The sequence below is a fragment of the Halomonas sp. PAMB 3232 genome, assembly GCF_031954225.1.
Lineage (GTDB): Bacteria > Pseudomonadota > Gammaproteobacteria > Pseudomonadales > Halomonadaceae > Vreelandella.
In genome coordinates, this window is sequence record NZ_CP134865.1 from 2,637,238 (window position 1) to 2,691,913 (window position 54,676).

A 54,676-nucleotide genomic window follows, 5' to 3' on the forward strand; every position below is an offset into this window, starting at 1 on the left:
CCCACCTGCTCGACCACGCCGTCGTGAAGCACGACGATCTTGTCCGCCATGGTCATCGCCTCGATCTGGTCGTGGGTGACGTAGATCATCGTGGCGTCGAGTTCTTCGTGGAGCCTGGCGAGCTCGATGCGCATCTGCACTCTGAGCGCGGCGTCCAGGTTCGACAGCGGCTCGTCGAACAAAAAGATGCTGGGGTTTCGAACGATCGCCCGGCCGATGGCGACCCGCTGGCGCTGGCCGCCGGAGAGCGCTCGGGGCTTTCGATCAAGAAGCGGTTCGAGCTGCAGGATCTTCGCTGCCTCGAGCACCCGGGCGCGGCGCTGCGCCTTGGGCACCCCGGCCAGACGCATGGAGAAGCCCATGTTGTCCGCCACGCTCATGTGCGGGTAGAGCGCATAGCTTTGAAACACCATGGCCAGGCCCCGGTCGGCGGGGCCGATATCGTTCATGCGCTCGCCATCGATCAGGATATCGCCGCTGGTGGCGCTTTCGAGCCCGGCGATCATGCGCATCAGGGTAGATTTGCCGCAGCCGGAGGGGCCGACGAACACCACGAACTCGCGGTCCTCGACGTCAAGGTTGACCCCCTTGATGACCTCGGTGTCGCCAAAGCGTTTGACGATGTTGTGGAGGGCAAGCGTTGCCATGAAAAACTCCTTACTTGACGGCGCCGAAGGTCAGGCCACGGACCATCTGTTTTTGGGTCATCCAGCCAAGGATCAGAATCGGCGCGATCGCCATGGTCGAGGCCGCCGAGAGCTTGGCCCAGAAAAGCCCTTCGGGGCTTGAAAACGAAGCGATGTAGGCGGTCAAGGGAGCGGCCTTGGACGAGGTCAGATTGAGGCTCCAGAACGCCTCGTTCCAGCTCAGAATGACCGACAATAGCCCCGTGGAGGCGATGCCGGGCAGCGTCAGCGGCAAGAGCAGATACACCACCTCCTGAAGCGTGGAGGCGCCGTCCATCCGCCCGGCTTCGAGGATGTCCCGCGGCATGTCCTTGAAGAAGGTGTAGAGCATCCAGACCACGATGGGCAGGTTCATCAGGGTGTAGACGAGAATCAGCCCGGTGCGCGTGTCCAGAAGCCCGACGTCGCGAAAGATCAGGTAGATCGGCACCAGCACGCCGACCGGCGGCAGCATCTTGGTCGAGAGCATCCACAGTAGCGTGCCCTTGGTACGCCGGGTGGGCAAAAACGCCATGGCGTAGGCCGAGGGAATGGCGATCAAAAGCGCCAGCGCAGTAGAGCCGAAGGCGACCGCGACGCTGTTGAGCGCAAAGCGCGCGTAGCCCGAGCGCGCCTGCACCGCCTGGTAGCTTTCGAGCGTGGGCGAGAAAATGAAGCTTGGGTCGGCGATCGCCGCGGTTTCGGTCTTGAAGCCGGTGAGCACCATCCAGAGGATGGGAAAGAAGATCACCAGCGCGACCGCCCAGGCCAGCAACGCAAGCAACAGCCGCTTGAAACGACCCGAGCCGCCGGGGGCGGTGTAGGAATTGGGCGTACTCATGAATAATCGCTCATGTCAGTCATCCAGGTTCTCAGTCATCCAGGCTCTCAGTCATCCAGGTTCTTGGCGACCATGCGCACCAGAAAGATCGCCACGATATTGGCCAGAATGATGGCGACTACCCCGCCGGCGGAGGCGATGCCGACATCGAAATCCAGCAGCGCCCGGATATAGATCAGGTACGCCAGATTGGTGGTGGCAAGCCCGGGCCCGCCGGAGGTGGTGACGAAAATCTCGGCGAAGATCGTGAGCAAAAAGATCATCTCGATCATGATCACCACGCTGATCGCCCGCTTGAGGTGTGGCAGCGTGATGTAGAAAAAGATCGCCACCGGCCCCGCGCCGTCCATGCGTGCCGCCTCGACCTGGTCCTCGTCCAGCGACTGGAGCGCGGTGAGCAGAATCAACAGCGCAAAGGGCAGCCACTGCCAGGCGACGATGATGATGATCGAGGTCAATGGGAGCGACGAGAACCAGTCGATCGCTGGCAGGCCGAACTGACTGGAAAGCCAGGCCAGCACCCCGCTCGTGGGGTGCATCATCATGTTCTTCCACACCAAGGCGCTTACCGTGGGCATGACGAAAAACGGCGAAATCGCCAATACCCGGGCCACGCCCCGGCCCAAAAACGGCTGCTGGAAAAGCACCGCCAAAAGCGTGCCGCCGACCACGGTAATAGCGAGCACCCAGCCCACCAGCAAAAGCGTGGTGCCCATGGCGGACCACAGCGCCGGGTCGGTGAGCAGGTACTCGTAGTTTTCGAACCCGGCGAAGCCGGTCATCCCCGGCATCAAAAGGTTGTAGCGCTGGAAAGAGAACCAGACGGTCATCCCCAGCGGTATCAGCATCCATAAAAGCAGCAGCGTGACGGCGGGCGCCTGGAGCGACAGCGTCCTGAACCCGCCGACCCTGCGGCCCGATGCACGTGTTCTGGTCATAACAAACCCTGCCCGCAAACGTGGAAACGAAAAGGCGCCCGCGGTGGCGGGCGCCTGAGGGTCAGTCGTAGTAGCCGGCGCGCTGCATGGTGCGCTCGGTGGCGCGCTGGGCGCTATCGAGAGCCTGCTCGACGCTGGTGTCGCCGGTGAGCGCGGCGGCGATGCTCTGGCCGACCTGAGTGCCGATCGACTGGAACTCGGGGATGTTGACGATCTGCACCCCGGTATAGGGGTTGGGCTCGAGGGTCGAGTCGGTGGGGTCGGCGTCCTGAATCGCCTGCAGCACGAAGTCGGCAAACGGCGCCGCGTCCTGGTACTGCGCGTTGGCGTAGGTCGACGCGCGGGTGCCCGGCGGCACGCTGGTCCAGCCCTCGGTCTCACCGACCAGCTCGATGTACGCTTTCGAGGTCGCCCAGGTGATGAACTCCTTGGCGGCGTCCTTTTTCTCCGAGGAGGCCGGGATCGCCAGTGCCCAGGTCCAGAGCCAGTGCGAGCCCTTGGGCGTTTCGGCCACCGGCGCCGGCGCAAAGCCCAGGTTGTCGGCCACGCTCGACTCGTCCGGGTCGTAAAGCTTGCCGGCGGCGGAGGTGGCGTCGACCCACATGGCGCAGTTGCCGCGGGCAAAAAGCGCCAGGTTCTCGTTGAAGCCGTTGGAGCTCGCCCCGGGCGGCCCGTAATTACCCAACAGATCGACATAGAATTCGATGGCGTTCTGCCAGGGCTCGGAAGTGAGCTCGGGCTGCCACTGCTCGTCGAACCAGCGCCCGCCGTAGGTGTTGACCAGGGTGGTCACGAACGCCATGTTCTCGCCCCAGCCGGGCTTGCCGCGCAGGCAGATCCCCGCCAGCCCCTCTTCGCTGCCGTGCAGCTGCTCTGCCCAGTCGCGCACCTGATCCCAGGTGGGCTGATCCGGCATCTCGATGCCGGCCTGCTCGAACAGATCCTTGCGGAAATACATCATCGAGCTTTCGGCGTAGAACGGCAGCGCGAACGGCGTGCCGTTCAAGCTCAGGCCGTCGCGCACCGAGCCCAGCAGATCATCGATGTCGTAGTCACTCGGCAGGTCGTCCAGCGGGGCCAGCCACTCGCGCTCGGCCCAGATCGGTGCCTCATAAGCGCCGATGGTCATGACGTCGAACTGGCCACCGCCGGTGGCGATATCGGTGGTCATGCGCTGGCGCAGCACGTTCTCCTCGAGCACCACCCAGTCCAGCGTGATGTCCGGGTGCTCGCTTTCGAACGCGTCGGTCAAACTCTGCATGATGACCATGTCGTTGTTGTTAACGGTGGCCACGGTGATTTCGGTTTGAGCCTGGGCCTGACCCGCCAGCGCGATACCGGCGGCCAGCGCGCAAAGCGGCCAATGAGGGGCGAAACGCATACGGCACTCCTTGAACGGATAGTGTCTTGTTATGGTGCTGATGTTTTTGATCATTGTTCGAACAAATGATCGTCTTTAACGCAAAAAAAAGCAAAGCCCGCGGGCTAAGACTTTACGCTAACACCGCCAGTTGAGCGCCACGCCCGCCAAGACAAGGGCTCACGGCGCCTCGAGCACGTAGCGCGCAGCGGCTTCGTCGGTGATCAGCCCCTTGAGCCAGCCGCCGCGCAGCGCGGCCAGAATCGCCGGCCCCTTGTCGCGCCCGCCAGCGATCGCCACCATCGTCTGCTGGGAAAACGCCGCGAGTGGAAGGCTGGTGACACGCCGGGTGATCGAGCACTCGATCAGCTCGCCCTGCTGGTTGAGCGGCCAGCCCAGAAGCTCGCCCACCGCCTCGAGCGCCAACAGCTCGTCGAGCTCGGCCTGGCTGATAAAGTGATCCTGATAAAGGGTTGCCTGGCCATCGATGCGCCCCACCCCGATGAATGCCGCTTTGGCGGCCGCCGCGACCTCGCCGATCGCCTTGAACAGGCGCTGGTCGAGCAGCGCGCGCTTCTCCTCGATGGACTGCGCCACCACCGGCGCCGGCAGCAAGAAGCGCTCGCCGCCGGTCTTGTCCGCCAGCGCCATCACCGCATCGAACCGGTTGGCCGAGCCGTCCCGGGCGACGTTGCCAATCAGCGATACGAAGCGGTGCTGGGTGCGCTCGATACGCCCCAGCGCCTCGACGGTGGCGCGCACCGAACGCCCGGCGCCCAGCGCCAGCGTCAAGGGTTCGCTCTGCTCCACGAAATGGGCAAGGCGCCGGGCACCGGCCACCGCCAGATAAAACGCCGCGCTTTCCGGGGCGCCGGTCTGAGCCGGCACCACGTCGCAGTAGCCAAGCCCGAAGCGCTCGCCAAGCGCCCGGCCCAGCGCCATGCACGACGAAATGGGGTGATCGATCTGCACCTTGATCAGCCCCTCCTGGCGGGCCAGGGAGAGCAGGCGCTGCACGCCCGGGCGCGAGACCCCCAGCTGAGCGGCGATGTCGTCCTGGGTCAGCCCACCGACGTAGGAGAGCCAGGCCGCTCGGGCAGCCTGGTCCAGCTTGACCTCGAATTTATCCATGGCGTGGCCTGGTCATCATCGTGAAAACGCCTATAAAAACCGATCGACTGCGAACCCGCGCCAGAGCCTTGTCGGCACTAATCCGCGACCATGGGTGTACGTCCGACTTTTAGAGCAATCGTTCACACCGGCGAAACCGTTATTAGCCGAGCGCCTCAGGCGCTGCCGAAATAGCGCTCGCGATCTTCCGGGGTGATGGTGCTCATGTGTAGCGGGAAGCGGCCGCTTTCGCGGTCCTCGAAGAAGTGCTTGAGCGTGCGCTCGATAGTGGGAAAGGCAAGCTCGCTCCAGGGGATGTCCTGCTCGGCGAACAGCGCCACCTCGAGGCTCTCTTCGCCGGCGCCGAATTCGCCTTCGAGCTCGGCCAGAAAGATCATGTAGACCTGGTTGATATGGGGCAGGTCGATGAGCGTGTAGAGACTTTCGATCTCGACCTCGGCCTTGGCCTCTTCCCGGGTTTCGCGAAGGCCGGCCTCGCGGGTGGTTTCGGCGTTCTCCATGTAGCCGGCGGGTAGCGTCCAGTAGCCCTTGCGCGGAGAGATCGCGCGCTTGCACAACAGCACCTTGTCGCCCTTGACCGGCAGCGTGCCCGCCACGATACGCGGGTTCTGGTAGTGGATCGTGCCGCAGGCGTCGCACAGGTAGCGCGGGCGGTCGTCGCCTTCGGGCACGGCAAAGCGGACTTTTTCACCGCACTGGCTACAAAAATTCATGTTGGCATCTCAACTGCTGATAAGGTGTGGCGATCGACCCGGTGCCGACTGCCCTTTCGAGCGCACATTCGACGGAAACGCCATGTTAGAGAAACTACGTAAAGAGCTGCAACACTATCGACCAAAAGAGTTGAGCCGCGCCAAACTTTTACAGGCGGCGGTACTGCTGCCGATCGTCGACCGTCCCGAGCCTACGCTTTTGTTCACGCGCCGCGCGCGCCATCTCTCGACCCACAGCGGGCAGGTAGCTTTTCCCGGCGGCAAGCGCGAACCCGGCGACCGGGATCTCTATCACACGGCACTGCGCGAAGCCGAAGAGGAGATCGCTTTGGCGCCCGATCAGGTAGAGCGTATCGGCCAGCTTTCCGACGTCATTTCGCTGCACGGGCTCTGCGTGACGCCTTGGGTCGGCATCATCGCACCGGATCTCGACTTGAAAGCCGACCCCAATGAGCTCGACGCCATTTTCGAAGTGCCCTTGAGCCACTTCCTGGACGATAAAAGAACCTACACCGATGTCATCGACGTGGACGGCGTTGCCCACTACGTACCGAGCTACCAGATCGACGATCACGTCATCTGGGGGCTTTCTGCGATGATGCTGGTCGAGCTTCTGGCCAAGGGCTTCGGCATGGAGATCGACCTCTATCAGCGCCCGGCTGGCACGCTCAAACACCACCCGCCCCGCACTCAGCGCACGCCTAAAAAAGCCGATATCGACGTCGCCCCACAACGCCGGAGCAGATCATGACGCACGCCCACCTTTCCCCCGTCGAGGCGTTTGACTCGCGCGCCGAAGGCGAGCTGATCGATGCACTGGTCGAACAGGGCTGGTACGTAGGCAAGGGGGTGATCGACGCGGGTCTTTGTCAATCTCTGGAGCAGGAGCTTTTCCGGCTCAAGGACGCCCAGGCGCTCGAGGAAGCGGGGATCGGCCGTGGGCGCGAGCACCATCTTCGCAAGGACATTCGCGGCGACGCCATCCACTGGCTGAACCGGGAAAGCGAAGCGCAGCGCGTGTACCTAAGCGCCATGCAGCGCCTGCAGGTCGCCCTCAACCAGACGCTATTTTTGGGGCTCTTCGAGTACGAGGCGCACTTCGCTCACTACCCGACCGGCGCCTTCTACAAGCGCCATTTGGACAGCTTTCGCGGCCGCGCCAACCGGGTGGTCTCGACGGTGGGTTACCTGACGCCAGAGTGGCCCAGTGACGGCGGCGGCGAAATGGTGATTTTCGACCCCCGGGAGTCGGAGCGCGAAGTGGCACGCGTAATACCCGAAGCTGGCACCTTCGCCTGCTTTCTCTCCGATACCATCCCTCACGAGGTGCTGCCCACTCGCTACCCAAGAAGCAGTATCGCTGGCTGGTTCCGGCGCAACGCCTCGACAGGCGGCGTGCTCGACCCGGCGCGTTAATCTGAATTAAAAAAACAGTTCAAGCGACTGTAAAAAAATTGAATAAAGGCTTTTTAGAAAAATCAGCGTGTATAGTTATTGCAAAGCCATTCACAGCGTCTACCTTGAGAAGTGTCCGCGCAGTAAAGCGCACGACAGGATCAACGAGCTACCCCCGTAGTTTCAAGCCTGATCGCACGACACGCCCTATATGCCTTTGGGCACGCAGGGCGTAAAGCAAGAAGCGGTATTACTACCAGGAAAATAGCCAGCTGTCTTTTGAAGACACTTTCGATCGAGTTTTTAGAGGCTGTGGCTATTCAAGGTTGAGGTATCGGGTTAACGCCCATGCCTTACTACGAACGCAAGGAGCAATCGCAATGAAAATGATCAAACCCGCTTTTCTCGGCACGCTGATGGTACCGGCCTTCATGTTCGCTGCAGGCGCCAACGCCCAGTCCGACAACGCCGCCGAGCCGAACGCGCAGTCCGACAACTCAGCGACCATGCAGCACTCCAACGACATGGACGCCACCTACCTGACGTCTGCGCCGCAAAACAGCTTCCACGCTGATGCACTGACGGGTAACGCGGTACTCAGCGCCGTTGAAGAAGACGAAGAGATCGGCACTATCAACGATCTGATCATTGATATGGATGGCCAAATCCAAGCGGTCGTAGTGGGTGTCGGCGGATTCCTCGGCATGGGCGAAAAAGACGTCGCCATCGAGTGGGATTCTCTGGACCTGACCATGGACGAAGACAACGATGACTACGTGATTCGTGTCAACGCCACCCAGGAAGCGCTCGAAGAAGCCGAAGGCTACGAGCGTGATGGCAACACCGAAGAGATGAACAATGACGGCATGAACAACGATACCGGCATGGAAAACGATGCCGATATGGACGACGAAGAAATGGACGCCAATAGCTAATTCCATTAGGTCCACGCTAAAAGCCCCGGCTTAGGTCGGGGCTTTTTTATGGGTATAAAATGAAGTAAGACCTATCGCCCGCCCTTTCAGGGTGGCACTTGCTCAACAGCGGCCACTATTTTTTCCATTAAAAAGGCGCTGTCGAAGACAGCGCCTTTAATCGGACTCAAACTAACCCATCAACGGCTTAGCCTTTGAGTTTGGCGTTCATGGTCACTTCGGCTTTCAGCACCTTGGAGACCGGGCAGTTGGCCTTGGCGGTTTCCGCCGCTTCCTGGAACGCGGCGTCGTCGGCACCGCTGACGGTGGCTTCGACGTCCAAATGAATTTTAGAGATATCGAAGCCTTGATCGCTTTGTGACAGCGTAACTGTCGCTTGGGTGTCGATGGCGTCGGCGGTATAACCCTTGTCGCCCAGAATCATTGAAAGCGCCATCGAGAAGCAGCCCGCGTGTGCGGCGCCGATCAGCTCTTCCGGGTTGGTGCCCTTCTCACCTTCGAAACGCTGCTTGAAGGAGTAGCCGGCATCCACCGCGCCGCTTTCGGTCGCGATTTTGCCCTTGCCATCTTTTAAGCCACCTTCCCAATGCGCATTCGCTTTACTATCCATGGAACACTCCTGTTGCCATCAATTGCCTGGTTACTCAAAAGGGCCGGGAAACCATCCCGTTATCCCATCTCCAAGCGTAGCCTACTTTAAGCGAGATTGCCGATAAGCGGCTTTCTCACAACGTAAAACGCCATACTTTAAAAGGCTACCGCGAGTAAAACCGCACGCCCTCTCGGTGTTCTCGTACTTTCGTCTCTTTCATGCGCGTAACGGCGCTGGCGCAGCCGCTGCCCCCACACGAATCGTCGTTTCGCCGCGCTGGTCGAGCGTGGCGTTTTGTCCAAAGTAGCCGCCCTTGAGCGCGGGCTGCGTCTTGAGCTTGACCAGCGTGGCCAGAGGCTCGGCGGCGGTGGGGATGACACCCAGGCGTTGGTCCACGGTAATGATGGTGCAGCGCTTACAGGGTTTTCGAAACGTTAGCCGCGCCGCGCCGTCGATGTCGAGCGCCTGCCAGCCGTTTTCCGCCCAGGCCTCAAAGCCGTCGAGTACGATGTTGGGGCGAAAGCGCGCCATTGGCACCGCGGCCTGACCACGGGCCTCGAGCGCTTCGTTGAGTGCGGCGAGCGAGCAGGTGGTGGTCACCAGATACGGATAGCCGTCGGCGAAGTGAGTATCGGCGACGTCGCCGTCCATATAGTCGGCTTCAACATGTCGGGTGAAGCCCTGGGCAAAACGCACCAAACAAAGCCCCTGGGCCTGCTCGCCCAGCGCCGCCACCAGCCAGCGCGACACCTCTTCACGCTCGGCAATGGCCTTGCAGTGATCCTGCCACACCGTGACCAGACGAATTTTGCCCGCGGGCTCCTCGAGCGGTATCTCGATCTCGCCGGCATTGGGGTGTGAAAGCACCAGCGCCTGGTCGGTCAGCGCCACCTTGATGCTTGCAAGCGCAGGGAGCTGACGCTGAGTCACGAAGCGCTGGGCGGAATCGACCCACATCCAGCGACGGTCCCAGGCCAGCCCCTGGGGCGTGGCCACCGCCTCGTCAAGATCGATTCCCTGCAGGGATTTTACCGGATAGATAGTCAGCTGCTGGATCTTCACATTGGCGCTCCGTGGCGATGTCGAGTCGCTACTCTAGCGAACTCCAAAGGCGCCCACCAGCGCGTCAAAGCGTCTCGCCCAACTCGATGCGATAGCCCAGATCGAGCACCCGGTGGGCGTCACTGTCACTGTTTCCGTCACTGCTTCCATTTTTGTCGCTGTCGATATCGATGCGCTCCAGCAGCGTTTTCGCCGCCGCCTCGCCGATCATTCGGCGCGGGGTGATGACGCTGGCAAGCCTGGGCGTCATCGCCTGGCCAACATCGTGGCCGTGAAAACCTGCCAGCGCCATCGTCTGCGGCACGCGCACGCCCAAACGCAGGCACTCGTAGTAGGCGCCGATGGCGACATCGTCGTTGGTGCAGAAAAGCCCGTCGGCGTTCGGATAGTCGCGCAGCACCGTCTGCATCAGCGACGCCCCGACGCTGTAGGAGGAGCGCTCGGCGCTTTCAAGCGTGACCGGCTCGAGCCCGTGGCGGGCCATGGCGCGGGCGTAGCCCTGCTCACGCTGGCGGGTGCGCTCATCCAGACGAACGGCAAGATAAACGATGCACCGGCGACCGCGTGCAATCATGGCGCTGACCATGTCGTCGGCGGCCTGAACGTTGTCGTAGCCCACCGCCTGGTGCAGCGGCGGACGGTGGGTGTCCATGATTTCGACGATGGGAATACCCGCGGTTTCCAGCATGCGCAGGCTGCGCGGCGAGTGCTCGTGATCCGACAAAATCACGCCGTCGACGTTGTAGGACAAAAGCGAGGCGAGGCTTCGCTCCTCGAGCGCCGGACTGTAGCCGTAGTGCGAGAGCATCAAATGAAAGCCCGCCGGCTCGGTATGAGTCTCGATGCCGAGGATGACGTCGGCGAAGACCTGGTTGGTCAGCGAAGGGACGAGCACACCGATGGAACGGCTCTTTGCGCGTGAAAGAAGCTCCGGAGCGCGATTGGGAATGTAGCCCACCTGCTCGGCGGCGCTGAAGATACGCTCGCGTAGGCCTTCGGAAACCGTTTGCGGGTCGCGCAGACAGCGGCTGACGGTCATTTTCGTCGCACCGACGCGCTCGGCGATGTCCTGCAGAGTGGGGCGTTTTTTCTTCACAAGTCGCGGGCCTTTGATCGAACGCGCAGGGCCTACTCACAGGTCGGCGCAAAACGCCCAGTGTATCAGCGCTTGCCGAGCAGGCGCGTGGTGAAGCGCTCGGCAATGAGTTCGGGTGTGAGCGTAATCGAAAGCGCTTGCGCCTCCTGCTCGTCGGGCGCCTCCAACGCCTCGAGCTGGCTCGCCAGCATCGCCTCACCCTTGAAGAAGTGATCTTCGCGAGTGGTTAGGCGCTCCTTCAAAAGCGCGTGCTCGCCTTCGAGATACAAAATTTCGAGCGCCGGGTCGCCGGTTCGCAGGCAGTCGCGATAGCGCTTTTTGAGCCCGGAGCAGGCGATCACCACGGTTTTGTCCTCGCGGCGATACGTATCGAACAAACCGGCCAGGGTTTCCAGCCACCCCTGGCGGTCGCCGTCGTCGAGCGGCGTGCCGCTGGCCATTTTAGCCACGTTGGCGGGCGGGTGGTAGTCGTCGCCGTCGATGAACTCGGCATCAAGCCTGGCGGCGAGGCGCTGGCCCACCAGGGATTTTCCACAGCCGGAAACGCCCATGACCAGAATACGGTGGGAAGTGGCGGTCATTCGTTTTCGTCTCCCAGAGGTACGCGGCGCTCGACCGTTTTTTTGAAAAAGAGAAAGTAACACACCGGCTGTGCGCTCGATCGACGGCACCTTGTTACCGGTAACAATGTAGCGCAAAAGGCTAACCAGCCCCCGGCGGCGTGTCAAAGCAAAACGCCCTTGCTTCGACTAACGTCCAACAATAGCGATATGGGCAAAGAGGTACTACATTACCTCCAGCTTATGGGTTCCAACGATCTACCCTCGTCTTTTGCTCACGAAAAGGAGATGTCATGTCTATCGAAAAAATCGCTTACCGCGCTGAAGCCCACGTTAGCGGCGGCCGCGAAGGCCACGCCAAATCCTCTGACGGCGCGCTGGATGTCGATCTCAGCACGCCCAAAGAGCTCGGCGGCGCCGGCGGCAGCGGCACCAACCCGGAGCAGCTCTTCGCCGCCGGCTATGCGGCGTGCTTTCTCGGCGCGCTCAAGCACGTCGCCAGCCAGGAGAAGGTGAAGCTGCCCTCGGATGCGAACATCGACGCGTTGGTGGGCATTGGCGCCGTCGAGGTCGGCTTTGCCATCGAAGTCGAGCTCAAGGTGAGCCTGCCCGGCATGGACAAGCCCGCCGCTCAGTCGCTGGTCGAGAAAGCGCACACCGTCTGCCCCTACTCCAACGCCACTCGCGGCAACATCGACGTTACCCTGACCGTCGTTTAAGGCTTGGCGGCGTCTTCCAGCGACCAGGCCACCGCCTTCGCCGCGTGCAGGGCGGTGGTATCGAAAAGCACGACGCGGGTGTGTCGCTGCTCTACCAGCAGCGCGATTTCGGTACACCCCAGAATCACCGCCTCGGCGCCCCGGGTCTGCAGACCTTCGATGATGTCGAGATAGCGCGCTCGCGACGCTTGCTTGATCTCGCCACGGCAAAGCTCCTCGAAGATGATCCGGTGAACGCTTTCGCGCTCCTGGTCCGTGGGAATGACGACGTCGATGCCGTAGCGCTCCTTGAGCCGCGCCTTGTAGAAATCCTGCTCCATGGTAAAGCGCGTACCCAACAGCCCAACCCGCTTGATGCCGTCTTTCTGGCACTGCTCGGCGGTGGCGTCGGCAATGTGTAAAAGCGGAATGCCGATGGCCGCCTCGATCGCGGGCGCCACCTTGTGCATGGTGTTGGTGGCCAGCACCAGACAGCCCGCGCCGGCGTGCTCCAAACGTTTTGCCGCCTGGGCTAAATACTCGCCGGCCGTGTGCCAGTCACCGGCGCGCTGCAGCGCCTCGATCTCGGCGAAATCGACGCTCTCCATGATGATTGAAGCCGAATGAAAGCCGCCCAGCGCCTCATTGACGCCTTCGTTCAACGCCTGGTAGTAGCTTTGCGTGGACTCCCAGCTCATGCCGCCCAGCACCCCGATTGTTCGCATTCGCCTCTCCTGTCGTGATGTTCTGTCGTGACGTTCTTTTGTGAAATTCTATCGCGCAGCTCTATCTTGCAGCCCTGTCGTTCATTCGTTTGTTTGCGTAAAAACTAATACAACATACACCCTTGCAGACGGGTGTCACTAGCCCCATTGATGACCAGAGGCTACGTTACAAGGGTCGGGTTTCAAGCGCCCATCACCTCGATGCGCCACCCTATCGATAGGCCACTATTGAGCGACAAGGAGCAGTGACGATGAGTGATAGCTACACGCCGCCCCGCGTATGGGAGTGGGAGGCCGGTAACGGCGGCAAGTTCGCGAACATTAACCGCCCAACGGCGGGCGCGCGGGAAGAGAAGCCGCTGCCGGTGGGCAAACACCCGCTTCAGCTCTATTCGCTGGCCACGCCCAACGGCATCAAGGTCACGATCATGCTCGAGGAGCTTTTGGAAAAAGGCATCGAGCAGGCGGAGTACGATGCCTACCTGATCGACATCGGCGAAGGCGACCAGTTCGGCAGCGGCTTCGTCGAGATCAACCCGAACTCCAAGATCCCGGCGATGATGGACCACAGCGCCAATCCGCCCCAGCGGATCTTCGAATCCGGTTCGATTCTTCTTTACCTGGCCGAGAAGTTCGACGCCTTCTTGCCGCATGAGCCTGCCAAACGTACCGAAACGCTCTCCTGGCTTTTCTGGCAGATGGGCAGCGCGCCGATGCTCGGGGGCGGCTTCGGCCACTTCTACGCCTACGCGCCGGAAAGCTACCAGTACCCGATCGATCGTTACACCATGGAAGTGAAGCGCCAGCTCGATGTACTCGATAAACACCTGGCCGAGAACCGCTACATGGCCGGCGACGAGTACACCATCGCCGACATAGCGATCTTCCCCTGGTACGGGGCGCTGGTGAAAAACCGCGTTTACGAGGCGGCGGAGTTTTTGCAGGCGCACACCTACGAGAACGTGATGCGCTGGGCCGATGAGATCGACGCGCGCCCGGCCGTCAAACGCGGGCGCATGGTCAACAACGTCAAGGGCGACGAAAGCGAGCAGCTCAGAGAGCGCCACGACGCCAGCGATTTCGAACACAAGACCCAGGACAAGCAGTGACGTCTGATGGTGTTCAAACGCAAAACGGCCCCTTTCGGGGCCGTTGTCATTGGCGGGTACCGTCAGGCGTCAACGTCTGATCACAGGCGGCGCACGTCCTCGAGACTCGAGCGCTTTTGCGCAGGTGTTTGAGTGACTACGCTGAGCGAGCCGTCGGTTTCGAGCACCACCGCAGACACGTCGGCCACGCTCGAAAGTCCGCTTGCGCGTACCGCCGAGTGCACCTCGTCTTCGGTGACGCGCGCCCGGTAGAGCGCTTGTTTCAGAAACTCACCTTCGTATAAAAGCATCAAGGGCTCGCCGGTGACGGCGCGTTTGACCCAGCCGACCCGCACACTCAGCCACGTAATCAGGTACTGAAGCGCGATCAAAAGCGCCAGTGCCAGCGTACCTTCGGCCAGCGCCACGTCTTTTGAAAGCAGCACCGTCGCCAGCGTCGAGCCCAGCGCCACCGTAACGATCATGTCGAAGGCGTTCATCTTGGAGAGCGTGCGGTTGCCGGAGAGACGCAAGAACGCAATCAGCACGACATAAGCGAGCACTCCGACCACCAGCGTGCGTACCAGGCTTTCCCAGCCACTAAAGAACATCATATCCATCGGTAATCGCCGCTTTTTGATCCATGGACATTGAGTGTAGTCACTCAGGGCAAGGAGCCAAGGCGGATGATGCCAATCGCGTCAGGTCGGGTCGCCGTGGCGCTTTTGATACTCACGCCACCACTCGGCGTAGGAGCTGTTTTCCGGAGCGCGCTCGTTTTCGTCCGGCGCGCCGTCGTCCCACCACACCGGGCCGCGCTCGCCAAGCGCGACCTTCGCCTTTTGCACCTCGCTTCTGGCTTTTTTGAGCGCCTCGTCGTCGTTCTGATCCTTGGCGGTCTTGACCGCGCGGCGCGCCTTCATCAACGCGTTGACGTGAGTTTGCTCTTCGTCGTCGTCAAGCGCTGGATTGGTGGCGCGCCAGAGTCGGTTTTTAGCCACGAAGTAACGGCCATCGGGGGTGTGGGGAAACGGCGCTTTCGCCATGAAGCGATCCTCTCGGAATGTAAACACTCCAAGGATAGATCGCCTCGGTGATTTAGAAACGTTTGGTCAGGGTAATCGAGCCGATGGCGTCGTGGCTTTGCTGGCCGTCGAACTCGCGCGAGCGCGCCAGCATGGCGTAGTTGACCTGCCAATCGTTCCAGCCAAGCGCCAGCCCCGCGGAGGCGTCGCCTACCCACTCCTTACGATCCACCGAATGGCTCGACGAAAAAACGTTGCCGTCCAGCGTCAGATTGTGCGCCATGTAGTAGCCGTCGACGCTGGCAAACAGGTACCACTGCCACCCGCGGGTCGCGTCGAACTGCCCGCGATTGCCCGGGTTGGGCGTCAGCGTCGGTACGCCGCTGGCGTCGTCGCCCCAGCGTACGCTGTAACCGGCGCTGGCGTAGGTGTAGAGATTACCCAGCGCCGCGCCCACGCTCGGCCCGTGGGCGAACTGCTTGCCGGCCAGGGGCGTATCGACCCACCACTGGCGGCGCAGGGTAAGGTTCAAAAGCGGCTCGTCACTTAGCTGGTTATCCCACCCGCGCGGGCGGTCGCTGCCGGTGACGTGGTGAACTTCGCGCTGAATGCTGTCGGCCAGCGACGACGGCCCCACCAGCCCCACGTCCAAATGTAGATCCGTCGATCGCGTGATGTTCGATGTCATCGGCGCGTCTTCATAAAGCGACACGCCGCCGAACACGAGCCCGGCGTAGGGGCGATCGCTTTCGATCAACTGCGGCTGTTGAATATCGTTCGGGGTGTAGATTTGATGCACCAAACGAAACGCTGCCTGGTCGGCCTCGCCGATGATCGGCTCGGGTAGCGCGGCCGCCAGGCGCTGTGTCCAGCTATCAGGTGACGGCGCATAGCCGTAGTTGAGCTCGAACCCACTGGTGAAGTGGCCATCGTCGGCGCTTGCCAAGCCGTCGTTTTCGATCTTGAACGTAAAACGGCTATCGTCTGCCAACGCCAGTGGCGACGTCAGCGCCAGTGTGATGGACAAGATCAGCGGGTTCCGCCTTGCGGCAGAAGGAATGCGCATGTCTCTTTCCTTGGAGATTCGGGGATCGGGTAAGCATAGTCGTGATGAGCGCCTTGAGAAAAATGCCTCACGCTGAGCAAATTCGCTTATAAAAGTCGCTTATAAACGTGTTTGATTGTATGTAATCAAACAAGCGTTCGGCAAGCGACTCGAACAATCCTCAAGGCCTGTCAGACCCTCTCCCGACGTCGAACGCGTGGATCGGTTTTTTAGCGCTCGCGCACGAGCCATTGCGGGGTGATTTCGTGCTGGCCGCGATCGTCGGTCACGTAAAGCGCGCCGTCGCTGATCATGACCGCCCAATTGATCGCTCGCGGCAACTCTGTCGCTATCTGCGCCAGCGCCTGCTCCGGCAAACTCGCTACGTGCAAATTCTTCAGCGACGACACGCCGGGCAGCACCTTCGCTTCCCACTGCTCCGTGCGCCCGTAAGCGAGCAGCGATACTCGCTCGGCGCGCCGCGAGCACCAGGTCAAGCGCTCGGCGTCGGGCTGACCCACCTCGATCCAGTGCAGCACGCGCCCGTCCAGGCTTTTCTCCCAAAGTGCCGGCTCGTCGACATCCGATAGCCCCCGGCCAAAGCCCAGCGCCTCGCCGTACCAGAGAACAAACGCCAGCAGCCGCGCGCAGAGCCGCTCCTCGGTCTCGGAGGGGTGGCGGGCCACGGTGAAACGCAGCGTTTCATACACGTTGCGATCCAGATCGGTCAGATTCAGATCCACTTTATAGGGGGTCGCGCTTAGAGCCATCGGTCGTATCCAGAGTCGTTTGGCGGTCAGTGTAACGGATTCGCTGCCGCGGGTCTTAAACGAAGGTCGAGTGTCTGCGGGACGTGGCGATGATCTACCATGCGTATGCCTCGATGTTACCGATAACATTACGCTTGATCGTCCCACTTTAGACCCCGGAGCCTGCTTATGGACGGATGGACACAAACGATGTCGGCAGGCCCCTTGCTGGGCATTGCTACCGCTGCCGTGCTGCTACTGCTGCTGCTGATCATCAGATTCAAGGTGCACGCCTTTCTCGCCCTGATTTCGGTCAGCTTTTTGACCGCGCTGGTCACCGGCATTCCTTATGACGCCATCGTGCCGACGCTGGTGCAGAGCTTTGGCGGCACACTCGGCGCCGTGGCGCTGCTGGTGGGTCTTGGCGCCATGCTTGGCAAGCTCGTCGAGCACTCCGGCGGCGCACGCGTGCTGGCGGATCGCATGATTACCCTGTTCGGCGAGCAGCGCGCGCCGCTTGCCCTTGGCGTCGCCTCGCTGCTGATGGGCTTTCCGATCTTTTTCGACGCCGGTTTGATCGTCATGCTGCCGATCATCTTCGCCGTGGGCCGCCGGCTTGGCGGGCCGATTCTCTTGTATGCCATGCCCGCCGCCGCGGCGTTTTCGGTCATGCACGTGTTTTTGCCACCCCACCCGGGGCCGGTCACCGCTGCCGAACTGTATGACGCCAACCTCGGGCTTTTGATGCTCACCGGCGTCGTCATCGCCTTTCCGCTCTGGTGGATTTCCGGCTACATGTGGGGCCAGTTCGTCGCCAAACGCCACCCATTTCCACTCGACAAGGCGCTGTTTGGTGAAGTGAAGGACGATGAGGTCACCCACCCGCCAGCGGTCGGTACGGTGATCTTCATGCTCCTACTGCCGCTTTTGCTCATATTCATGAATACGGGGCTGGACTTTCTGCGCTCGCTGGGCGCGGTGGACAGCGACCAGGGGTGGTTTCAGCTGATGCGGGCGCTTGGCAGCACGCCGGTGGCGCTGTTGATTTCCGCGCTGGTCGCCATGCTGGTGCTGGGCCGGCGTCGCGGGGTCGAGGGCAACGCGCTGGAGAAAGTGCTGGACTCCTCGCTCGGCCCGATCTGCTCGGTGGTATTGATCACCGGCGCTGGCGGCATGTTCGGCGGCGTGCTGCGCGCCTCCGGCATTGGCGATGCGCTCTCCGATTCGCTGGGCGATCTGGGCTTTTCCGTCATCGTGGCGGCTTACCTGATCGCGGTCATCCTGCGCCTGGCCCAGGGCTCGGCGACCGTGGCACTGGTGACCGCAGCCGGCCTCATGGCCCCGGCCGTTGCCGGCGCCGACTTCAGCGCCATGCAGATCGTGGCGATCACGCTGGCCACTGCCGCGGGTTCGGTCTTCGCCGGCCACGTCAACGACTCGGGCTTCTGGCTCGTCGGCCGGCTTCTGGGTATGGACGTCAAGACCACGCTCAAGACCTGGACGGTACAGCAGGCACTCGAGTCTTTGGTCGGCTTCGTCTTCGCTTATGTGATCTTCGTCCTTTTCTAGTCAAACCGCATGTCCAGGAAAACCGCATGAACCCGACACTTTTCGACATTCAGGATAAACTCGCACTGGTGACCGGCTCCTCCCGGGGGCTGGGTAACGCCCTGGCGCGGGGCCTTGCCCAGCAGGGAGCACGCGTCGTTCTGCACGGCCGTGAGCAGGCTCAGGTCGAGCGTCAGGCGCAGGCGCTGGCCGAGGAAACCGGCGCCAACGTCGAGGCCGTGAGTTTCGATGTCACCCATGCTAGAGCCGCCAAAGAGGCGCTCGAGGCGCTGGTCGAGCGCTGCGGCGCACCGGACATTCTGGTCAATAACGCCGGCCTGCAGCGCCGGGCGCCGTTCAACGAATTCGCGCCCAACGACTGGGATGCGCTGGTCGCGACCAACCTGTCGAGCGTGTTTTACGTCTCTCAAGTCGTCACTCGCGCCATGAGCGAGCGCGGCTCGGGCAAGGTCGTGAATATCGGCTCGGTACAGTCGAAGCTCGCCCGGGAAACCATTGCGCCCTACTCCGCGACCAAGGGCGGCGTGGCCCTGCTGACGCAGGGAATGGCGGCGGATCTCACGCGCTTCAACATCCAGGTCAACTGTATTTCGCCTGGCTACTTCAAGACCGAGATGAACACCGCGCTATGGCAAGACCCGGACTTCAACGCCTGGGTGGAAAAGCGCACGCCGGCACAGCGCTGGGGGCATTTCGACGAGCTGGTCGGCACGCTGATCTATTTGTGCTCCGGGGCGTCGAGTTTTGTCTCGGGACAGAACATTTTCGTCGATGGCGGTATGACGTCGGTCGTTTGACGGCCCTCTAGAGGAAACGCCCTATGCAAGCATTAGTCATTCACGGCAAGCAGGACCTGCGTGAAGAGACCCGCTCACTGCCGGCGCTGGCCGCCCACAAGGTGCGGCTGCGCATGGCCTTCGGCGGCATTTGCGGGTCGGACCTTCACTACTATCACGAAGGGGCCAACGGCGCGTTCGTGGTGCGCGAACCGCTGATTCCCGGGCACGAAATGGCCGGCGTGATCGAACAAGACCCCAGCGGTACGTTCGAGCCGGGCACGCCGGTCACGCTGCACCCGGCGACCTTCGGCATTTGCGAGCCGGGGCTTGAAGAGAAACCGCATCTTTGGCCCCAGGGCGCCTATCTCGGGTCGGCCTCGACCTGGCCCCACACCCAGGGCGGCATGAGTGAGTATCTCGACGTGGACCCGTCCATGATTCGCGTGCTGCCCGCTTCGCTTCCGCTATCGCGGGCGGCGCTTGCCGAGCCGTTGGCGGTGGCCTTGCACGGTATCGAGGTGGCCGGCGGCGTCGCCGACCAGCGTGTGCTGGTGTGCGGCGCCGGGCCGATCGGGCTACTCGCCGCCGCGGCGGCGCTGGCCAAGGGAGCACGCGAGGTGAGCATCACCGATGTGCTCGAAGGCCCGCTCGCGCGCGCACAAGCGCTGGGCGTTTCGGCCACCTATCGCATCAATGAGCAGGCACTCCCCGACGAGGCCTTCGATGTGGTGCTGGAGTGCACCGGCGTGCCCGCCTCCATCAACGGCGCGATCAACGCGGTGCGGCGTGCGGGCATCATCGCCCAGATCGGCATGATGCCCGCGACCGCGCAGCCCATTGCCCTGGCACCGCTGATTTCAAAGGAAGTTCAGCTGCGCGGCTGCTTTCGTTTCAGCCACGAGATCGACGAAGCGATTGCCCTGCTGGCGAAAGACGCGCGCTTTGACGATGTCATTACCCATGTGCTGCCGGCAAGCGATGCGCAAAACGCCTTTGCTATCGCAAAGGACTCCGAACGCTCCGGCAAGGTGCTCATCGAGCTCTGGCCCGCCGGATAGAGCGAGCACGAAAAAGCGGGCCGAGGCCCGCTTTTTTTGTTGGTGCCGACTTAAAAGTTCGCCTTGCGCTTCTCCACAAATGCGCTCATGCCCTCTTTCTGCTCCTCTCCCGCAAAGCAGAAGGCGAACAGGCTCGTTTCGAGCGCCAGGGCGCTGTCCAGGTCCTGATCCAACCCGTCGTGGACCGCCTGCTTGGCGGCGCGCACCGCCTGGCGGCCGTTGCCACCCAACTGTTTGGTCAGCTCCTCGGCGTAGCTTGAAAGCTCGGCTTGAGACATGACGCGGTTGACCAGTCCGATACGTAGCGCCTCTTGGGCATCGATCTTGCGCCCGGTGGTGACCAGATCGATCGCCATGGCAGGACCCACTCGGCGCGGCAGGCGCTGGGTGCCGCCAAAGCCTGGAATCACGCCGAGCAAAACCTCCGGCTGGCCGAAGATGGCGTTGTCGCTGGCCACTGCCCAGTCGCAGGCCAGCGCCAACTCGCAGCCGCCGCCCAGGCAGAACCCGTTGACCAGCGCCACGACCGGCACCGGAAGACGCTCAAGGCGCTTGATGGTGGAAAGCGCTTGGGCGGCGAAAGCGCGCGCCTGCTCGGGCGTTTTGTCGCGCATTTCGGTGATGTCCGCCCCGGCCACGAAGGCTTTCTCGCCGGCGCCGGTCAAAAGAACGGCGCGAAGATTGGCCTGGCCCTCGAGTTCGCTCAGGTGGGCGGCAAGCGCTTTTAGTACGTCGCTGTTGAGCGCGTTCAGCGCCTTGGGGCGATTGAAGGTAAGCGTTACGATGCCGTCGTTATCGTTTTTTTCGATCACGTTGTCGCTCATGCTGACTCCCTGTTGTTGGCGTTAGTGAACGGGTAATTCGCGCTGGCGCTAGCGTTGGTCGAGCCCTCGGGCTTCGTCGCGCAGCACGAACTTCTGGATCTTGCCGGTAGAGGTTTTCGGCAGCTCGCTGAAAACGACCGTTTTGGGGACCTTGAAGCCCGCCAGCCGCTCGCGGCAGTGGGCGATGATCGCGGCTTCATCGATATCGTTATAACCTGGCTTCAGGGTGACGAAGGCGCAGGGCGTCTCGCCCCACTTTTCATCCGGCCGGGCCACGACCGCCGCGGCTTCCACGGCGGGGTGGTCGTAAAGCGCGCTTTCCACTTCGATGGTCGAGATGTTTTCACCGCCGGAGATGATGATGTCCTTGGAGCGGTCCTTGATCTCGATATAGCCATCCTCGTGCCAGACCGCTAGGTCACCGGTGTGGTACCAGCCGCCGGCAAGCGCCTTTTGGGTCGCATCAACGTTCTTCAAGTAGCCCTTCATGACGTTATTGCCGCGCATCAGGATCTCGCCGATGGCCTGACCATCGCGGGGGACGGGCTCGAGCGTCTGCGGGTCGGCGACGCACAGCGCCTCGAGCATATGATAGCGCACGCCCTGGCGGGCCTTGATTTTGGCCCGCGCTTCGAGGGGCAATGCATCCCAGGCGTCGTGCCAGGCGCACACCGTCACCGGTCCGTACACCTCGGTCAAACCGTAAACGTGGGTGACCTCGATGCCCAGCTTCTCGACCCCGGCAATGATGGAAGCCGGCGGCGCCGCACCAGCGGTCGTCGCCTTGACCGGATGGTCGAAGACGCGCTTTTGCGCCTCCGGCAGATTCACCAGCGCATTGAGCACGATCGGCGCGCCGCTGAAGTGGGTCACCCGCTCCTCCTCGATCAGCGCGTTGATGCGCGCCGGGTCCACTTTTCGCAGGCACACGTTGACCCCGGCTCGGGCGGCGATCGACCAGGGGAAGCACCAGCCGTTGCAGTGAAACATCGGCAGGGTCCAGAGATAGACCGGATGGTGGGGCATCGCCCACTCCATGATGTTGCTCACCGCGTTGAGATACGCTCCGCGATGGTGATACACCACGCCCTTCGGGTCACCGGTGGTGCCGGAGGTGTAGTTCAGCGAAATGGCCTGCCACTCATCATTTGGCAACCGATAGGCGTAGTCCGGGTCGCCCTCTTGCAGCAGCGCCTCGTACTCTATCTCGCCGATGCCTGTCGACTCGCCGAAAAACTCCTCATCGCGTACGTCGATGATCAGCGGCTTGTCGGCCAGCCCCTCCACCGCCTGTTTGATGACATCCTTGAACTCCGGGTCGACCAAAACCGCCTTCGCCTCGCCGTGGGCGAGCATGTGGTGAATGGCGTGGGCGTCCAGACGGATGTTGAGCGTATTGAGCACGCAGCCGGCCAGCGGCACGCCGAAGTGCGCCTCGAACATGGCCGGTACGTTGGGCAGCATGGCGGCCACGGTCTGGCCGGGTTCGATGCCGCGCTTTTCAAGGGCGCTGGCAAGCCGGCGACAGCGCGACCAGGTCTCTGCCCAGCTTAAGCGACGCCCGCCGTAAACCACGGCCGGGTAGTCCGGATACACCGCCGCCGAGCGCTCGATGAACGTCAGCGGCGACAGCGCTACGTAGTTCGCCGGCGTCGGCGGCAGATCCTGCTCGAAGATCGTGTTCATGGGCCGTCCTGTTGTCTTTATTGTGCTGGAATGGTCGTGCGCCGGGCGTCGAACGTTGGGCGCCCGGCGCCGGTTCGCCTAGTGGGCGCGGCTATCGAACGCCTCCAGACACTCGACTCCCGCCTCGATCACCGCGCGCTGGGCAAGCCCCACCGGTAGCCACTGGGTGATCGCAAAGCGGGCGCTGGCGAGCTTGGCCTGATAGAACGGATCGCTTTGGTCGGCGCGACTGGCGATCAGCGCCGCCTCACCCATTTGCCAAGCGCACAGCACGTGGCCGGCAAGCGATAGAAACGGCGTGGCGTAGGCCTGCACGGCGTCGACGCCGCGCGTCTCGTGCCGGCCCTCTTCGAGCACGATGGCCATCATCGCGCGCAGGGCCTCAGCGCCCTGGCCAAGCGCTCTGCCAAGCCCTGCAAGCGCTGTGTCCTCACCGAGCGCCTGTGCGGTCTGTTCGACCCGCTCGATCAGCCGCGTCATCGCCTGGCCGTCGTCGCGCTGCAGCTTGCGCCCGGCCAAATCCAGCGCCTGAATACCGTTGGTGCCTTCGTAGATCGGCGCGATGCGGGCGTCGCGCAGAAGCTGGGCGGCGCCGGTCTCCTCGACGTAGCCCATGCCGCCGTGCACCTGAATGCCGGTGGAGGCAATATCAACGGCCTGGTCGGTGGAGAAGCTTTTGACGATGGGAATCAGCACGTCGACCAGGGCCTGAGCCGCCTCGCGCTCGCCGGCATCTTCGCTGTTGCGCGCGATATCGAGCTGGCCGGCGCAGTAAAGCGCCAGCGCCCGGAGTGCGTCGGTGCGCGCACGCATGGAAAGCAGCATCCGTTTGACGTCGAAGTGCTCGCCAATGGTGGTCTCGACACCGCCGCGCTCTTTGGAGAGTTTGCCCTGCACGCGCTCATTGGCGTAGGCCAGCGCGTGCTGGCAGGCGCGCTCGGCCACGCCAATGCCCTGGATACCGACCTTGTGACGCGCCTCGTTCATCATGGTGAACATGTGGTTGAGCCCGCGGCCCTCGTCACCGACGAGATAGCCCACGGCCCCGCCCTGCTCGCCGAAGCTGAGCGTACAGGTGGGCGAGCCGTGAATGCCGAGTTTGTGCTCGAGCGAGGCGCAGACGACGTCGTTGCGCTCGCCGAGCGAACCGTCGTCATTGACCAGAAACTTCGGCACCAGAAACAGCGAAATACCCTTGTTGCCCTCCGGGGCGCCCTGCTTGCGCGCCAGCACCAGGTGGACGATGTTTTCGGCGGCGTCGTGCTCGCCCCAGGTGATATAGATCTTCTGGCCGCTGATGCGGTAGTGATCCCCTTCGGGAACGGCTTTGGTGCGTACCTTGGAGAGATCGGACCCCGCCTGGGGTTCGGTCAGGTTCATGGTGCCGGTCCAGCGACCTTCGACCAGCGGGGTGAGGTAGATCTTTTTGAGCGCGTCGCTTCCGTGGTGCGCCAGCGCTTCGATTGCCCCGGCGGTGAGCATCGGGCAAAGGCCAAGCGCCATGTTGGCGCCATGAAGCATCTCCTGCACCGCGCTTGCGACCACTTCCGGCAGATTCTGCCCGCCCAGCGCATTGGATACGCCGATGCCGTTCCAGCCGCCTTCGACATAGGCCTGGTAGGCGGCAGCGAAGCCCTCGGCGGTGGTCACGCTGCCGTCCGGGTGACGCGTCGCGCCCTGCTGGTCGCCCACGCGGTTGAGCGGGCCCCACACGTCGCCGGCCAGTTTGGCGGCCTCTTCGAGCACCGCCTCGACCAGATCCGGCGAGGCCTCTTCGAAACCGGGCAGCGATAGCGAGCGATGCGAAAGCATCTCCTCGAGAACGAAGCGTAGATCGCGAACCGGCGCGACATAATCCTTCATGGCAACTCCTTGGCTTGAATAGAGTGACGCCCTGAAGCGCCTGGGCGTTAAAACCGCACGATCGACTCATGGTAGTCAAACGAGCGTTTTGACACTATTCATCCAAGGTATCACGTCAGCTGATAAGCGACGCCGGGAACGTTCGCTTTGATGCGGCGCTCAAGGCGCGCGGTGGGGGCGGTGGATTTCGACGGTTTCGACGTCATCAAAGTAGGTGATGTGCACTTCGTCCGCCGCCGGCGGGCCGACCACCGGCTCCGCCACGTGAACCTCCGGCAGTACCTGGGAGAGATCCTCCAGGTGCTCGTGCTCCAGCGCCCCCTGCACCAGCTCTTCGGTGATGACGAGCTCGGCGCCGGCACTGGACATGGGGGTCGTGGCGGTGAACGGCGCCACCGGCAGCGGCGCCGGACGCACGCTGCGTCGCCAGCCAAAGAACAGCAAAAAGAACAGGCTCATCGCACCGAAGGCCCAAAAAAGCCCGGTATCGCCCACCGCCGTCATCACCGGTGAGATCAAAAGCGGGCTGACGGTGGCGCCAATGGAGTTGATCAACAAGAGCCCCTGGCTCATGCGCACCAACGCGCCCGCCGGGGCGCGGTCGGCGGCGTGACTCACCGCGACCGGGTAGAAGGCGAACACGCCGCCGCCGAGCAGAAACAGCAATACCGCCAGCAATGGCGTGGAGAGCGGAAGCCACAGCATCGCCCCGGAAATGACGATACAAAACGCGCTGATCCCGATCAGCACCATCTGGCGGTCGTGGCGATCCGACCAGCGCCCGATCGGATACTGCAGCAGCATGGCGCCGAGAATCACCACCGCCATCATCTGCCCGACCTGGCTTACGCTCATGCCGATACGCTGCAGGTAGAGCGGCAGCAGCGAGTAGGCCGCGGCCACCACCATGCCCGACCCCAAACTGCCCATCACGCCGGTCGGGGTCATGGTGATCAGCCGGTGCGGCGGCAAGGGCTCGGCGTGCTCGATCAGTGGCGAGACGCGCGGAATCATGGCCATGGGCAGAACAGAAAGCGACGCCAAAAGGCCAATGACCATGAACGGCGCGGAATCACCCATGGCGTTGGTCACGCCGAGCAGCAGCTGGCCCACCACGCCGGCGGCGTAGAGCGCGATCATGTAGAGCGCGAGCAGCCGGCCGCGCACCTTTTGGTCGCCGGCGGTCAAAAGCCAGCTCTCGATGACCAGATACACCCCGACCGTTGCCCAGCCGCCGATCAAACGCAGCGCGAACCAGGCCCAGGGGTCGAAGAAGAGCCCTTGCAGCAACACGGTGACCGCCACCAAGGATGCAAAGCTTCCGTAGGCGCGAATGTGGCCGATGCGTAGCAGCAGGCGGTCGTTGAACATGGCGCCAAAGGCGAGCCCGATGAAGTAGGCCGACGACACGATACCGATCAGCGTGGCGGATTCGCCCGCCGCGTCCAGACGCAGGGTGATCAGCGTGGCCAGAAAGCCGTTGCCGATGCCCAGAATGAAAAGTCCCAAAAGCGGCGCAAGCGCCATAGCCAATAGTTGCCGCGACATGCCCACCTCACCCTGCCTTGTCCAAAAGCGCTGAAACCCACGGCCCTTCGCTGCCGACCGTCGCTTGCGTTAAAAACCGATCGGTAGAATCGATTAGAGAACACAGTCTGGCAGGAAAACGGGCGCGCAATTATTACGCGCAAGGCCCTAAAGTCAACGCTTTTTATCGCTTAAATCGATCGCTCGAACGCCCGCCGCGCCGCACCACGCTGGTGCAGGCGTCATTTTGCATGCCCGGCGGGAGCGGCCAGGGTAAGATGAGGCTTTCAAAACTGATCGAAGGAAGGTGGCATGCTCTCAGGCCTGGACCATTTGGTAGTCACGGTGACCGACATGGGGCGCGCGGTGGATTACTACTCCCGCGTGCTGGGACTCGACGTGCGCTACCGCGACGCTCAGCGGGTCGACCTGATGCTGGGCGACACCGCGCTCAGATTGCACCAGACCGACACCGATATCGCGCCGATCTCCGCCACCCCGACGCCTGGCAGCCTGGATCTTTGCCTGCGTTGTCAGCTGCCGCTTGCCGAGTTCATGGACCACCTGGCAGCACTCTCGGTCGAGATCGAGCTTGGCCCGGTGGAGCGCCAGGGCGCCAACGGCGCCATCGAGTCGGTTTATCTGCGCGACCCGGACGGCAATCTACTGGAAATCTGCCGCCCGCTGGGACGCTGAATCGGCCTTTGACGTAATGATAAGCCCCGCCCGGCACGCTATCATGGGCAGCCTGGGCGCCCGCGAGGCGAACATCTTTGAGTGAAGGAGCACGCATGCGCCACAACGCGAATGAAGAGCCCATCGAGGGTGAAGTCGTCAACGAGCGCGTTCATGAGGAGACGCGCGAGCCGGCTCCCAAGGCCGATACCACCGTCGCGCTGGTGGTCTATGCGCTCTATCTGGCCAATTTTTTCACCGGCTTTACCGTGATCGTCGGCGTGATCGTCGCCTACGTCTATCACGGCCGCGGCCCGCACTGGCTCGACGAGCACTACCGCTATCAGATCCGCACCTTCTGGATCGGGCTTTTGTATCTCAGCGTGGCCTCGCTGCTCACCCTGGTACTGATCGGGTTTCCGCTGCTGCTGGCGGTCGCGGTGTGGTTCATCGTGCGCTGCGTGAAAGGGTTCAAGGGCATTCAGGACAAGCGCCCGCCGAGTGACGTCAACGGGTGGCTGCTGTAGACCATGAGCGGATCGACCTCTTCTCGTCTGCAGGCGCTGCAGGCGCGCACCATCAGTGCGCTGTGGCGACGCCTGTCGCGCTGGTCACTCACGTCGCTCTGGCGCGGGGCGCGGCTTTTGGGCCCGGCAGTTTACGGGCTCAGCAAACGCGAGCGCCGGGTCACGCACACCAATCTGGCCGTGGTCTACCCGGACATGCCGGTTCGCAGCCGCAAGGCGCTGGCCCGGCAAAGCCTTCGCCACTCGGCGGCCACCATGCTGGAGCTGGGTCACGCCTGGCTCGCCCCGCCCGAAACGGTCCAGGCGCATATTCTCGAGGTGCACGGGCGCGACAAGCTCGACAGTGCCCGCGCTGACGGGCGCGGGGTGATCGTGCTCGCCCCCCACTTCGGCAACTGGGAAGTGCTCAATTTTTGGCTGTCGAGCCACTTCCCCTTCACCGCCATGTACGAGCCGCCCAAGATCGCAGAGCTCGAGCCGATCATCCGCCACGGCCGCGAGCGCATGGGGGCGAGTTTGGTACCGACCAACCCGCGCGGCGTGGCCGCGCTTTTGAAAGCGCTCAAGCGCTCTGAGGCGATCGGCATTCTGCCGGACCAGGAGCCAAGCTGGGGCAGCGGCGTGTTCGCGCCGTTTTTCGAGCGCAGCGCCTATACCGCTACGCTGTTACCCAAACTGGTCGCCCGCACCCAGGCGCGGGTGGTGACCGGCGTGGCGCTCAGAGTGCCGGGCAAGGGCTTTGCGATTCACTTTCTCGATGCCGACGAACGCGTCTACAGCGAGGAGGACGTCACCTCTGCCACCGGCGTCAACGCAAGCGTGGAGGCCTCGATCGCGCTCGACCCGGCACAGTACCAGTGGGAGTACAAGCGCTATCGCAAGGTCGTCGAGGAGACCCAGGGCGTGGCCAACGTCAAAAGCTACCGCCTTTACTGAGCTGCCCCGTTCGCTGTCTTTGCGTTTTTAGACGCAGCGCCGTTGCCAAAATCCTCCTGCAGCCAGTGGCGTAACTCGCTCATACGGGGCGCGCGCTCGGTATCATCGAGTGCCGGCAGCGCCCCATCGACGAAGCCGCGCTTGCGAAAGGCGTCCAAAAGGGACGGGGCGCGACTGAACACGTGAACCGGCACCGCTGCGCTTGCGTTCTCGCCGGTGATCAAGGGCGCGGCCTGATGATCGCCCATCACGATCAAAAGCCCCGTTTCATCCAGCGCGCGCTCGGCAAAGCCTGCCACGCTTGCCACCGAGTAGTTCACCGACCAGCCGTAGTGATCGCGAATGCGCTCCAGGTCCTGCCACAGCACCTCGGGCGGATCGGCGGCGTTTTCCCAGGGACCATAGATCGACCCATCGCCGATCATCGCCCAATTCTCGAGTACCGGTAGAATCGGCGTCCAGGGCGCGTGACTCGAGATCAGCGTGATCTGAGCGAACAGCGGCCCCCGGTCGAGCTGGCGCCGCGCCACGTAGTCCAGCGTGAACTGATCCGGCATGGTCACCCAGTTGAGCGCCGGGCCCTGATAGGGCAGGTTGCGCGCGGTGCGAATCTCCTGAAAGCCGTAGGCGAGCCCCTCGGGCCAGGCCAGCGTAATGCCTGGCATGACGGTGAGCGAGCGCTGACCGGTGGCGTGGAAGTCATCGACCAGGCTCGCGTGGGGGCTTTCGAGCATCAGCCGGTACCAGAGCTGGTTGTCGATCCAGCGCCCGCTGAGCACGCTGGCGTGGGCAAGCCAGGACTGGCCGCCGCGTATCGGCGCCTCCAAAAGCCCAGAGACCACGCCAATCCCCCGCGCTTCCAGGCGCGAGTCCATCTCGTCAAGGGTCGCTCGAATCAGCTTCGCGTAGCGCGGATCAATCAGCGCGCTCACCCCGTAGGACTCGATGAACGTCAACAGCACGTTACGTCCGGCAAGCCCGGGCAGCGCCTGGGCCTCGAGCGGGCGCTGCTCAAGCTCGGCCTCGAACGCCAGCCGCGCCTGGTGGGTCGCCCGCACCTGCTCGATTTGAAAACGCGTGGTGTCGATGAGTGGCAGCGCCCCACGCTCGACGACGCGCAGACCCTGGTAGTGAAGCCCGCAGAGCACCAGCGCTAACACCGCGAGCGCGGCCGCTGCCTTCCCCGACACCCGCTCGAGCGAGAGCGCGCGTTTGGGCGAAAGCAGCGCATAGATCAATAGCAGCATGCCCACGAGTGACAGCGCGCCAAGCGCCATGATCAAGGTGCCGGCGAGTTTGCCGACGTTGCCGGAGAGCAGATGATAGATCGAACGCACGAGCGGCACGTCGAGATACAGATTCAGCGCGCGACCAAACGCAGCGTGGGTAGCGGCGTCGCCCAGGTGGGCAGCGCTGACCAACCCCACCCACAAAACGACCAGCGCCGCCAGCAGCCGACGCCAACCGCGCGCGGGAATCAGCGCCAACGCGGGGGCGAGCATCCACACCTCGAGCGCGACCAGCGGCATTCCCAAATGTTCAAAGCGCCACCAAAGCGGCGCAACCAGCATGATATTCAGCGCAGTGGCGGCGATTAAAACGCGAAGCATGGCATCATCAACGGCATGAGAAAAAACCCTGTAGGCGAGGCGAAGAGTAACCTTTATAGTGAATGCGTGGCGCGCGTACTTTCGTTAAACGCTCACGCATCGCTATAGTGGTTTGAACGTTGGACAAGGGCGTTCGAGCTTGCCCGGGAACATAACGATAGTCAAAACGCCCGCTGCCATAATAGTTATAAAAACCGATTCCGGTGCCAGGTAATTGATTACCCATGGCCTTTGAAGGAAGGGACCCCGTTTATGAAAGGTCGTATTGGCACACAGTGGCTTATCGCGCTTGGACTGGCGAACGCCTCGATCTCCCAGGCAGACGACACCTTTTTCGATAACGTTATCGAGCGCGCCAAAACGCTGGCCGAGGCCCCGTACACGCCCCCCAACGCCCCGCTTTCAAGCGCTCTCGAGAACCTGGACTACGACGCCTACCGCCAGATTCGCTTCGACCCCGAACGGGCCTATTGGCGCGACGAAAGCCCGTTTTCGCTGCAGCTGTTTCACAGCGGCTTTCTATTCAAGGAACCCGTCACCCTCAATGTCATCGACGACGGCCAGAGCGAGCCGCTGCCTTTCCAGCGCGACGATTTTCGCTACGAAGGCCAGGCCCGGGCGCTTTCCAGTGAAGACCTCACCGATAGCGGCCACGCCGGCTTTCGCCTGCACTACCCGATCAACGACCCCGACTACCGCGACGAGGTCGCGGCGTTTCTCGGCGCCAGCTACTTTCGCCTGGTCGGGCGCGACCAGGTGTACGGCCTCTCCGCCCGTGGGCTCGCCATCGATACCGCCTCGAGCAAGCCAGAAGAGTTTCCCCGGTTTAGCGAGTTCTGGTTTTTCAAGCCTCAGCAAGGCGACCAGACGCTCACCTTTCTGGCGCTGCTGGATAGCCCATCGATCAGCGGCGCCTACCGCTTCACGCTCACGCCGGGCGAGCAGACGAACCTCGAGGTCGAAGCCGAGCTCTTTGCTCGCGAGGATATCGACAAGCTCGGCGTCGCGCCGCTCACCAGCATGTTCGCCTTCGGTGATGTCACCGCTCATCGGCCGGACGATTTCCGCCCCCAGGTGCACGACTCTGACGGGCTTTTGATGCACACGGGCCAGAACGAGTGGATCTGGCGCCCGCTCTCGAATCCGAGCGACACGCGCCTGTCGCTTTTCAGCGACGACGACCCGGCCGGATTTGGCTTGATGCAGCGCGAGCGCGATTTCGACCGCTACCTGGACATGGAAGCACTCTACCATCGCCGCCCGAGCCAGTGGGTCGAACCGCTGGCGAACTGGGGCCCGGGCCACGTGGAGCTCGTCGAGCTGCCCACACCGGACGAAACCCACGACAATATCGTCGCCTACTGGGTCTTCGATGCCCCGCTCGAGGCCGGCGAGTCACTGGCGCTTCACTACCGCACCTACACGCTGAACGACACCCCCGAGGCCTTTGACCAGGCGCGCGTTTTTCGCACCCGTCAGGGCCAGGCGGGGCTTGCCAGCGACCCGGCCGCGAAAGCGCAGCGCCAGTTCGTCGTGGATTTCGAAGGTGGCGCGCTCGAAGGCCTGAATGACGACGCATCGATAACGCTTTTCATCGATACCGGTGAGGTCGAGGCGCGCGAAGCCCACGTGCTCGCACTGCCAAGGAACCGCTGGCGCGCAAGCTTTCGCGTTCCGGCCAACGCGACGAGCGACATCCGTCTGCGGCTCGAGATGAACGGCGAGCCGATCAGCGAAACCTGGAACTACGTGTGGACTCCCGATGACTGAACAGCCGATCACTGCCGTCGCCATCCCCGGGCTCTTCTGGCGCCGCGCCTTCTATACGCTGGCCGTGCTCACCACCAGCGTGGTGGGGCTTCTGGCGATGCACCGCGTCGTCGATGATCTGGCGCTGGGGTGGCAAATCGCCCTGCTGACGCTGTTCGCGCTGACCTTTAGCTGGATCGCCATGGCCTTCTGGGGCGCGGTGTGCGGGTTCGTGCTCTGCGCGCTGCGCCTGGACCCGCTGTCGCTGCGCCGTTTGCGGCCAACGCCGCCCAGCGCCTACCGCCTGGTGAGCAAGACCGCACTGGTCATGCCCATCTATGCCGAGCCGCCGGTGCCGACCATCGCCGGGCTCGAGGCGACCTGCCGCTCGCTTTTGAGCCAGGCACACACCGAAGGCGGCTCGCTTGCCATCGGCGAGCACTTCGACGTATTCATCTTGAGCGACACCCAAACCCAGGCCCAGGCCCGTGAAGAAGCGGCTCACGTGGCGGCGCTGCAGCAGCGCCTGGCCGGTCAGATCAACGTCTACTATCGCCGCCGGGAGAAAAACGAAGGACGCAAGGCAGGCAACATCGCCGAGTTCTGCCGGCGCTGGGGGCGGCGCTACGACTTCATGGTAGTGCTCGATGCCGATAGCCTCATGAGCGGCGCCACGCTTTTGCACATGGTGCACCGGATGCAGCGCGAGCCCCGCGTCGGTTTGATTCAGACCGTGCCGATTCCGGTGGGCCAGCGCACGCTGTTCGGCCGCTGTCTGCAGATCGCCTCGGCGCTTTACAGCCCCATGCTCGCCGCTGGGCAAAGCTTTTGGCAAGGCGATGCGGCCAACTACTGGGGACATAACGCCATCATTCGCACCCGCGCCTTCATGGCCCATGCCGGGCTCCCCGCCCTACCCGGCAAGGCACCGCTCGGCGGCGAGCTTTTAAGCCACGACTTCGTCGAAGCCGCCCTGTTGAAACGCGCCGGCTGGCAGGTACTGCTGGATACCTCCGCCACCACGGCGGTATCGCAAAAGGTGCCGCATGCTGGCGCCTCGCACAACAGTTTTGAGGCGATGCCAAGCAACTTTCTCGACTTCGCCAAGCGCGACCGGCGCTGGCTGCAGGGCAACCTGCAACACTTGCGCCTGCTCTCCGGCGCCGGATTTCACCCCATTAGCCGGCTGCACTTTCTGTTCGGCGCCTTTGCTTATCTTTCGTCGGTCGTGTGGCTGGGCCTTCTGGTCTGCACCAGCTTGCTGGTCGGTGTGCAGGCCATCGCGCCGCCTCAAAGCCCCGCGTTTCCCCCGCTTTTATCGGTGGGGCTTTTGTGGATTACGCTGTTCATGCTGCTCGCGCCAAAGCTTTTGGGCTATTTGCTGACGCTTTCGCAGTGCCCGCACGCCTTCGGCGGACGTTTCAAACTGACGCTTAGCGTGCTGTTCGAACTCGCCTTCGCCGCGCTCATCGCGCCCTTGATGATGGCCTGGCACAGCCTGTTCATCGTCAACGTGCTGCTTGGCCGCTCGGTGGAGTGGCAAACCCAGCACCGCGGCGAGCGCTCGCTCGCCTGGCGTGAAGCCTGGCGCCACACCTATTGGATGACGGTGTGCGGCGTGATTTGGGCCGTCGCCATGGCGGCGTGCTCGTTGCACGCCTTTTTCTGGCTGACGCCGGCCTGGGCCGGGCTCGTACTGGCCACGCCCATCGTCAAATACTCCAGTAGCGGTACCTGGGGCGGCGTCGTCAGCCACCGGCTGGGGCTTTTGAAGACGCCCAGCATTACCTACCGCCCCACGCTTCTGGAGGACTTTGCCGCCCTCAGCGCCCGGGGCGATACGCCCGACCACGCCCCGCTCGAAGGCGTGGTCGCGCCGCTTCCCGGCGAGCTGGTCGGTGAGATGCCGTGTCAGTCGTTTCGATGTTTCGACAAGCGTCCTGCCAGCGCCTCGGCCCGTGAGCCCCACTGATGCGCCTTGCGCTCGGTCAACGGCTTAGAAGCGGTGGTGGCCTGGCACGCTCGCTGATCGTCTACTGGCGCCCCGGGCGACAAAAGGGGCTCAGGCGGCTGTATCATCCGTTCATCGTGCCCGGCGACATCGCTTTCGATATCGGCGCTCACCTGGGCGATCGCAGCGCCGCGTTTCAGGCACTCGGCGCCAGGGTCGTGGCACTCGAGCCGCAGCCGGCGCTGGCGCGCTGGTTTCGCCGCCTCATCAAACACGATGACATCACGCTATTGCCAGTGGCGGCGGGCGTGGAGCCGGGCCACGCCGAGATCGCGATCAGCAGCGCCAACCCGACCCTTTCGACGCTCGCCCACGACTGGCGCGGGCGCATCGGCACGGAAAACCCGGCGTTCAAGCACATTGCCTGGGAGCGGACACTTCGCGTCGAGGTGACCACGATGGACCGGCTGATCGAGCGTTTCGGCATGCCCTGCTTCATCAAAATCGATGTGGAAGGTTTCGAGGCAGAGGTGCTCAAGGGCTTGAGCCACGCCGTGGCGGCGCTGTCGGTGGAGTTCGTCGCCGGCGTCTTGCACGTAAGCCACGCCTGTATCGAGGAGATCACCCGACTCGGCGACTACCGCTTCAACGCCATCGCCGGCGAGCAGCGCGCCTTTCGCTTTGCCACGTGGCAAACCCCGAGCGCCATTCGCCGCTGGCTCGACGACGGCGCCGACGGGCTCGCCTCCGGCGATCTTTACGCTTGTCGCGTCGATCATCCGGTGGTGGCCAACCCCGTCTGACACCGAAAAAGGAGTTTCATGATCTACCACTGGCAGGCGCTGAGCGCGCCCCAACTCAAGGCGGTGGCCGCCGACGATGCGGTGGCCGTGCTCACCTTGGGCGCCATCGAGCAGCACGGCACTCACCTGCCGCTCGCCACCGACCTGATCATCGGCGAAGGGCTGCAACGCGCAGCGCTCGAGGCGCTCGATCCATACATCGACGCGGTATGTCTACCCTCGCTTGCCATCGGCGCAAGCGATGAGCACGCCAACTTCGCCGGCACGCTGAGTCTTCCGCCAGCGCTTGCCATCGCCACGCTCGAAGCGCTGGGTGAAAGCGTGTGGCGGGCGGGGTTCAAGAAGATGGTATGGATCAATAGCCACGGCGGTAACAAGGCGGTCATGGACCTGGCCGCGCTCACGCTTAGAAAGCGCTTCGACCTGCGCGTGGTAAAAGCGACCTACACCCGCCTGCCGCCGCTCGACGGCGCCATCGACGCCGAGGAGCTGCGCTATGGGCTGCACGGCGGGCTGCTGGAAACGGCCATGATGCTGCACCTGGCCCCAACGCTGGTCGACCTGCAGGGCTACCGGCCCGCGGCGCCTGCGCGCCCGCAAAGCCCGGATCACCTGGTCGCCCCCGAAGGCGCGGCAGCGTTTGCCTGGCTTGGCGAGGATTTGAGCGCCCAGGGCGTGGCAGGTAACGCCTCAAATGCCGAGGCCGCGCTTGGCAAGCGGCTGGTCGAGCACTACGGTAAAAAGCTTGCCCGGGTGATCGAGGAAACCGCGGCGCTGCCCCCTTTCGTGCCGACTCACGGCACGCCCACTGACTAAATCTTTCTTACCCACTTGAAAGACAGCGCGAGCGCTGAGCGCTCGCACGACTGATCGCTCAATGGCCGCGGCTCTCCAGCACTTCGTCGAGCAGGTGGCCGGCGCGATTGGCTTTGGCGCTCAGGTAGCGGTGGTTTTGATCCGTGACGCTGCCATAAAGCGCCTGGCGCGAGGCGACTTCGACGCCGCCGGCTTCCAGCGCCTGCATCTTGAGCGGGTTGTTGGTCAGTAGCTGCACCTTGTCGATCGCCAGTGCTCGCAGCATATCCACCGCCACCGCGTACTGGCGCTCGTCGTCGCCAAAGCCGAGCACCTGGTCGGCATCGACGGTATCGAGTCCGCCATCCTGCAGGGTATACGCGCGAAGCTTGTTGGCCAGGCCGATTCCCCGACCCTCCTGGGCCAGATACAGGAGCACTCCGCCGCCCATCGCCTGAATGTCCGCCACCGCGTTTCTCAGCTGCTCGCCGCAGTCGCAGCGCAGGCTGGCGAACAGGTCACCGGTCAAACAGGCCGAGTGCATGCGAAGCGGCACCGGGCCTTCCATACGTTCGGGTTCGCCGATCACTACCGCCACGTGCTCGCGCAGCCCGTCCGGCTCGCGAAACAGTACGAAGCGGCTCTCGACCGCCTCCTCGAGCGGAATACGCGCTTCGCTGACCCGCTTGAGCATCCCCGGCGCCCCGGCCAGGCACCTGGCGGCCTCGTCGGCGTCGATCTCCAGAAGCTCCGCCTTCGCAAGCTTTTGGTCGATCGCGGGTGCCTGGGCATCGCTAATCTCGGCGCAGAGCGCGGCGGGAATGAGCAGTGCCCGGCGCATCAGCGTCAACGCGGCGCGTTCACCGCTGCCGGCGGGCTTGAGCCCGGTGAGCAGCGTCGACGAGGAACTCGCTTCACTCTTGGCCACGGCCAGCCGGTGCAGGTCGCTTTCGCTGATCTGCTCGTGAAGCGGCAGGCTCGCCGCCTCGGCCTTGAGCGACATGCCCATGGCCTCGAGCCGGTGGCGCGTCAAAACCATCGAGGGCCGTGAGCCGGACAGGCTCGCCAGCGTATCGACCGAGTCGCTGCCTTCCAGGGCCTGCACTAGCAGGCGCTGATCGCCGGTTTTCAAAATGACGGGAAGCCCGCGGCGAATGTCGAAAATAGCGCGTTCAATGTGATACATGTAGGCCTCCTGGTTGCCTGGTCGAGCGGGCAAGGGTCGCTGCTTGCGCTGGGCGTATGCCCCTGGCATGATTCCACGTTGTTCTCTTCATGGAGGCGTCATGCCCCACTCCAACGGTGTTGTAGGTTCTGACGGTACGGTTTCTGGCTTTGAGGGCGCTTTGATCGAGCGTGAAACCGCCTGGCGGTGGTTGCTCGACCGGCGCGCCGGCGTTCTGGACGGCTCGCTTCGTGTCGATGACGAAGGCCATTGGCAGTGCGATGACGCCAGAAGCCTGACCATCGAGGCGCGCTCGATGCTGGAGTGTCTGGCACCGCTGGCGGTGCGCGAGCGCTGGACGCTGGCACAGCTGGGTCAGAGCCTCGACGGGCGTATCGCCACCGAAAGTGGCCACTCGCATTACATCAACGGCTTCGAGAGCCTGGTGCACCTGCACCGGCTCAGGGCGTTGGCGGACGCGGTGGTGGTGGGCGTGGGCACCGCGATGGCGGACGATCCTCAGCTCACCGTGCGCCACGTCGAGGGCCGCCACCCGGTGCGCGTGGTGCTCGACCCGCGCGGGCGGGCGCGCGCCACGCTCGGCGTGTTGCAAAGTAACGAGCCTCCCACGCTGCACGTGACCGGCCCCGGGGTCGACACCCCGGAAAGTCGTGCCACACACTGCGTACTGGCGCTCGATGACGCCGGTCAGTTCGACCCCGCTGACGTGGTCGCGCTGCTTCACGAGCGCGGCTACCAACGTATTCTGGTCGAAGGCGGCGGCATCACGATTTCGAAATTCATCGAGGCCGGTATGATCGACGCGCTGCATCTGATGGTAGCGCCGCTTTTGATCGGCTCCGGCCGGCCGGGACTCCAAATGACGCCGATCGATACGCTGGAGAGCGCGCTGCGTCCCCGGATGCGCACCTTTCGCTGCGGTGACGATACGCTGTTCGATGTCTGCCTGAACGCCGCCGCCGTTTGACGGCGTCGCTTTGCCACGGCGGCCAAGAGCCACCCAGATGCCCGGCAGGCTTGAAAGCATCACCAGTACTCCGTAAGCAAGCGAAATGGCTACGCCCTGGGAGGACGGCAGCCCAACGAACATCCAGATCGTGGCCGCCGCGCCTTCGCGCAGCCCCCACCCGGCGATCGACAGCGGAATCAGCATCGCCAGCAGCAGCACCGGCGCCAGCGCAAGAATGCTCAAGGCGCTTTGCTCGATGCCGATGGCGCGGGCCGCACACACCATGACCAGGCCGTAGCTAATAACAATGGCAAGGGATGAGGATAACTGCCAGTACCAAACGCGGCGTCTCAAAAGGCTTCGGCGCAGATCGCGCCCAAACGCGCTGCACCAGGCCGGCAGCGCCCCGGTGCGGGCCAGCCCAACCCCCAGCGCCAACAGGCCCGCCCCGAAAAGCGCAAGCCCCCCCAGCAGCGTGACGATGCCGGTGATCCCCAGCGAGCGGTGCCAAAGCGGCGACGCGCAAAGCGAAAGCACCATTAAAAGCACCACCGCGGCCTGGCCCGAGGCGCGCTCGAGCACCACCGCTCGCCAGGCGCTTGCCCGGCTGGCGGACTGCGTGGCGTGGCGATGGGCGCGGCCGGCATCGCCCAGCACGCCGCCGGGCAGCAATTGATTGACCAGCAGCGCCAGATAGTACTCGGCGAGCGCGTAGCGGTAGCGAAGCGGCACCTCCAGGCATGTGGCAGTAAGCCGCCAGCGCCAGGCGCTCAGCATTACTTGGGCTACGCTGATGAGCAGCGCCAGCGCCGCCCAACCCGGTGAAAAGCGCGTGACTTCACGCACGATGTCGCCAGGATTCACCCAAAGCGTCACCGCCCCCAGCAGCGCAAGACTCATCAAGGCCCGCTGCACCCAGGTAGTTTTAAGCCAAACGAGCGCGCGCACCGGCTACGCCTTGTCCGCGGGCAGGGCGAGCAGATCCTGATGGCCGACCCAGACCCCGAGCACGCCTGCGCGAACGCCTTTCAGGCGCGCATCGCGCCACTGGGCGATGCGGCTTGCCTCCATCGGTGCCTGCTCGGTCATCGCCTCGGCAAAGCCTTCGATGAGCGAGCACGCCAACGGCCGCCGTTCGCGGTCGCCGGCCTCCAGCCGCCAGGGCGTATCCGCCTGTTCGACGCGATAGCCGCGGGCGTCAAGCGCTTGGGCAAGCGCCGTTTGCGCCGCGCCGCCGAGCGCGCTGCCAAGCCCCTTGTCGCGAGCCTGGTGGGCGTTGAACAGTGAGCGCGCCCACCGATCGTCACCGTCTTCGAGCGCCTCGCCGCGCTCATCGAGAAAGCACCACTGCCCGGTGACGCTCAGCGCGATCAACACCGCCTGACGCTTGTCGGCACACCGGTCGGCCAGCGACTCGATCCACGCCTGTGAGACCAGATCCAAAAGCGCCGAGGCGCTGACGAGCCGAACGGATGCCAGCGCCGGGTGGTCCAGGTCCGCAATCGACGCGCAGTGAACCTCGACGGATACGGGCTCATGGCTTGCGCTCGTAAGCGCCTCAGCCCGGGCTTTCGCTTCATCAAGAAGCTGTTCGTCGTGATCGAACAGCTGCCAGGTGTGTGCGCCCTGGAACAGCGGCGCGAGAAACTGCAGGTTGCTGCCGCGCCCACAGCCAAGATCGGCAATGACCGCCTCACCGGGCTCGCGGGCAAGCCACTCGCCGGCTTTTTGCGCAAGCTCGCGGCTTCGCGCCCCAATGTCGACGCGTTCTCTAAGCGTCAGCCAATCGGCGGCGAAGCGGCTGCCTGTCGAGAAGTGCGCCGGACGCTTCAGTGCCCGGGTGAACGCGGCGCCAGCGGCTTGCCAGTCACCGAGCGCCTCGCGCGCCTCACGCGCTCCTTCATAAAGGCGGGCGCGCAGAGAAGTGTCGCTCAGAAAGCGCCCGAGTGCCTCACCAAGCGCCTGGCTGTCGCCGGGGGGCACGCCGAGGCCGGCGTTTTCAGGCAGCGTATCCGCCAGTGCCCCGCCGGTGGTGGTGATCACCGGCAGGCCATGGGCCAGCGCCTCGGTCACCACCATGCCGTAGCCTTCGTACCAGGAAGGCAGCACCAGCGCGTGAGCGCCGCGGTAAGCGGCTTCCAGCGTGTCGGCGTCGCACTCGCCGTGAAGCGTGACCATCGAGAGGTCGTGGCGCTCGATGAGTGCTGCGACCTCGGCGGCAAAGGCTTCGTCGCGCGGGGCGCCGTAAAGGTCGCACTGAAAGCGGCGTACCTTTAGCCCGGCCAGCGCCTCGATCAGCACGTCCTGGCCCTTGCGCGGGGTGAGCGTGGCCACGCACAAAAGCCGAATCGGCTCGTCATTCAACGGCGCCTGGCTGATGGGGGCCGGCTCGACGCCGGGCTCGACGACCGCTATGGGTGCGCTCAGGGGCAGCTGGTACTGCCTGGCAAGCTCGTCCAATCGACGCGCGGTGAAGCGGCTGGTGACGACGATGCGGGTCACGCTTTGAAGCCCCTCGAGCTCGCTCGTGTGCAGCCGCGCTTGGGTTTCCTCCTCCAGACCCTGCTCGTCACCCAGCGGGTGGTGCAGAAGTGCGGTGATATCCAGGCGCGCACCGTGGGTGGCGACGATGTCCGGCAGGCTCCCCATGACCAGCCCGTCGATGATGACGCGCTCGCCATCGTCGAGCTTGGCAAGCGCCTCACCGAACTCTCCCGCGGCCCGGTCGCAGGCCAGCGGAAACTGACCGCCGAGCTCGACCACCTCGACAGAGTGACCCTGGCCGCGCAGCGCATCGACCATGCGCGCGTCATACATATAGCCGCCGGTGCGCTGGTCGAGCGCGCCGGCCACCATCAGTGTGAAGCGCTCGCTCGATGCGGGGCTTTCGCTCAAAGCGCGGCTTTGGCTCATAATGCGCCTTCGTAACTTGCCCACGCCACGTGGGACTCGTGAAGCTTCACTTCCATGTGGGTAATGCCCTGGGCGGTGGTGCCCATCCTCCCCTCCTTGATCCCTTTGGCCAGCGCATTGAAAATCACGCCAGCCATGAATTCGGTGGTGGTGTTCTTGCCATTGAACTCGGGCACCTCGTCCAGGTTTTGGAAGTTGTAGCTCGCCAGCACCTCCTTGAGCGTGTCGCTGGCAAGGCCTATGTCGATCACCAGACCGTCCGTATCGAGCTCCGGGCGCTGGAAAACTACATCGACCACGTAAGTGGCGCCGTGGGTGCGTTGGGCCGGGCCGAAGATTTCGCCGTTGAAGCTGTGGGCGATCATGAAGTGGTCGCGAACGCAGAGACGATACATGGGAACATCCTTTTTTGATGTCGCAAGACATGAATAAGCGTGAGCAGCGCTGTAATCAGCCGGTCACGGGATAGGTAATGCGGTGGCAAAGCGCCTGGCTTCGAGGGCCGAACAGCGAAGGCGCCGCCTGGGGAAACTCGTCGAACGTGCACTCGCCGCTGATCAGGTGATCGAGCCGTTCATCCTTTAAAAGCTCGAGCGCAAGCATCAGGCGCCGGCGGTAATCCCAGCGCGGCTTGAGCGCGGCGGGCAGCTGGCCGACCTGGCTTGCCTTGATGGAGAGTCGCTGTGAGTGGAAGGCGCCGCCAAGGGCAAGCGCGGTGTCGCCTTCGCCAAACCAGCTCATCTCGATCAGGCGCCCTTCGCTGCCCAGAAGCGACAGGCCCAGGCGCAGCCCTTCACCGTGGCCGCTGGCGTGAATCACGCCGTCCTGGTCGGTCGGGGCGTTGTCCGGGGTGCAGAACTCGACGCCCAGCGCGGCTGCCAGCGCCTGGCGTTCGGGGTTGATGTCGATGAGATGCACGCGGGTGCCGGGGATCTGGGCGCACAGATAGGCCACCAGCGCGCCGACGACGCCGGCACCCACGACGCAGAGCCTTTCGCCGGGCTGCACGCTTGCATCCCACACGCCGTTGATGGCGGTTTCCATGTTGGCGGTGAGCACCGCGCGCTGAGCGGGGAGTCCTTCCGGCAGCGGTACGACGGCGCTTGCCGGTACGACGTAGCTGGTTTGATGCGGGTAGAGGCAGAAAACGGGTTTATCGCGCAGCGTCTCCGGCCCCTTCTCGACCACGCCGATGCTGCAGTAGCCGTACTTCACCGGTGTCGGGAAGTCGCCGGCCTGAAAAGGCGCGCGCATGCGGGCGTACTCGCTGGGCGGCACCCGGGCGTTGAACACCAGCGACTCCGTTCCCCGGCTGACGCCGCTATAAAGCGCGCGTACCAGAACCTGGTCATCCAGCGGCGCCTCGAGCGTTTCAGGTCGGATCTCGGCCGTGTGAGGGCGTGTGATCCAAAGAGCACTGGCGGTTTCCGTCAGCGGCATAAAAACAATTCCCTGTGATTAATCCGTTCTTATCGTTCATCATTCAAGCATTGCCAGGTTTTCGCCACTTTTCAATGCCATCGGTGCTTTTCATTTGCCTTCGGTGGCGGTAGCCTGGAAGCCGAAGCACCCACCGCGGTCAAAATGCCGCCTTCATCCATGTTCGCTTCGGGGCACGGGCTCGATAACCCTAACACCTCGAACGCAGAAGAATCCCTATAACGATCGCGCGGTCGAGCGCCGCTTTGTGAGTCGCCATGCCCTTTGTGTTCCCTGTTGCCAGAACGCGCCCGCGCCTTTTTACCCTTTTCGAACTGGCGCTGGGCGCGGGGCCTTTGATCGCGGCAGGCACGATCCTTTCGCCACTGCTCGTCTCGACCGCCACCTGGGCGGTGACGGCGGCACTTTATGGCGTCATCGCCCTGCTGACGCTTTGCTACTGGGACCGCGGACCGCTTGGCTGGGCGAACCGGGTGACGCTGGCCCGCGCCATCCTGGTCGCTATCGTGGCCGGGGCGCTGGCCGAGCGCGCCTTTATCGAGGCGATCTGGCTGTGGCTCGCCGTGGCGCTCGTGTCGCTGGCGCTCGACGGCGTCGACGGTTTCGTGGCGCGCAAGACCAACAGCCACTCCCGCTTCGGCGCGCGCTTTGACATGGAGCTCGACGCGCTGATGATCCTGCTGTTGTGCATTGCGCTGTTGAAGCTCGAATCCCTCGGTGCGTGGGTGTTGATGATCGGCGGCATGCGCTATGCCTTCGTGCTGGCAAGCTGGCGCCTTGAATGGCTGAGCGCGCCACTGTTTGAAAGCTTTCGCCGCAAGACGGTGTGCGTCTGGCAGGTCGTGGCGCTGCTTCTGGCACTCACGCCGCTCACGAGTCATACCGGCGCAACGCTTCTGGCACTGAGCGCGCTCATCGCCTCGCTCTACTCCTTTGGGGTCGACGTGGGATGGCTTTACCGGCGCCGCCTTGAGCCGTGAACGCTCGCCCCGCGGTGGCGGGCAGCTGCTACACTGGGCGCCGTAACCCTGTCGGAGCCCACCGTGACGCGTACCCACCACCCTACCCCCACTTTTCAACTGCGCCTGGCGCTGCACCGCGACGTGATTCTCGGCCCGGGCAAGGTGGCGCTTTTGGAAGCCATCGACGAGAGCGGCTCGATCTCGAGCGCCGGGCGAGCGCTCGGCATGAGTTACAAGAAAGCCTGGCAACTGATCGAGACCATGAACGGCCACTTTCTCGAGGCGCTGGTCGAGACCCACGCCGGGGGCAACGAGCGCGGCGGCGCGCGACTCAGCGCCACCGGGCGCCAGGTGATCGCCCACTTTCGCGCTCTGGAGCGGCGCCTGGCCATGGAAGACGCCGAGGACGCCCGCGCCCTGCTCGAGCTTCTGGCGCCCGGGGCGGCCGAGACGAGCGCTTGCGATAACGGCGCTTGATCATTGATCGGGTTGGTTTTAATCTCCGCTATATCCAAGCGGAAATAACGGAAATATCTACAATGACTCTCGCCTCGCCCCGCACGCTCGGCGCCCTTGCGCTGGTCTGCGCGCCGCTATCGGCTCACGCCGCCGAGAACGTTCAGATCGCCGCCGCCGCCTCGCTGACCGATGCCATGAACGAAGCCATCGCCGCCTTCGAGGCGACGCACGATATCGACGTCACGCCGGTCTATGCCTCGTCGTCGACGCTGGCACGTCAGATCGCCAACGGCAGCCCCGCCGAGGTGTTCGTCTCCGCCAACCTCGACTGGATGGACTGGCTCGAAGCGCAAGGGGTTGAGGTAAGCGCGCGCGAAGACCTGCTGCACAACCGCCTGGCGCTGGTCAGCGCCAGCGACACCGCGTTTGAGACGTTCACCCCCGGCGACGGCGCGCCGATCGAGAATCTTCTCGGCGCGGGTGACCGCCTGTCGGTGGGCGACCCGGACCACGTGCCGGCGGGCATCTACACAAGGCAGGCGCTGGAGACGCTCGGCGAGTGGGAGGCACTCGCGCCGCGCCTGGCGCGGGCAAGTGACGTGCGCGCCGCGCTGGCGCTGGTCGAGCGCGGCGAAACACCGGCAGGCGTGGTCTACCAGACCGACGCCTTCGCAAGCGACACCGTGCGCGTGCTGGGGCTTTTCCCGGCGGAGAGTCACGATCCGATCACCTACCCGGCGGCGCTGGTCGGCGCAAAGGAGAGCGAAGCCGCACGGACGCTCAGAGAGTGGCTCGAAAGCGACGCGGCGCTGGCTATTTTCGAGGCTTACGGCTTCGACACCGCCATCAGCCGACCCTGATGCTAACGCCTGCGGAGTGGGAAGCGATTCGGCTGAGCCTTTTGATCGGGCTGGCCGCCGTGGCCTGGATTCTGCCACCGGGTATCGTCATGGCCTGGTGGCTGGCGCGCTTCGAGTTTCGCGGCAAGGCGCTGGTTGACGGGCTGATCCACCTGCCGCTGGTGCTGCCGCCGGTGGTGGTGGGCTATCTGCTGCTGGTGGCGCTGGGCCGCCAGGGGGTCATCGGGGCGTGGCTCTACCAGTCGTTTGGCGTGTCGCTGCCCTTCACATGGCAGGGCGCGGCGGTAGCCAGCGGCGTGATGGCGTTTCCGCTGTTGGTGCGCGCGCTGCGCCTGTCACTCGAAGCGGTGGACCCCAAGCTCGAAGCCGCGGCCAGCACCCTGGGCGCCGGGCGGCTGCGGGTCTTCACCACGATCACCCTACCGCTGGCGGTGCCGGGGCTCTTGACCGGTACCATGCTCGCCTTTGCCCGGGCGCTGTCCGAATTCGGCGCCACCATCACCTTCGCCTCCAACATTCCCGGCGAAACCCGCACGCTGCCGCTGGCGCTCTACACGCTGATTCAGAGCCCGGGGCGAGAAAGCGCCGCGGCCAGGCTCTGCGTGCTGGCGATCGTCATCGCGCTGGTGTCGCTGATCGCATCGGAATGGCTAGCCAGACGCACCAGACAGAGAGTGCAGGAGCGCGATGCCTACTGAACCCAGCCCCCCGGCCACCGGGCTTTCGCTTGAGCTCGAACAGCGCCTGGGGGCGTTTCAGCTGAGCGCCGCGCTTGACCTGCCCGGGGCCGGCGTGACCGGCGTGTTCGGCCCCTCCGGCAGCGGCAAGACCAGCCTGCTGCGCCTGATCGCCGGGCTCGAGCGCCCCAATACCGGCCGCATCCAACTCGGCGAGCGAGTGCTGGTGGACAGCGCCAAACGTATTTTCGTGCCCCCCCACCAGCGCCGGCTGGGCGTGGTGTTCCAGGAGGCGCGGCTGTTCCCCCACTACCGGGTGCGCGGCAATCTCACCTACGCCATGCCGGCGCACGCTGCACCGCGCTTTGACGACCTCGTCGAGCTTCTCGGGATTGGGCACCTGCTCGAGCGCATGCCCGGGGCGCTCTCCGGCGGTGAGGCGCGCCGGGTCGCCATCGGCCGGGCGCTTTTGAGCGACCCACAGATGCTGCTGATGGACGAGCCGTTGACCGGGCTCGACGGCGCGCGCAAGCAGGAGCTTCTGCGCTATATCGCAACGCTTACGCGTCAGGTGGACATCCCGGTGGTGTACGTCAGCCACGACGCCGACGAGATCGCCGCCATCGCCGACCACCTGGTGGTAATGGGCGCCGGGCAAGTGGTGGCAAGCGACACCCTCTGCGCGCTGTTGCAGCGTCTGGATCTTACCGAGACGCTTAAAGCGTTCGAGGCCGCCTCGCTTCTTGAGGCCACCATCGTCGATCACGATGCGGCCTATGGGCTCACCCAGGTGGTTATCGACTCAGGCGCATCGCACGACTTCCCGAGCCTTACAATTCCCGCACCGGCGCTGGCGAAGGGCCAGCGCGTTCGGCTGCACGTGAAGGCCCGCGACGTTAGCCTGGACCGATCAATCGCGCCGTCCACCAGCGAACTCGACGCGCTGCCCGCGGTGATCGAGGCAATGACGCGCCTGCCGCAAACGCCGCATCAGATCGAGGTTCGCCTGCGCGTGGGCACGCAGACGCTTCGCGCGCAGCTCACGCGAAAGGCGTGCGACGCCCTGGCGCTTGAAGAGTCCATGGCGGTCACCGCGCTGATTCGCCGGGTGACGCTTTCACCGATTTGAGCGCCGCCCCAACCGATAGACATTTGACCAACCGCCAAAACGACAGCGCCCCGCCCGGTTGACCGGGCGGGGCGCTGTCGCGCTATAGCGCGGCTAGAAAGCCTTGGGAAACATCATTTGCGGCAGGTACATGAAGATACCGGGCAGCAGGATCACCGCAATGATCACCAAAAGAATCAGCCCGATCAGCGGCATGACCGCCACAAAGGCGCGCGGCATGGAGACCTCGCCGATCTGCGTGGCGATCAATAGACAGATGCCGTAAGGCGGCGTGATCAGCCCAAGCGTGAGCGAGAGAATGACCACCAGCGCCATGTGCACCTGGTTGATATCCGCGGCCACACAGAGCCCCTGAATGATCGGCAGGAAGATGATGACCGCGGTGACCGGGCTCAGCACCGTGCCGATGATCAGCATGCAAATCATCACCATCAGCATGATGCCGATGCGCGTTTCGGTAACTGACAGGATGAAGTTGGCGACCTCCTGAGCGATGCCCAGATACGAGATCAGCCACCCCATGATGCCGGCGGAGGCCACGGCGAACATCGGTAGCGAAAACGCCACCACCGAGTCGCTGAGAATGCCGGGCAGCTGGCGAAAGCGAATGGCGCGGTAGAACACGAACGCCAGCAGCATGCCGAGCAGTACCGCCACCGACGCCGCTTCGGTGGCGGTGAATACCCCCAGCGTAATGCCGCCCAGAATGATCAGCGGCAGCAGCATCGGCGGGGTCGCGGTGACCGCGGTTCTCCCCATCTGGGCGAACGAGAACGTGCCCGTCGCCTTGATGCCGTGCTTTTTGGCGATGTAGTAGACGTAGCCCATCTGCATCAGCCCGACCAGCACGCCAGGCAGCACCCCGCCCATGAACAGCGCGCCGACGGAAACGTTGCCGAAGGCACCGTAGATGACCATCAGAATCGACGGTGGAATGACCCCGCCGAGCACCGACGAGGCCGCGGTCAGCGCCACGGCGAACGGCGCCGGGTAGCCGGATTTCTTCATCGCCGGAATCAGCACCGCGCCAACGCTTGCGGTATCCGCCGCCGCCGAGCCGGACAGGCTAGCAAACATCATGGAGACCATGACGTTGATATGGCCAAGCCCGCCGCGGATGTGGCCCACGGTGCTGTCGGCGAAGCGCAGCAAACGGTCGGTGATACCGCCGTCGTTCATCAGCCTACCCAAAAGCAGGAAAAACGGCACCGCCAGCAGCGGAAAGGAGTTGATGCTGGCAAACATCTGGTTGACCACCGAGGTCAACGGCAGGCCCAGCTGCAAAATGGTAATGATCGAGGCCAGCCCAATGGCGAAAGCGATCGGCACGCTCAGCGCGATCAAAAGCAGGAAGCTGCCGATTAGGGTCAGTAAAGGAGTCATGAATCGATGGCCTCGCTTTGGCTTGCGGCCTCTTTTCCGCGGGCCAGCATCTTGATGTCTTTCAAGAGAATTTCGATGGAGAACAAAAACATCGCCACGCCCGCCACGGGCATGGCGGCAAAGACGTAGGACATCGGCGTGCCGAGCGCCACCGAGCGGCGGTGCCAACCCATGTCCACCAGCACGTTGCCGTTGACCACCAGCACGTAGATGACCGGCAGACAGGCGATGCTTCCAAACAGGCGCAGCGCGCGCTGGGTGACGACGAAATGCGAGGGCAAGACGTCGACCACATAGTGTTGGCGCCGACGCAACGCTACCGCGGCGCCGAGAAACACCGACCAGACGAAGCAGGACATGGCGATCTCATCGGTCCAGGAGACCGAGATGGCCAGCACGCTGCGGGCAAACACCTGGTAGAGTACCGTCAGGATGAAGATCGCAAACAAGCTGCCAGCAATCAGCGTCAGTACCCTCTCCAGCACATCATTGATCAATCGCATGCGTTCATCCTTTCAAGCCAACGGCGCCTCCCGCAAGGCGGAAAGCGCGCGATGTGCGGCATTCTTTAAAGGGCGCGAATCGTCTCGAGCAGCTCGGTCAAACCGCGCTCTTCGGCGAACTCGTCGTGAAGCGGCAGCGCCCGGTCGATGAAGGCCTGCTTGTCCACCTCGGTGACCGTCACGCCCAGCTCTTCGAACTGCTGGATGAACTCGGCGTCGTACTCTTCGCCCTTGTCGGTACCCAGCTCTCCGGCGTGCTGCGCGGCTTCCAGAATCAGCGCCTGATCCTCTTCTGAGAAACGGTTGAAGCGGTTTTCACCGATCGAGATGTGGCTCATCATGATCTGGTGCTCGGTCTTGGCGTGGTACGGCGCCACTTCATACAAACGGCTGGAGAAGTAGCCGCTGATGGTGCTTTCGAACGCGCCCACGACGCCGGTCTGCATGCCGGTGTAGATTTCCGTCCAGGGCAGAGACGTGGTCAAGGCGCCATAGGCCTGCCACATGTCGGCGTCCAGCCGCGAGCCGGTCACGCGCATTTTCACGCCTTCCAGATCAGAAGGCTCGGTGACCGGACCGACGTTGGTGCTCAGGTTACGCGTGCCGCCGCCGGTCAGGCTCAACAGTTTGAGACCTACGTCCGCTTCAGTCACGGCGTTATCGAAGTACTCGAACACCGGCGAGTCCGGTGCGGTGGCGGCGCGGAACGTGTCCATGTCTTCGAACAGGTAGTTGAGACTGAAAATTTCGAAATCCGGCACGTAAGGTGAGACGTTCATGACGCCGCCGATGATCATGTCGGTGGTGCCGATGCGGATCTCGTCGACCATGGTCTGGTCGTTGCCGATCTGGCCGCCCGGGAAAATCTGCACGGTGATGCGGTTATCGGTGGCTTCCTCGATTTCCGCCTTGAACGCCTCGGCGGCATCGATCCAGGGGTGCGGCGCACTGACCACCGTCCCAATGCGCAGCGTTTCGGCCAGCGCCGGTGTTGCCCCCATCATCGTGACTGCGCCGAGTACCGCAAGCGTTGAAATAGAGCGTTTTGTCATGATAGTTCCCCTGTCAGGCGGTTTGTGATCATTAGTGAACGGTGGTGGGTAACGAACAATCGATACTCAGGCGTTGGAAACCGGCTCGCCGAGCGTGTGCATCAGCCGGTTGGCCCAGCCAAATAGCGTCGTCGACAGCGTCAAATCCAGGATCTCCTGCTCGTCGAGCCCGACGTCGCGAAGCGCCTGGATATCGCTCTGATCGACGTTCGGCGGCGTCTCGGAAAGGCGCATGCCAAAGCGCAGAATAGCGCGAGTCCGCTCGTCGAGCTCGGCCTCCTTGCCGCGCAGGAAGATATCCTTCATCACCGCGTCACTGCCGACGATGTTGTTGTAACGATGGGCGTGCACCGCCGCGCAGTAGATGCAGCGGTTGACCACCGAGGCCGCCACGGCGCCGAGCTCGCGCTCCTCGCGGCAAAGCCCGCCCTTGTCGTACATGATGCCATTGAAAAGCGAGGTCCGAATACGCAGCGATTCCGGGTCGTGGGCCAGTACCAGCACGTAGTCGGAGATTTTGGTGTTCGACGGCGTCTCCTTGAGCGCCTCGCGCTGGGCCTCATTGGCGTTGTCGAAATCGACCGGCGTGACGTGGGGCCGCCAGGTGGGAATACGCGTGGTGAACTTGTGAATGACGCGACTCATTGCGTTTCTCCCATGACGCTCAGCACCGCGGTGACGCGCAGCTGATAGTTGACGAAGGCGACGAGACCGGCCAGGCGTACGATGTCGGCATCGATGAGTCCCGCTTCGCGCAGCGCTTCGATATCGGCTTTGGTAGCGTCCTTGGGCGAGCGCGTGACCAGATCCACGTAGGCCACCATGGCCGCCAGGCGCGGCGCATCCGCGCCAGGCGTGGCGTCGGGGTCGGCCAATCGATGCGGGTCGGCGTCGGCGCCGTAGCTTTCCAGCAGCGCCTGATAATGGGTGATCAGGCCGGTTTGGCGGCAGATTTTCGCCATGCGGCAGGCCAGTGCGGCGCGCGCGGCCCGCGGTACGCCGCCTTCCTCATTCGGCAAAAGCGCAGCGTCGTGGGACTGCTCGGTGAGATCCATCAGTTTACCGCGCATGGTCAGCGCCTCGAAAAGCGCACCGCTGTCCGATACGTTAGCCGCGGTCTCGATTACATGTGCCATTGATACACTCCTTGGGCAGGCGGACCATCAATCATTGGGTAGCGGTGAAGCCGTCCATTCATCGCCCTGAAGCTCCGGGGCGTCGTAGTGCTGTAGCTGCTGCCAGTGACGCTCCACGTCCTCCTGATAAAAGCGCGAGGCGATGGCGCTGGCAAGCCAACTCGCGCCTTCGCTGATACCGGGGATATCGCCGCTCACCTTGCCAAGGCTGACCGACGCCCCGTAGTTGAAGCAGTGAATGTTTTTAAGCCAGGGGGCGCTGCCGGGTTCGCGCTCCTGAAAGGCGAAATCGCGCCCCACGTAGGGGAATTTGCCCAGCTCGTCGTGGGCAAGCTCCTCCGGGGGCTGGTAGCAGTCGCGCCAGAGCAAAATGCGGTCAGCGTAGCCGGCAAGCTCGGTGCGCGCCAGCGGGTCGATCTCAAAGCCCGTGCCCAGGATCAGAAAGTCGCCGCGCACCTCGCCCTGGCGAGTGGTGACGACGATCTCGTCGCCCTCCATACGGGTCGCTTCGACGCCGCACTCGAAGTGGAAAAAGGCATTCTCGTGGCGGCTGACGCGCATCGTCGAGCCCCGGGGCGGCGGCGTCTGGGTGATGAACGAGTAGTGCATGATGCGCCAGCGCCAGTCATTACTGAGCCCCGCGTAGCCGTGGGTGAAGCCGAACGAGCCGATGCCCATCATCTTGTTGATGGTCGGCATCTGGGCGCGGCGGATCAAAAAGCGAACCTCGGACGCACCATGCTCCAGCGCCTCGGCGGCGTTGTCGACCGCGGACGCTCCCACGCCGACCACGATCACCCGCTTGCCTTCAAGCGCGGCGAAGTCAACGTCATCGGCAGTGTGCGCCCAGGCCTTTTGCGGCAAGCCTTCGACGAAGCCGGGAATTTTCGGCCCGCCGGTACCGTCGCGCCCGGTCGCCATGATCAGCTTGCGCGTCAGCACCGTTTGGGCGGGTGCCCCGTCACCGGAAAGCTCGAGGCGTAGAAGGTCGCCTTCGGGTGTGACGTGCTCGACGTTGACGCCGTTTTCGACCGGCAGCGCCAGCACCTCGCGGTACCAGTTCAGGTACGCCATCCAGGTGGGGCGCGGGATCTTGTCGAGCGCCTCCCAGGCCTCACTTCCGTACTGCGCCTCATACCAGGCGCGGAAGGTCAGCGAGGCAAAGCCGTAGCTCGGCCCGGGCAGGGTCTTGGGCGAGCGCAGGGTTTCCATGCGCGCGTAGTTCAGCCACGGCCCCTCGAGCCCTTGCGGGTTGCGATCGAAAATGCGCAGATTGCGAATGCCGCCAGACATCAGCGCGAACGCCGCCACCAGCCCGCACTGGCCACCGCCAATGATGATGACGTCGTGAACGTGCTCGCCCTGCTCCCCGGTGCGGGCGGGCACCCAGTTCGCGGGCGGCAGGTTCAGACACGCGAGATCAAAGCGTACGCGCTCGTTGAGCGCCTCCAAACCGGCACCCGCAAGCGTAGGGGAAGAAGAAGTCGTCGTCATGGTGTCATCTCATCCTGGGAGCGCACGGCGTCCTCGGCCTCATGAGGCCACCAGAACCAGCGTATCGGTGTATCGGAAAAGCGCGGCTCAGAGGGAAGCTCGGCGCGCCTGGCAAGCTCGACAAGACGTTCGGCCTCGGCGAAGGGCTCACATCCCTCTCTTGAAGCGGCGCGCGAACGCGCGGGATCGAGCAGTTCATCCAGCGTGGTGGCCGCGGTGTCGATCGAGGGTGTCGGATAAACGCCGTCGCGCACCGTCCAGGTGCCCGTGCGTTCGTCGACGCTGTAAAGCTTCATGAGTAAGGCCGCGTGACGTGCAATAAATTCGACCGCCGATATTACATAGTTAGCCGTCTCATTGCTAAAAAAGAAGTGAAATCCGAGCCTTACCCAGCCCGGACGATATAAGCTTCTTCCATTTCGGACTAACGATTCGTGCTCGAAGGCGGTGTCGGCGTCGATATTCAAAAGCGCATGACCGTAGGGGCCGGCGCAGGAGCAGCCGCCGCGCGCCTGAATACCGAACAGGTCGTTCAGTAGCGCGACGATGAGATTATGGTGCACCTCGCGCTCGCCGGCGCGCACGTTGAACGAGAAGATCGAAAGCCTGGGCGCGTCGCTCGGCCCCAGCAGCGTCAGGTTGTCGAGGCGCGACCAGCGCGCCAGCGCCAGCTTTGCAAGTTCGGCCTCTCGCGCCTCGATCCGCTCTTCGCCGATCATGGATTTGATGCGAAACGCAAACCCGGCGCGAATGTCGCCCAGAATGTTCGGCGTGCCGCCCTCCTCCCGGCGCTGAATGTCGCTGACGTAGCGGTGGCCATCCGCGGTGACATAGGACACCGTGCCGCCCCCGGCGACCGAGGGCACGGCGTTGACGCACAGCGCCCGGCGCACGATCAAAACGCCAGAGCTTCCCGGCCCGCCGACGAACTTGTGGGGTGAGACGAACACGCCGTCCAGGTGATCGTTACACCCAGTGCCCGCCACGTTGATGGGCACGTAGGGACCGCTGGCGGCGTAATCAAACAGCGCGATGCCGCCATGGGCGTGCATCAACCGGGCGATCGCCGCCACGTCACTCTTGACGCCGGTGACGTTGGAGGCCGCGCTGAACGCGCCGATCAGCCGCCGCCCCTGGAAACGTGAAAGCGCCGCTTTCAGCGCGTCCAGATCGATCAGCCCCGCCGCATCAAGCGGCACACGAATGATTTCGGCGTCACACTCGCGCCACGCCAGATCGTTGGAGTGGTGCTCGTAAGGCCCCAAAAACACGACCGGACGAGCCTGATCCGCCGCCTGATCAAAGCGAGCGAGCCCCAGCATCTTCCAGCAGCGGTCGATGGCGGCGGTGGCGCCGCTGCCGGCAAAGATCACCGCGTAGTCGTCGGTGGCGCCGACGGCGCTGGCGATCTGGCGGCGGGCGTCCTCGCGCAGACGCGTGGTGATGCGCCCGGTGTAGGAGGTTTCGGTATGAGTGTTGGCGTAGTACGGCAGCACCTGCTCGCGCATCGCCCGCTCGACGGTGCCGAGCGCCCGCCCGGAGGCGGTGTAGTCGGCGTAGAGTAGCGGGCGCGGGCCGAAGGGGCCGGCGATCGGCTCACCTTCGCCGATGACGTCATCGGCAAGGGTCGTCATCCAGTCAGATGCCGCCGAGGGGCAGCTCGCTGGTTTTCTTGACTTGTTCCATGGAGAAGCAGGATGTGACATTGCTGAGCTCTATTCTCGCGATGAGTCTTTTGTAGAAAGCGTCGTAGGCAGCGTTGTCGCGCGTGATGACCTTGAGCAGATAGTCGAACTCGCCGGCCAAACGGTTCACTTCCATGATTTCGGGAAAGGACTGAACCACGTCCTGAAACGCGTCCAGCCAGGCCTGGGTATGCTTGTCGGTCTTGATCATCACGAAAACGGTCAGGCCGAGATCGAGCTTGTGGGGGTTCAATACGGCGATACGCTTCTCGATCACGCCCTCTTTTTCCAGGCGCTGAATACGCCGCCAGCAAGGGGTGACAGAAAGCCCCACTTTCTCGGCCAACTGCGCAATAGATACGCTATCATCCCGCTGAAGCTGTTCAAGAATTTTTAAATCGAAACGATCAATAAGCAATTTATTTCCTTTTTATCTTTTGAAGAGAAATATTATTCCTTATAGAGCATTGGATACCCAATCCAAAGAAATAATTTTTCAGCCCTGCCTGGAACAATTAAAACGGTATCGACTTCAATGATGACAATCGCTTACCTACCCCAGCCCACGCATTCACCCAGCGCTTAAATTGTTAGCCAAGGCTATACAAGTTATTGGTTATAAAGTTTATTTTTTGAAACACCTACTCAGTGCAAGAGACTACCGTGCTAGTATTTCGATACTTGAACGGCAGGGTTCGTCGCCCTGATCGTCTGCCGTTTGAAAGCGCTTCTTAAGCCACACGAGTTCCCCCGCCATGACGCCCGTTGCCCTTGTCCTGCTCGCTTTTTCCATGTCGGCAGATGCGTTCGCCGCCTCGATCAGCAAAGGCGCCGAGCTTCGCCGCCCGCGCTTTCGCCACGCGGTGGGTATCGGGCTGGTCTTTGGCGTGATTGAGGCCATTACGCCGGTACTGGGCTGGGCGGCGGGGGTGGCGTCGCAGCGCTTCGTGCAGGCCTGGGATCACTGGGTGGCGTTTGCGCTGCTGACGGCGATCGGCGCGCACATGGTTTACGCCGGGCTGAATAAAGAGGACAAAATCGAACACCGCCGGCAGACGCTCTGGCTTTTGATACTGACCGCCACCGCCACCAGTCTGGACGCCATGGCCGTGGGCGCGAGCCTCGCCTTCATCGAGGTCGATATCGTCACCACGAGCCTCGCCATTGGCCTTGCCACCACGCTGATGGCCTCGATCGGTACGGTGCTCGGCCACCGGCTAGGCCGCTTCGTCGGCCATTGGGCCGAGCTGATCGGCGGCGTCGTGCTGATCGGCATCGGCTGCGCCGTGTTGGCCGAACATACCGGTGTGTTCAGTTGATCAACGCTTTCAGCCACTCGATTAACGCCTGGTGGTTCAGGCTGTACGCCCGCCAGGGCGCCGGCGTGTAGTAGCAAAGATGTGAATCGACCGACTGGGCTACCTCGACCAGCGTGGCGTTGTTGATGTGGTCGGCCACCAGCGTTTGGGAACAGAATACCAGCCCTTTCCCGGCGACCGCCTCGGCTATTCCGTAAAGCTCCTGATCGAAATAGGTAGGCGCGAACGCCTCATCGGTGAGGCCGCTTTGCGCCAGCCACTGAGGCCAGGGCGGTGACGGAAGGCGCCCATTCTTCCAGCGGGTCAGGTACACCGACATCGGCTGGGAATCTCTCATCGCCTGGACAACGGATGCCGTTCCATAAAGGCCGAAGCGCTCCGTCTTCAGAACGCGGGCGTTCTCCACTCGGCGCGTATCGCCCAGCCGGATACAGAGCTGGCTAACCGGGGAGCCCATCGTTTCGCCGGTCGAAACATCCACGTCCAGATCCGGATAGCGTCGTTGAAAGTCGTGAAGCCGAGGAATCAGCACCAGTGCTGCAAATGAGGAGGTGGATTC

Annotated in this window: 55 protein-coding genes and 1 pseudogene (2 of these 56 running past the window's edge); 22 read left to right on the top strand and 34 right to left on the bottom strand. The window is 63.4% G+C overall.

Translation table 11 applies throughout. The features are described from left to right. The 6 genes from RN346_RS12085 to RN346_RS12110 form a co-directional block, all read right to left on the bottom strand. Positions 1-647, bottom strand: the 5' portion of a protein-coding gene (locus RN346_RS12085; RefSeq protein ID WP_311958370.1) for a sn-glycerol-3-phosphate ABC transporter ATP-binding protein UgpC. It extends 511 nt beyond the left edge of the window; only the first 647 of its 1,158 coding nucleotides appear in the window; the start codon lies at positions 645-647; its stop codon lies off the left edge, out of view. Positions 648-657: 10 nt separating this feature from the next. Beyond that, entirely contained in the window at positions 658-1,506 is an 849-nt protein-coding gene (locus RN346_RS12090; RefSeq protein WP_263586578.1) for a carbohydrate ABC transporter permease, read from the bottom strand. A gap of 47 nt (positions 1,507-1,553) precedes the next feature. Beyond that, positions 1,554-2,444 (bottom strand): sugar ABC transporter permease, encoded by an 891-nt coding sequence (locus tag RN346_RS12095; protein ID WP_311961240.1) that lies wholly within the window; start codon positions 2,442-2,444, stop codon positions 1,554-1,556. Between the two features lie 61 nt (positions 2,445-2,505). Beyond that, positions 2,506-3,825, bottom strand: a complete 1,320-nt coding sequence (locus RN346_RS12100; protein ID WP_263586576.1) for a sugar ABC transporter substrate-binding protein — start codon at positions 3,823-3,825, stop codon at positions 2,506-2,508. Between the two features lie 159 nt (positions 3,826-3,984). Continuing rightward, a complete protein-coding gene (locus tag RN346_RS12105; protein WP_311961241.1) occupies positions 3,985-4,935 on the bottom strand; it encodes a sugar-binding transcriptional regulator in 951 nt (316 codons plus the stop codon). Between the two features lie 155 nt (positions 4,936-5,090). Then, complete coding sequence (locus RN346_RS12110; protein ID WP_311958371.1) at positions 5,091-5,648, bottom strand: NUDIX hydrolase; 558 nt, start codon at positions 5,646-5,648, stop codon at positions 5,091-5,093. Positions 5,649-5,730: 82 nt separating this feature from the next. Here RN346_RS12110 and RN346_RS12115 point away from each other — a divergent pair, with 82 nt between their 5' ends. The 3 genes from RN346_RS12115 to RN346_RS12125 all read left to right on the top strand — a co-directional run bounded on the left by RN346_RS12115 (position 5,731) and on the right by RN346_RS12125 (position 7,978). Next, positions 5,731-6,399 carry a CoA pyrophosphatase gene (locus RN346_RS12115; protein WP_263586573.1) on the top strand — a complete coding sequence of 223 codons (669 nt, stop codon included), beginning with the start codon at positions 5,731-5,733 and terminating at the stop codon, positions 6,397-6,399. Further along, complete coding sequence (locus RN346_RS12120; RefSeq protein WP_263586572.1) at positions 6,396-7,064, top strand: 2OG-Fe(II) oxygenase; 669 nt, start codon at positions 6,396-6,398, stop codon at positions 7,062-7,064. Before RN346_RS12115 ends, RN346_RS12120 begins: the two co-directional genes overlap by 4 nt. Before the next feature lie 359 nt (positions 7,065-7,423). Next, on the top strand, positions 7,424-7,978 hold the full coding sequence (locus RN346_RS12125) for a PRC-barrel domain-containing protein (protein WP_311961242.1): 555 nt from the start codon (positions 7,424-7,426) through the stop codon (positions 7,976-7,978). Positions 7,979-8,165: 187 nt separating this feature from the next. Here RN346_RS12125 and RN346_RS12130 read toward each other — a convergent pair whose 3' ends face one another. From RN346_RS12130 to RN346_RS12145, 4 genes are all read right to left on the bottom strand, one after another. Then, a complete protein-coding gene (locus RN346_RS12130; protein WP_252106637.1) occupies positions 8,166-8,588 on the bottom strand; it encodes an OsmC family protein in 423 nt (140 codons plus the stop codon). Between the two features lie 198 nt (positions 8,589-8,786). Beyond that, on the bottom strand, positions 8,787-9,632 hold the full coding sequence (locus tag RN346_RS12135; protein ID WP_311961243.1) for an MOSC N-terminal beta barrel domain-containing protein: 846 nt from the start codon (positions 9,630-9,632) through the stop codon (positions 8,787-8,789). A 64-nt stretch (positions 9,633-9,696) separates the two neighbouring features. After that, positions 9,697-10,728: a substrate-binding domain-containing protein gene (locus RN346_RS12140; RefSeq protein WP_311958374.1), complete on the bottom strand. Its 1,032-nt coding sequence runs from the start codon at positions 10,726-10,728 to the stop codon at positions 9,697-9,699. Positions 10,729-10,793: 65 nt separating this feature from the next. Continuing rightward, positions 10,794-11,309 (bottom strand): gluconokinase, encoded by a 516-nt coding sequence (locus RN346_RS12145; protein WP_263586567.1) that lies wholly within the window; start codon positions 11,307-11,309, stop codon positions 10,794-10,796. 272 nt (positions 11,310-11,581) lie between these two features. Here RN346_RS12145 and RN346_RS12150 point away from each other — a divergent pair, with 272 nt between their 5' ends. After that, positions 11,582-12,007, top strand: coding sequence for an organic hydroperoxide resistance protein (locus tag RN346_RS12150; protein WP_311958375.1), 426 nt, complete (start codon positions 11,582-11,584; stop codon positions 12,005-12,007). Here the strand turns inward: RN346_RS12150 and RN346_RS12155 are convergent. Further along, positions 12,004-12,711, bottom strand: coding sequence for an aspartate/glutamate racemase family protein (locus tag RN346_RS12155; protein ID WP_311958376.1), 708 nt, complete (start codon positions 12,709-12,711; stop codon positions 12,004-12,006). The genes RN346_RS12150 and RN346_RS12155 overlap by 4 nt on opposite strands. Positions 12,712-12,962: 251 nt before the next feature. Between RN346_RS12155 and yghU the strand changes: the two genes are divergently transcribed. Continuing rightward, a complete protein-coding gene (yghU, locus tag RN346_RS12160; RefSeq protein ID WP_311961244.1) occupies positions 12,963-13,820 on the top strand; it encodes a glutathione-dependent disulfide-bond oxidoreductase in 858 nt (285 codons plus the stop codon). An 80-nt stretch (positions 13,821-13,900) separates the two neighbouring features. Here the strand turns inward: yghU and RN346_RS12165 are convergent, their stop codons facing one another. The 4 genes from RN346_RS12165 to RN346_RS12180 form a co-directional block, all read right to left on the bottom strand. Further along, positions 13,901-14,419 carry a DUF421 domain-containing protein gene (locus RN346_RS12165; protein ID WP_263586563.1) on the bottom strand — a complete coding sequence of 173 codons (519 nt, stop codon included), beginning with the start codon at positions 14,417-14,419 and terminating at the stop codon, positions 13,901-13,903. 81 nt (positions 14,420-14,500) lie between these two features. Next, positions 14,501-14,845: a hypothetical protein gene (locus tag RN346_RS12170; protein WP_311958377.1), complete on the bottom strand. Its 345-nt coding sequence runs from the start codon at positions 14,843-14,845 to the stop codon at positions 14,501-14,503. Between the two features lie 52 nt (positions 14,846-14,897). Next, complete coding sequence (locus RN346_RS12175) at positions 14,898-15,890, bottom strand: lipid A deacylase LpxR family protein (RefSeq protein WP_311958378.1); 993 nt, start codon at positions 15,888-15,890, stop codon at positions 14,898-14,900. Positions 15,891-16,099: 209 nt separating this feature from the next. Further along, complete coding sequence (locus RN346_RS12180) at positions 16,100-16,639, bottom strand: YaeQ family protein (RefSeq protein ID WP_263586560.1); 540 nt, start codon at positions 16,637-16,639, stop codon at positions 16,100-16,102. Between the two features lie 168 nt (positions 16,640-16,807). Between RN346_RS12180 and RN346_RS12185 the strand changes: the two genes are divergently transcribed. Genes RN346_RS12185 through RN346_RS12195 form a run of 3 tightly spaced genes read left to right on the top strand, consistent with a single transcriptional unit; the run spans position 16,808 to position 20,024 of the window. Continuing rightward, positions 16,808-18,187: a GntP family permease gene (locus tag RN346_RS12185; RefSeq protein ID WP_263586559.1), complete on the top strand. Its 1,380-nt coding sequence runs from the start codon at positions 16,808-16,810 to the stop codon at positions 18,185-18,187. A 26-nt stretch (positions 18,188-18,213) separates the two neighbouring features. Beyond that, on the top strand, positions 18,214-18,984 hold the full coding sequence (locus RN346_RS12190; protein ID WP_311961245.1) for a glucose 1-dehydrogenase: 771 nt from the start codon (positions 18,214-18,216) through the stop codon (positions 18,982-18,984). Between the two features lie 23 nt (positions 18,985-19,007). Beyond that, a complete protein-coding gene (locus RN346_RS12195) occupies positions 19,008-20,024 on the top strand; it encodes an L-idonate 5-dehydrogenase (RefSeq protein ID WP_311958380.1) in 1,017 nt (338 codons plus the stop codon). Between the two features lie 50 nt (positions 20,025-20,074). Here RN346_RS12195 and RN346_RS12200 read toward each other — a convergent pair whose 3' ends face one another. The 4 genes from RN346_RS12200 to RN346_RS12215 form a co-directional block, all read right to left on the bottom strand. Continuing rightward, a complete protein-coding gene (locus RN346_RS12200; RefSeq protein ID WP_311961246.1) occupies positions 20,075-20,848 on the bottom strand; it encodes an enoyl-CoA hydratase-related protein in 774 nt (257 codons plus the stop codon). Between the two features lie 48 nt (positions 20,849-20,896). Next, positions 20,897-22,534 (bottom strand): acyl-CoA synthetase, encoded by a 1,638-nt coding sequence (locus RN346_RS12205; protein ID WP_311961247.1) that lies wholly within the window; start codon positions 22,532-22,534, stop codon positions 20,897-20,899. Between the two features lie 78 nt (positions 22,535-22,612). After that, entirely contained in the window at positions 22,613-24,397 is a 1,785-nt protein-coding gene (locus tag RN346_RS12210; RefSeq protein ID WP_311961248.1) for an acyl-CoA dehydrogenase, read from the bottom strand. 159 nt (positions 24,398-24,556) lie between these two features. Continuing rightward, on the bottom strand, positions 24,557-25,945 hold the full coding sequence (locus RN346_RS12215; protein WP_263586553.1) for an MFS transporter: 1,389 nt from the start codon (positions 25,943-25,945) through the stop codon (positions 24,557-24,559). A gap of 291 nt (positions 25,946-26,236) precedes the next feature. On the opposite strand from RN346_RS12215, the gene RN346_RS12220 reads away from it, so the two are divergent. The 3 genes from RN346_RS12220 (at position 26,237) to RN346_RS12230 (ending at position 28,062) form a co-directional block, all read left to right on the top strand. Beyond that, positions 26,237-26,620, top strand: coding sequence for a VOC family protein (locus tag RN346_RS12220; protein WP_263586552.1), 384 nt, complete (start codon positions 26,237-26,239; stop codon positions 26,618-26,620). A 95-nt stretch (positions 26,621-26,715) separates the two neighbouring features. Further along, positions 26,716-27,126, top strand: coding sequence for a DUF4870 domain-containing protein (locus RN346_RS12225; RefSeq protein WP_311958385.1), 411 nt, complete (start codon positions 26,716-26,718; stop codon positions 27,124-27,126). Positions 27,127-27,129: 3 nt separating this feature from the next. Continuing rightward, a complete protein-coding gene (locus tag RN346_RS12230) occupies positions 27,130-28,062 on the top strand; it encodes a lipid A biosynthesis acyltransferase (RefSeq protein ID WP_311961249.1) in 933 nt (310 codons plus the stop codon). Here the strand turns inward: RN346_RS12230 and RN346_RS12235 are convergent. Then, positions 28,056-29,672 (bottom strand): alkaline phosphatase, encoded by a 1,617-nt coding sequence (locus RN346_RS12235; protein ID WP_311961250.1) that lies wholly within the window; start codon positions 29,670-29,672, stop codon positions 28,056-28,058. The two genes, RN346_RS12230 and RN346_RS12235, sit on opposite strands and share 7 nt — an antisense overlap. A gap of 252 nt (positions 29,673-29,924) precedes the next feature. On the opposite strand from RN346_RS12235, the gene RN346_RS12240 reads away from it, so the two are divergent. From RN346_RS12240 to RN346_RS12255, 4 genes are read left to right on the top strand one after another with little or no spacing between them, the layout of a single operon-like run. Further along, complete coding sequence (locus RN346_RS12240) at positions 29,925-31,442, top strand: glucan biosynthesis protein G (protein WP_311961251.1); 1,518 nt, start codon at positions 29,925-29,927, stop codon at positions 31,440-31,442. Further along, entirely contained in the window at positions 31,435-33,393 is a 1,959-nt protein-coding gene (gene mdoH / locus RN346_RS12245) for a glucans biosynthesis glucosyltransferase MdoH (protein WP_311961252.1), read from the top strand. The genes RN346_RS12240 and mdoH overlap by 8 nt, the downstream gene beginning before the upstream one ends. Then, positions 33,393-34,175, top strand: a complete 783-nt coding sequence (locus RN346_RS12250; protein WP_311958389.1) for an FkbM family methyltransferase — start codon at positions 33,393-33,395, stop codon at positions 34,173-34,175. The genes mdoH and RN346_RS12250 overlap by 1 nt, the downstream gene beginning before the upstream one ends. A gap of 18 nt (positions 34,176-34,193) precedes the next feature. Further along, complete coding sequence (locus tag RN346_RS12255; RefSeq protein WP_311961253.1) at positions 34,194-34,991, top strand: creatininase family protein; 798 nt, start codon at positions 34,194-34,196, stop codon at positions 34,989-34,991. Positions 34,992-35,049: 58 nt separating this feature from the next. Here RN346_RS12255 and ribA read toward each other — a convergent pair whose 3' ends face one another. Further along, positions 35,050-36,156, bottom strand: a complete 1,107-nt coding sequence (gene ribA, locus RN346_RS12260) for a GTP cyclohydrolase II RibA (protein WP_311961254.1) — start codon at positions 36,154-36,156, stop codon at positions 35,050-35,052. A gap of 100 nt (positions 36,157-36,256) precedes the next feature. Between ribA and RN346_RS12265 the strand changes: the two genes are divergently transcribed. Continuing rightward, complete coding sequence (locus RN346_RS12265; RefSeq protein WP_311961255.1) at positions 36,257-37,123, top strand: RibD family protein; 867 nt, start codon at positions 36,257-36,259, stop codon at positions 37,121-37,123. 117 nt (positions 37,124-37,240) lie between these two features. On the opposite strand, the pseudogene RN346_RS12270 reads toward RN346_RS12265, so the two are convergent. The 4 genes and pseudogenes from RN346_RS12270 to RN346_RS12285 form a co-directional block, all read right to left on the bottom strand. Then, positions 37,241-38,005, bottom strand: a pseudogene (locus tag RN346_RS12270) (lysylphosphatidylglycerol synthase transmembrane domain-containing protein); the annotation flags it as partial. 51 nt (positions 38,006-38,056) lie between these two features. Further along, positions 38,057-40,018: a glycosyltransferase gene (locus RN346_RS12275; RefSeq protein WP_311961256.1), complete on the bottom strand. Its 1,962-nt coding sequence runs from the start codon at positions 40,016-40,018 to the stop codon at positions 38,057-38,059. After that, entirely contained in the window at positions 40,015-40,413 is a 399-nt protein-coding gene (locus tag RN346_RS12280; RefSeq protein ID WP_311961257.1) for a 6-carboxytetrahydropterin synthase, read from the bottom strand. The genes RN346_RS12275 and RN346_RS12280 overlap by 4 nt, the downstream gene beginning before the upstream one ends. A 55-nt stretch (positions 40,414-40,468) precedes the next feature. Next, positions 40,469-41,458, bottom strand: a complete 990-nt coding sequence (locus RN346_RS12285; protein WP_311961258.1) for a zinc-binding alcohol dehydrogenase — start codon at positions 41,456-41,458, stop codon at positions 40,469-40,471. Positions 41,459-41,715: 257 nt separating this feature from the next. Between RN346_RS12285 and RN346_RS12290 the strand changes: the two genes are divergently transcribed. The 5 genes from RN346_RS12290 to modC all read left to right on the top strand — a co-directional run bounded on the left by RN346_RS12290 (position 41,716) and on the right by modC (position 45,545). Next, positions 41,716-42,438 (top strand): CDP-alcohol phosphatidyltransferase family protein, encoded by a 723-nt coding sequence (locus RN346_RS12290; protein ID WP_311961259.1) that lies wholly within the window; start codon positions 41,716-41,718, stop codon positions 42,436-42,438. A gap of 63 nt (positions 42,439-42,501) precedes the next feature. Then, on the top strand, positions 42,502-42,897 hold the full coding sequence (locus tag RN346_RS12295; protein WP_311961260.1) for a LysR family transcriptional regulator: 396 nt from the start codon (positions 42,502-42,504) through the stop codon (positions 42,895-42,897). A gap of 62 nt (positions 42,898-42,959) precedes the next feature. Continuing rightward, positions 42,960-43,739 (top strand): molybdate ABC transporter substrate-binding protein, encoded by a 780-nt coding sequence (gene modA, locus RN346_RS12300; protein WP_311961261.1) that lies wholly within the window; start codon positions 42,960-42,962, stop codon positions 43,737-43,739. Continuing rightward, positions 43,739-44,437 carry a molybdate ABC transporter permease subunit gene (modB, locus tag RN346_RS12305; RefSeq protein WP_311958399.1) on the top strand — a complete coding sequence of 233 codons (699 nt, stop codon included), beginning with the start codon at positions 43,739-43,741 and terminating at the stop codon, positions 44,435-44,437. Before modA ends, modB begins: the two co-directional genes overlap by 1 nt. Further along, a complete protein-coding gene (gene modC, locus RN346_RS12310; protein ID WP_311961262.1) occupies positions 44,427-45,545 on the top strand; it encodes a molybdenum ABC transporter ATP-binding protein in 1,119 nt (372 codons plus the stop codon). Before modB ends, modC begins: the two co-directional genes overlap by 11 nt. A gap of 93 nt (positions 45,546-45,638) precedes the next feature. Here the strand turns inward: modC and RN346_RS12315 are convergent, their stop codons facing one another. The 8 genes from RN346_RS12315 to RN346_RS12350 all read right to left on the bottom strand — a co-directional run bounded on the left by RN346_RS12315 (position 45,639) and on the right by RN346_RS12350 (position 53,216). Beyond that, complete coding sequence (locus tag RN346_RS12315) at positions 45,639-46,928, bottom strand: TRAP transporter large permease (protein WP_263586535.1); 1,290 nt, start codon at positions 46,926-46,928, stop codon at positions 45,639-45,641. After that, entirely contained in the window at positions 46,925-47,431 is a 507-nt protein-coding gene (locus tag RN346_RS12320; protein ID WP_311961263.1) for a TRAP transporter small permease, read from the bottom strand. The genes RN346_RS12315 and RN346_RS12320 overlap by 4 nt, the downstream gene beginning before the upstream one ends. 65 nt (positions 47,432-47,496) lie before the next feature. Next, complete coding sequence (locus tag RN346_RS12325) at positions 47,497-48,483, bottom strand: TRAP transporter substrate-binding protein (RefSeq protein ID WP_263586533.1); 987 nt, start codon at positions 48,481-48,483, stop codon at positions 47,497-47,499. 66 nt (positions 48,484-48,549) lie between these two features. Next, on the bottom strand, positions 48,550-49,128 hold the full coding sequence (locus RN346_RS12330) for a peroxidase-related enzyme (RefSeq protein ID WP_263586532.1): 579 nt from the start codon (positions 49,126-49,128) through the stop codon (positions 48,550-48,552). Continuing rightward, entirely contained in the window at positions 49,125-49,619 is a 495-nt protein-coding gene (locus RN346_RS12335; protein ID WP_311961264.1) for a hypothetical protein, read from the bottom strand. The genes RN346_RS12330 and RN346_RS12335 overlap by 4 nt, the downstream gene beginning before the upstream one ends. Positions 49,620-49,646: 27 nt before the next feature. Then, entirely contained in the window at positions 49,647-51,113 is a 1,467-nt protein-coding gene (locus RN346_RS12340) for an NAD(P)/FAD-dependent oxidoreductase (protein ID WP_311961265.1), read from the bottom strand. Beyond that, positions 51,110-52,747 (bottom strand): aminotransferase class V-fold PLP-dependent enzyme, encoded by a 1,638-nt coding sequence (locus tag RN346_RS12345; RefSeq protein ID WP_311961266.1) that lies wholly within the window; start codon positions 52,745-52,747, stop codon positions 51,110-51,112. Before RN346_RS12345 ends, RN346_RS12340 begins: the two co-directional genes overlap by 4 nt. A 4-nt stretch (positions 52,748-52,751) precedes the next feature. Then, entirely contained in the window at positions 52,752-53,216 is a 465-nt protein-coding gene (locus RN346_RS12350; RefSeq protein ID WP_263586528.1) for an Lrp/AsnC family transcriptional regulator, read from the bottom strand. Between the two features lie 337 nt (positions 53,217-53,553). Between RN346_RS12350 and RN346_RS12355 the strand changes: the two genes are divergently transcribed. Next, positions 53,554-54,117 carry a manganese efflux pump MntP family protein gene (locus tag RN346_RS12355; protein ID WP_263586527.1) on the top strand — a complete coding sequence of 188 codons (564 nt, stop codon included), beginning with the start codon at positions 53,554-53,556 and terminating at the stop codon, positions 54,115-54,117. Here RN346_RS12355 and RN346_RS12360 read toward each other — a convergent pair. Continuing rightward, positions 54,110-54,676, bottom strand: the 3' portion of a protein-coding gene (locus tag RN346_RS12360) for a LysR family transcriptional regulator (RefSeq protein WP_263586526.1). It continues 279 nt past the right edge of the window; only the last 567 of its 846 coding nucleotides appear in the window; its start codon lies beyond the right edge, outside the window — the gene reads right to left on this strand; its stop codon occupies positions 54,110-54,112. The genes RN346_RS12355 and RN346_RS12360 overlap by 8 nt on opposite strands.

What these genes read in the sequence shown, in the direction of transcription:
- RN346_RS12285 (WP_311961258.1), bottom strand. Translation starts at nt 41,458, where the DNA reads ATGCCGCTGACGGAAACCGCCAGTGCTCTTTGGATCACACGCCCTCAC.
- RN346_RS12225 (WP_311958385.1), top strand. Translation starts at nt 26,716, where the DNA reads ATGCGCCACAACGCGAATGAAGAGCCCATCGAGGGTGAAGTCGTCAAC.
- RN346_RS12255 (WP_311961253.1), top strand. Translation starts at nt 34,194, where the DNA reads ATGATCTACCACTGGCAGGCGCTGAGCGCGCCCCAACTCAAGGCGGTG.
- modB (WP_311958399.1), top strand. Translation starts at nt 43,739, where the DNA reads ATGCTAACGCCTGCGGAGTGGGAAGCGATTCGGCTGAGCCTTTTGATC.
- RN346_RS12155 (WP_311958376.1), bottom strand. Translation starts at nt 12,711, where the DNA reads ATGCGAACAATCGGGGTGCTGGGCGGCATGAGCTGGGAGTCCACGCAA.
- RN346_RS12090 (WP_263586578.1), bottom strand. Translation starts at nt 1,506, where the DNA reads ATGAGTACGCCCAATTCCTACACCGCCCCCGGCGGCTCGGGTCGTTTC.
- RN346_RS12250 (WP_311958389.1), top strand. Translation starts at nt 33,393, where the DNA reads ATGCGCCTTGCGCTCGGTCAACGGCTTAGAAGCGGTGGTGGCCTGGCA.
- RN346_RS12145 (WP_263586567.1), bottom strand. Translation starts at nt 11,309, where the DNA reads ATGACCGCCACTTCCCACCGTATTCTGGTCATGGGCGTTTCCGGCTGT.
- RN346_RS12335 (WP_311961264.1), bottom strand. Translation starts at nt 49,619, where the DNA reads ATGGCACATGTAATCGAGACCGCGGCTAACGTATCGGACAGCGGTGCG.
- RN346_RS12110 (WP_311958371.1), bottom strand. Translation starts at nt 5,648, where the DNA reads ATGAATTTTTGTAGCCAGTGCGGTGAAAAAGTCCGCTTTGCCGTGCCC.
- RN346_RS12315 (WP_263586535.1), bottom strand. Translation starts at nt 46,928, where the DNA reads ATGACTCCTTTACTGACCCTAATCGGCAGCTTCCTGCTTTTGATCGCG.
- RN346_RS12185 (WP_263586559.1), top strand. Translation starts at nt 16,808, where the DNA reads ATGGACGGATGGACACAAACGATGTCGGCAGGCCCCTTGCTGGGCATT.
- RN346_RS12280 (WP_311961257.1), bottom strand. Translation starts at nt 40,413, where the DNA reads ATGTATCGTCTCTGCGTTCGCGACCACTTCATGATCGCCCACAGCTTC.
- RN346_RS12105 (WP_311961241.1), bottom strand. Translation starts at nt 4,935, where the DNA reads ATGGATAAATTCGAGGTCAAGCTGGACCAGGCTGCCCGAGCGGCCTGG.
- RN346_RS12265 (WP_311961255.1), top strand. Translation starts at nt 36,257, where the DNA reads ATGCCCCACTCCAACGGTGTTGTAGGTTCTGACGGTACGGTTTCTGGC.
- RN346_RS12330 (WP_263586532.1), bottom strand. Translation starts at nt 49,128, where the DNA reads ATGAGTCGCGTCATTCACAAGTTCACCACGCGTATTCCCACCTGGCGG.
- RN346_RS12325 (WP_263586533.1), bottom strand. Translation starts at nt 48,483, where the DNA reads ATGACAAAACGCTCTATTTCAACGCTTGCGGTACTCGGCGCAGTCACG.
- RN346_RS12345 (WP_311961266.1), bottom strand. Translation starts at nt 52,747, where the DNA reads ATGACGACCCTTGCCGATGACGTCATCGGCGAAGGTGAGCCGATCGCC.
- RN346_RS12095 (WP_311961240.1), bottom strand. Translation starts at nt 2,444, where the DNA reads ATGACCAGAACACGTGCATCGGGCCGCAGGGTCGGCGGGTTCAGGACG.
- RN346_RS12180 (WP_263586560.1), bottom strand. Translation starts at nt 16,639, where the DNA reads ATGGCTCTAAGCGCGACCCCCTATAAAGTGGATCTGAATCTGACCGAT.
- RN346_RS12100 (WP_263586576.1), bottom strand. Translation starts at nt 3,825, where the DNA reads ATGCGTTTCGCCCCTCATTGGCCGCTTTGCGCGCTGGCCGCCGGTATC.
- RN346_RS12205 (WP_311961247.1), bottom strand. Translation starts at nt 22,534, where the DNA reads ATGAACACGATCTTCGAGCAGGATCTGCCGCCGACGCCGGCGAACTAC.
- RN346_RS12275 (WP_311961256.1), bottom strand. Translation starts at nt 40,018, where the DNA reads ATGAGCCAAAGCCGCGCTTTGAGCGAAAGCCCCGCATCGAGCGAGCGC.
- RN346_RS12215 (WP_263586553.1), bottom strand. Translation starts at nt 25,945, where the DNA reads ATGTCGCGGCAACTATTGGCTATGGCGCTTGCGCCGCTTTTGGGACTT.
- RN346_RS12210 (WP_311961248.1), bottom strand. Translation starts at nt 24,397, where the DNA reads ATGAAGGATTATGTCGCGCCGGTTCGCGATCTACGCTTCGTTCTCGAG.
- RN346_RS12340 (WP_311961265.1), bottom strand. Translation starts at nt 51,113, where the DNA reads ATGACGACGACTTCTTCTTCCCCTACGCTTGCGGGTGCCGGTTTGGAG.
- modA (WP_311961261.1), top strand. Translation starts at nt 42,960, where the DNA reads ATGACTCTCGCCTCGCCCCGCACGCTCGGCGCCCTTGCGCTGGTCTGC.
- RN346_RS12240 (WP_311961251.1), top strand. Translation starts at nt 29,925, where the DNA reads ATGAAAGGTCGTATTGGCACACAGTGGCTTATCGCGCTTGGACTGGCG.
- RN346_RS12190 (WP_311961245.1), top strand. Translation starts at nt 18,214, where the DNA reads ATGAACCCGACACTTTTCGACATTCAGGATAAACTCGCACTGGTGACC.
- RN346_RS12115 (WP_263586573.1), top strand. Translation starts at nt 5,731, where the DNA reads ATGTTAGAGAAACTACGTAAAGAGCTGCAACACTATCGACCAAAAGAG.
- RN346_RS12290 (WP_311961259.1), top strand. Translation starts at nt 41,716, where the DNA reads ATGCCCTTTGTGTTCCCTGTTGCCAGAACGCGCCCGCGCCTTTTTACC.
- ribA (WP_311961254.1), bottom strand. Translation starts at nt 36,156, where the DNA reads ATGTATCACATTGAACGCGCTATTTTCGACATTCGCCGCGGGCTTCCC.
- RN346_RS12130 (WP_252106637.1), bottom strand. Translation starts at nt 8,588, where the DNA reads ATGGATAGTAAAGCGAATGCGCATTGGGAAGGTGGCTTAAAAGATGGC.
- yghU (WP_311961244.1), top strand. Translation starts at nt 12,963, where the DNA reads ATGAGTGATAGCTACACGCCGCCCCGCGTATGGGAGTGGGAGGCCGGT.
- mdoH (WP_311961252.1), top strand. Translation starts at nt 31,435, where the DNA reads ATGACTGAACAGCCGATCACTGCCGTCGCCATCCCCGGGCTCTTCTGG.
- RN346_RS12170 (WP_311958377.1), bottom strand. Translation starts at nt 14,845, where the DNA reads ATGGCGAAAGCGCCGTTTCCCCACACCCCCGATGGCCGTTACTTCGTG.
- RN346_RS12320 (WP_311961263.1), bottom strand. Translation starts at nt 47,431, where the DNA reads ATGCGATTGATCAATGATGTGCTGGAGAGGGTACTGACGCTGATTGCT.
- RN346_RS12150 (WP_311958375.1), top strand. Translation starts at nt 11,582, where the DNA reads ATGTCTATCGAAAAAATCGCTTACCGCGCTGAAGCCCACGTTAGCGGC.
- RN346_RS12230 (WP_311961249.1), top strand. Translation starts at nt 27,130, where the DNA reads ATGAGCGGATCGACCTCTTCTCGTCTGCAGGCGCTGCAGGCGCGCACC.
- RN346_RS12120 (WP_263586572.1), top strand. Translation starts at nt 6,396, where the DNA reads ATGACGCACGCCCACCTTTCCCCCGTCGAGGCGTTTGACTCGCGCGCC.
- RN346_RS12125 (WP_311961242.1), top strand. Translation starts at nt 7,424, where the DNA reads ATGAAAATGATCAAACCCGCTTTTCTCGGCACGCTGATGGTACCGGCC.
- RN346_RS12220 (WP_263586552.1), top strand. Translation starts at nt 26,237, where the DNA reads ATGCTCTCAGGCCTGGACCATTTGGTAGTCACGGTGACCGACATGGGG.
- RN346_RS12235 (WP_311961250.1), bottom strand. Translation starts at nt 29,672, where the DNA reads ATGCTTCGCGTTTTAATCGCCGCCACTGCGCTGAATATCATGCTGGTT.
- RN346_RS12200 (WP_311961246.1), bottom strand. Translation starts at nt 20,848, where the DNA reads ATGAGCGACAACGTGATCGAAAAAAACGATAACGACGGCATCGTAACG.
- RN346_RS12355 (WP_263586527.1), top strand. Translation starts at nt 53,554, where the DNA reads ATGACGCCCGTTGCCCTTGTCCTGCTCGCTTTTTCCATGTCGGCAGAT.
- modC (WP_311961262.1), top strand. Translation starts at nt 44,427, where the DNA reads ATGCCTACTGAACCCAGCCCCCCGGCCACCGGGCTTTCGCTTGAGCTC.
- RN346_RS12175 (WP_311958378.1), bottom strand. Translation starts at nt 15,890, where the DNA reads ATGCGCATTCCTTCTGCCGCAAGGCGGAACCCGCTGATCTTGTCCATC.
- RN346_RS12195 (WP_311958380.1), top strand. Translation starts at nt 19,008, where the DNA reads ATGCAAGCATTAGTCATTCACGGCAAGCAGGACCTGCGTGAAGAGACC.
- RN346_RS12165 (WP_263586563.1), bottom strand. Translation starts at nt 14,419, where the DNA reads ATGGATATGATGTTCTTTAGTGGCTGGGAAAGCCTGGTACGCACGCTG.